The organism is Streptomyces malaysiensis subsp. malaysiensis, assembly GCF_040653035.1.
Taxonomy (GTDB): Bacteria; Actinomycetota; Actinomycetes; order Streptomycetales; family Streptomycetaceae; genus Streptomyces; species Streptomyces malaysiensis.
Map to the genome: position 1 here is coordinate 57,672 of NZ_JBEZNG010000019.1, position 56,244 is coordinate 113,915.

At 70.6% G+C, this 56,244-nt stretch carries 52 protein-coding genes and 2 pseudogenes (1 of these 54 cut by a window edge); 25 read left to right on the plus strand and 29 right to left on the minus strand.

Annotated features, from left to right (window positions below; translation table 11 throughout):
• From narH to AB0E24_RS30870, 3 genes are all read right to left on the minus strand, one after another.
• Positions 1 to 96, minus strand: the start of a protein-coding gene (narH, locus tag AB0E24_RS30860) for a nitrate reductase subunit beta (protein ID WP_359381911.1). The gene continues 1,437 nt to the left of window position 1, outside the view; only the first 96 of its 1,533 coding nucleotides appear in the window; it begins with the start codon at positions 94 to 96; the stop codon falls past the left edge of the window.
• Position 97: 1 nt separating this feature from the next.
• A complete protein-coding gene (locus tag AB0E24_RS30865; protein WP_359381914.1) occupies positions 98 to 3,793 on the minus strand; it encodes a nitrate reductase subunit alpha in 3,696 nt (1,231 codons plus the stop codon).
• A gap of 157 nt (positions 3,794 to 3,950) precedes the next feature.
• On the minus strand, positions 3,951 to 4,514 hold the full coding sequence (locus AB0E24_RS30870) for a TetR/AcrR family transcriptional regulator (RefSeq protein ID WP_093707638.1): 564 nt from the start codon (positions 4,512 to 4,514) through the stop codon (positions 3,951 to 3,953).
• A gap of 93 nt (positions 4,515 to 4,607) precedes the next feature.
• On the opposite strand from AB0E24_RS30870, the gene AB0E24_RS30875 reads away from it, so the two are divergent.
• The 3 genes from AB0E24_RS30875 (at position 4,608) to AB0E24_RS30885 (ending at position 8,396) form a co-directional block, all read left to right on the plus strand.
• A complete protein-coding gene (locus tag AB0E24_RS30875) occupies positions 4,608 to 5,483 on the plus strand; it encodes an NAD(P)H-binding protein (RefSeq protein ID WP_359381918.1) in 876 nt (291 codons plus the stop codon).
• A gap of 196 nt (positions 5,484 to 5,679) precedes the next feature.
• Positions 5,680 to 6,705: an Acg family FMN-binding oxidoreductase gene (locus tag AB0E24_RS30880; RefSeq protein ID WP_359381920.1), complete on the plus strand. Its 1,026-nt coding sequence runs from the start codon at positions 5,680 to 5,682 to the stop codon at positions 6,703 to 6,705.
• 479 nt (positions 6,706 to 7,184) lie between these two features.
• A complete protein-coding gene (locus AB0E24_RS30885) occupies positions 7,185 to 8,396 on the plus strand; it encodes an MFS transporter (protein WP_435865343.1) in 1,212 nt (403 codons plus the stop codon).
• A gap of 146 nt (positions 8,397 to 8,542) precedes the next feature.
• On the opposite strand, the gene AB0E24_RS30890 is transcribed toward AB0E24_RS30885, so the two are convergent.
• Together AB0E24_RS30890 and AB0E24_RS30895 are read right to left on the minus strand one after the other, a co-directional pair.
• Positions 8,543 to 10,297 carry a sensor histidine kinase gene (locus AB0E24_RS30890; protein WP_435865342.1) on the minus strand — a complete coding sequence of 585 codons (1,755 nt, stop codon included), beginning with the start codon at positions 10,295 to 10,297 and terminating at the stop codon, positions 8,543 to 8,545.
• Between the two features lie 194 nt (positions 10,298 to 10,491).
• Complete coding sequence (locus AB0E24_RS30895) at positions 10,492 to 11,382, minus strand: LysR family transcriptional regulator (RefSeq protein WP_093704072.1); 891 nt, start codon at positions 11,380 to 11,382, stop codon at positions 10,492 to 10,494.
• Positions 11,383 to 11,512: 130 nt separating this feature from the next.
• Between AB0E24_RS30895 and AB0E24_RS30900 the strand changes: the two genes are divergently transcribed.
• Positions 11,513 to 12,694 (plus strand): CaiB/BaiF CoA transferase family protein, encoded by a 1,182-nt coding sequence (locus AB0E24_RS30900; RefSeq protein ID WP_359381927.1) that lies wholly within the window; start codon positions 11,513 to 11,515, stop codon positions 12,692 to 12,694.
• A gap of 14 nt (positions 12,695 to 12,708) precedes the next feature.
• Positions 12,709 to 14,013, plus strand: coding sequence for an SLC13 family permease (locus tag AB0E24_RS30905; protein ID WP_359381930.1), 1,305 nt, complete (start codon positions 12,709 to 12,711; stop codon positions 14,011 to 14,013).
• Between the two features lie 195 nt (positions 14,014 to 14,208).
• Here the strand turns inward: AB0E24_RS30905 and AB0E24_RS30910 are convergent, their stop codons facing one another.
• From AB0E24_RS30910 to AB0E24_RS30945, 8 genes are all read right to left on the minus strand, one after another.
• Positions 14,209 to 15,372, minus strand: coding sequence for an enolase C-terminal domain-like protein (locus AB0E24_RS30910; RefSeq protein ID WP_093704078.1), 1,164 nt, complete (start codon positions 15,370 to 15,372; stop codon positions 14,209 to 14,211).
• A gap of 25 nt (positions 15,373 to 15,397) precedes the next feature.
• Positions 15,398 to 16,339, minus strand: coding sequence for a phosphoglycerate dehydrogenase (locus AB0E24_RS30915; protein ID WP_069868427.1), 942 nt, complete (start codon positions 16,337 to 16,339; stop codon positions 15,398 to 15,400).
• A gap of 178 nt (positions 16,340 to 16,517) precedes the next feature.
• Positions 16,518 to 17,285, minus strand: coding sequence for an HpcH/HpaI aldolase family protein (locus AB0E24_RS30920; protein WP_283881576.1), 768 nt, complete (start codon positions 17,283 to 17,285; stop codon positions 16,518 to 16,520).
• Between the two features lie 77 nt (positions 17,286 to 17,362).
• Entirely contained in the window at positions 17,363 to 18,208 is an 846-nt protein-coding gene (locus AB0E24_RS30925; protein ID WP_069868420.1) for an ABC transporter ATP-binding protein, read from the minus strand.
• Positions 18,205 to 19,011: an ABC transporter ATP-binding protein gene (locus AB0E24_RS30930; protein WP_069868418.1), complete on the minus strand. Its 807-nt coding sequence runs from the start codon at positions 19,009 to 19,011 to the stop codon at positions 18,205 to 18,207. The genes AB0E24_RS30925 and AB0E24_RS30930 overlap by 4 nt, the downstream gene beginning before the upstream one ends.
• Positions 19,008 to 19,919 (minus strand): ABC transporter permease, encoded by a 912-nt coding sequence (locus tag AB0E24_RS30935; protein WP_069868416.1) that lies wholly within the window; start codon positions 19,917 to 19,919, stop codon positions 19,008 to 19,010. Before AB0E24_RS30935 ends, AB0E24_RS30930 begins: the two co-directional genes overlap by 4 nt.
• Entirely contained in the window at positions 19,916 to 20,851 is a 936-nt protein-coding gene (locus AB0E24_RS30940) for an ABC transporter permease (RefSeq protein WP_069868414.1), read from the minus strand. The genes AB0E24_RS30935 and AB0E24_RS30940 overlap by 4 nt, the downstream gene beginning before the upstream one ends.
• Before the next feature lies 1 nt (position 20,852).
• A complete protein-coding gene (locus AB0E24_RS30945; protein WP_069868412.1) occupies positions 20,853 to 22,436 on the minus strand; it encodes an ABC transporter substrate-binding protein in 1,584 nt (527 codons plus the stop codon).
• Between the two features lie 130 nt (positions 22,437 to 22,566).
• Between AB0E24_RS30945 and AB0E24_RS30950 the strand changes: the two genes are divergently transcribed.
• The 3 genes from AB0E24_RS30950 to AB0E24_RS30960 are packed head-to-tail and all read left to right on the plus strand — an operon-like array spanning position 22,567 to position 24,607.
• Complete coding sequence (locus AB0E24_RS30950) at positions 22,567 to 22,794, plus strand: hypothetical protein (RefSeq protein ID WP_069868410.1); 228 nt, start codon at positions 22,567 to 22,569, stop codon at positions 22,792 to 22,794.
• Positions 22,791 to 23,795, plus strand: a complete 1,005-nt coding sequence (gene pdxA, locus AB0E24_RS30955; RefSeq protein WP_231981120.1) for a 4-hydroxythreonine-4-phosphate dehydrogenase PdxA — start codon at positions 22,791 to 22,793, stop codon at positions 23,793 to 23,795. The genes AB0E24_RS30950 and pdxA overlap by 4 nt, the downstream gene beginning before the upstream one ends.
• Positions 23,792 to 24,607 (plus strand): DeoR/GlpR family DNA-binding transcription regulator, encoded by an 816-nt coding sequence (locus AB0E24_RS30960; protein WP_174884194.1) that lies wholly within the window; start codon positions 23,792 to 23,794, stop codon positions 24,605 to 24,607. The genes pdxA and AB0E24_RS30960 overlap by 4 nt, the downstream gene beginning before the upstream one ends.
• Before the next feature lie 42 nt (positions 24,608 to 24,649).
• Here the strand turns inward: AB0E24_RS30960 and AB0E24_RS30965 are convergent, their stop codons facing one another.
• From AB0E24_RS30965 to AB0E24_RS30975, 3 genes and pseudogenes are all read right to left on the minus strand, one after another.
• Entirely contained in the window at positions 24,650 to 25,525 is an 876-nt protein-coding gene (locus tag AB0E24_RS30965; protein WP_102936143.1) for a universal stress protein, read from the minus strand.
• A gap of 73 nt (positions 25,526 to 25,598) precedes the next feature.
• Entirely contained in the window at positions 25,599 to 25,964 is a 366-nt protein-coding gene (locus AB0E24_RS30970) for a universal stress protein (protein ID WP_359381942.1), read from the minus strand.
• Positions 25,965 to 26,149: 185 nt separating this feature from the next.
• A pseudogene (locus tag AB0E24_RS30975) lies at positions 26,150 to 26,452 on the minus strand (universal stress protein); the annotation flags it as partial.
• A 362-nt stretch (positions 26,453 to 26,814) separates the two neighbouring features.
• Here AB0E24_RS30975 and AB0E24_RS30980 point away from each other — a divergent pair.
• Entirely contained in the window at positions 26,815 to 27,561 is a 747-nt protein-coding gene (locus tag AB0E24_RS30980; RefSeq protein ID WP_359381945.1) for a CBS domain-containing protein, read from the plus strand.
• A gap of 72 nt (positions 27,562 to 27,633) precedes the next feature.
• On the opposite strand, the gene AB0E24_RS30985 is transcribed toward AB0E24_RS30980, so the two are convergent.
• The 3 genes from AB0E24_RS30985 to AB0E24_RS30995 all read right to left on the minus strand — a co-directional run bounded on the left by AB0E24_RS30985 (position 27,634) and on the right by AB0E24_RS30995 (position 30,732).
• Positions 27,634 to 27,837, minus strand: a complete 204-nt coding sequence (locus tag AB0E24_RS30985; RefSeq protein ID WP_069868397.1) for a ferredoxin — start codon at positions 27,835 to 27,837, stop codon at positions 27,634 to 27,636.
• A 64-nt stretch (positions 27,838 to 27,901) separates the two neighbouring features.
• A complete protein-coding gene (locus AB0E24_RS30990; protein WP_359381949.1) occupies positions 27,902 to 29,119 on the minus strand; it encodes a cytochrome P450 in 1,218 nt (405 codons plus the stop codon).
• A gap of 119 nt (positions 29,120 to 29,238) precedes the next feature.
• Positions 29,239 to 30,732, minus strand: a complete 1,494-nt coding sequence (locus AB0E24_RS30995; protein WP_069868393.1) for an MFS transporter — start codon at positions 30,730 to 30,732, stop codon at positions 29,239 to 29,241.
• A gap of 276 nt (positions 30,733 to 31,008) precedes the next feature.
• On the opposite strand from AB0E24_RS30995, the gene AB0E24_RS31000 reads away from it, so the two are divergent.
• A complete protein-coding gene (locus AB0E24_RS31000) occupies positions 31,009 to 31,680 on the plus strand; it encodes a TetR/AcrR family transcriptional regulator (RefSeq protein ID WP_359381953.1) in 672 nt (223 codons plus the stop codon).
• 139 nt (positions 31,681 to 31,819) lie between these two features.
• Here the strand turns inward: AB0E24_RS31000 and AB0E24_RS31005 are convergent, their stop codons facing one another.
• Entirely contained in the window at positions 31,820 to 32,986 is a 1,167-nt protein-coding gene (locus tag AB0E24_RS31005; protein WP_359381956.1) for an amidase, read from the minus strand.
• Positions 32,979 to 33,554 carry a TetR/AcrR family transcriptional regulator gene (locus AB0E24_RS31010; protein ID WP_359381959.1) on the minus strand — a complete coding sequence of 192 codons (576 nt, stop codon included), beginning with the start codon at positions 33,552 to 33,554 and terminating at the stop codon, positions 32,979 to 32,981. The genes AB0E24_RS31005 and AB0E24_RS31010 overlap by 8 nt, the downstream gene beginning before the upstream one ends.
• Before the next feature lie 97 nt (positions 33,555 to 33,651).
• Between AB0E24_RS31010 and AB0E24_RS31015 the strand changes: the two genes are divergently transcribed.
• Positions 33,652 to 34,578 (plus strand): oxidoreductase, encoded by a 927-nt coding sequence (locus tag AB0E24_RS31015; protein ID WP_359381961.1) that lies wholly within the window; start codon positions 33,652 to 33,654, stop codon positions 34,576 to 34,578.
• A 70-nt stretch (positions 34,579 to 34,648) separates the two neighbouring features.
• On the opposite strand, the gene AB0E24_RS31020 is transcribed toward AB0E24_RS31015, so the two are convergent.
• The 3 genes from AB0E24_RS31020 to AB0E24_RS31030 all read right to left on the minus strand — a co-directional run bounded on the left by AB0E24_RS31020 (position 34,649) and on the right by AB0E24_RS31030 (position 37,897).
• Complete coding sequence (locus AB0E24_RS31020; RefSeq protein ID WP_430541451.1) at positions 34,649 to 35,572, minus strand: GNAT family N-acetyltransferase; 924 nt, start codon at positions 35,570 to 35,572, stop codon at positions 34,649 to 34,651.
• Positions 35,573 to 35,929: 357 nt separating this feature from the next.
• The gene (locus AB0E24_RS31025; RefSeq protein WP_359381964.1) at positions 35,930 to 37,102 is read right to left on the minus strand and encodes a 4-hydroxybenzoate 3-monooxygenase; all 1,173 of its coding nucleotides are present in this window, start codon (positions 37,100 to 37,102) and stop codon (positions 35,930 to 35,932) included.
• 228 nt (positions 37,103 to 37,330) lie between these two features.
• Positions 37,331 to 37,897, minus strand: coding sequence for a TetR family transcriptional regulator (locus AB0E24_RS31030; protein ID WP_100804962.1), 567 nt, complete (start codon positions 37,895 to 37,897; stop codon positions 37,331 to 37,333).
• A gap of 102 nt (positions 37,898 to 37,999) precedes the next feature.
• Between AB0E24_RS31030 and budC the strand changes: the two genes are divergently transcribed.
• Positions 38,000 to 38,770 carry a meso-2,3-butanediol dehydrogenase gene (budC, locus tag AB0E24_RS31035; protein ID WP_359381968.1) on the plus strand — a complete coding sequence of 257 codons (771 nt, stop codon included), beginning with the start codon at positions 38,000 to 38,002 and terminating at the stop codon, positions 38,768 to 38,770.
• A 20-nt stretch (positions 38,771 to 38,790) separates the two neighbouring features.
• Positions 38,791 to 39,756: an alpha/beta hydrolase fold domain-containing protein gene (locus tag AB0E24_RS31040; protein WP_359381971.1), complete on the plus strand. Its 966-nt coding sequence runs from the start codon at positions 38,791 to 38,793 to the stop codon at positions 39,754 to 39,756.
• A 173-nt stretch (positions 39,757 to 39,929) separates the two neighbouring features.
• On the opposite strand, the gene AB0E24_RS31045 is transcribed toward AB0E24_RS31040, so the two are convergent.
• Complete coding sequence (locus tag AB0E24_RS31045; protein WP_359381974.1) at positions 39,930 to 40,412, minus strand: hypothetical protein; 483 nt, start codon at positions 40,410 to 40,412, stop codon at positions 39,930 to 39,932.
• Between the two features lie 301 nt (positions 40,413 to 40,713).
• Here AB0E24_RS31045 and AB0E24_RS31050 point away from each other — a divergent pair, with 301 nt between their 5' ends.
• Complete coding sequence (locus AB0E24_RS31050; RefSeq protein WP_069868373.1) at positions 40,714 to 41,334, plus strand: DoxX family membrane protein; 621 nt, start codon at positions 40,714 to 40,716, stop codon at positions 41,332 to 41,334.
• 154 nt (positions 41,335 to 41,488) lie between these two features.
• Here AB0E24_RS31050 and AB0E24_RS31055 read toward each other — a convergent pair whose 3' ends face one another.
• Complete coding sequence (locus AB0E24_RS31055; RefSeq protein WP_359381978.1) at positions 41,489 to 41,833, minus strand: hypothetical protein; 345 nt, start codon at positions 41,831 to 41,833, stop codon at positions 41,489 to 41,491.
• A 267-nt stretch (positions 41,834 to 42,100) separates the two neighbouring features.
• Here AB0E24_RS31055 and AB0E24_RS31060 point away from each other — a divergent pair, with 267 nt between their 5' ends.
• From AB0E24_RS31060 to AB0E24_RS31100, 9 genes are all read left to right on the plus strand, one after another.
• Entirely contained in the window at positions 42,101 to 43,096 is a 996-nt protein-coding gene (locus tag AB0E24_RS31060; RefSeq protein WP_359381980.1) for a substrate-binding domain-containing protein, read from the plus strand.
• A gap of 65 nt (positions 43,097 to 43,161) precedes the next feature.
• Entirely contained in the window at positions 43,162 to 44,223 is a 1,062-nt protein-coding gene (locus AB0E24_RS31065; protein ID WP_069868701.1) for a galactitol-1-phosphate 5-dehydrogenase, read from the plus strand.
• Entirely contained in the window at positions 44,220 to 45,737 is a 1,518-nt protein-coding gene (locus AB0E24_RS31070) for an FGGY-family carbohydrate kinase (RefSeq protein ID WP_069868366.1), read from the plus strand. The genes AB0E24_RS31065 and AB0E24_RS31070 overlap by 4 nt, the downstream gene beginning before the upstream one ends.
• Complete coding sequence (locus AB0E24_RS31075; protein WP_102936129.1) at positions 45,734 to 46,717, plus strand: sugar-binding transcriptional regulator; 984 nt, start codon at positions 45,734 to 45,736, stop codon at positions 46,715 to 46,717. The genes AB0E24_RS31070 and AB0E24_RS31075 overlap by 4 nt, the downstream gene beginning before the upstream one ends.
• Positions 46,714 to 48,252 (plus strand): sugar ABC transporter ATP-binding protein, encoded by a 1,539-nt coding sequence (locus tag AB0E24_RS31080; protein ID WP_069868362.1) that lies wholly within the window; start codon positions 46,714 to 46,716, stop codon positions 48,250 to 48,252. The genes AB0E24_RS31075 and AB0E24_RS31080 overlap by 4 nt, the downstream gene beginning before the upstream one ends.
• Complete coding sequence (locus tag AB0E24_RS31085) at positions 48,249 to 49,256, plus strand: ABC transporter permease (RefSeq protein ID WP_069868361.1); 1,008 nt, start codon at positions 48,249 to 48,251, stop codon at positions 49,254 to 49,256. Before AB0E24_RS31080 ends, AB0E24_RS31085 begins: the two co-directional genes overlap by 4 nt.
• Positions 49,249 to 50,214, plus strand: coding sequence for a deoxyribose-phosphate aldolase (deoC, locus tag AB0E24_RS31090; RefSeq protein WP_069868359.1), 966 nt, complete (start codon positions 49,249 to 49,251; stop codon positions 50,212 to 50,214). Before AB0E24_RS31085 ends, deoC begins: the two co-directional genes overlap by 8 nt.
• Before the next feature lie 3 nt (positions 50,215 to 50,217).
• Positions 50,218 to 51,657, plus strand: coding sequence for an aldehyde dehydrogenase family protein (locus AB0E24_RS31095; RefSeq protein ID WP_069868357.1), 1,440 nt, complete (start codon positions 50,218 to 50,220; stop codon positions 51,655 to 51,657).
• Positions 51,650 to 52,531, plus strand: a complete 882-nt coding sequence (locus AB0E24_RS31100) for an aldehyde dehydrogenase family protein (RefSeq protein WP_347234265.1) — start codon at positions 51,650 to 51,652, stop codon at positions 52,529 to 52,531. Before AB0E24_RS31095 ends, AB0E24_RS31100 begins: the two co-directional genes overlap by 8 nt.
• 195 nt (positions 52,532 to 52,726) lie before the next feature.
• Here AB0E24_RS31100 and AB0E24_RS31105 read toward each other — a convergent pair whose 3' ends face one another.
• Positions 52,727 to 53,467 (minus strand): class I SAM-dependent methyltransferase, encoded by a 741-nt coding sequence (locus AB0E24_RS31105; RefSeq protein WP_100804954.1) that lies wholly within the window; start codon positions 53,465 to 53,467, stop codon positions 52,727 to 52,729.
• 101 nt (positions 53,468 to 53,568) lie between these two features.
• Positions 53,569 to 53,751: a hypothetical protein gene (locus AB0E24_RS46040; RefSeq protein ID WP_435865345.1), complete on the minus strand. Its 183-nt coding sequence runs from the start codon at positions 53,749 to 53,751 to the stop codon at positions 53,569 to 53,571.
• A 384-nt stretch (positions 53,752 to 54,135) separates the two neighbouring features.
• Between AB0E24_RS46040 and AB0E24_RS31115 the strand changes: the two genes are divergently transcribed.
• Positions 54,136 to 54,939 (plus strand): SDR family oxidoreductase, encoded by an 804-nt coding sequence (locus AB0E24_RS31115; RefSeq protein ID WP_351380916.1) that lies wholly within the window; start codon positions 54,136 to 54,138, stop codon positions 54,937 to 54,939.
• A gap of 199 nt (positions 54,940 to 55,138) precedes the next feature.
• Here AB0E24_RS31115 and AB0E24_RS31120 read toward each other — a convergent pair.
• Positions 55,139 to 55,291, minus strand: a pseudogene (locus AB0E24_RS31120) (IS701 family transposase); the annotation flags it as partial.
• A gap of 18 nt (positions 55,292 to 55,309) precedes the next feature.
• Between AB0E24_RS31120 and AB0E24_RS31125 the strand changes: the two are divergent.
• Positions 55,310 to 56,200: a helix-turn-helix transcriptional regulator gene (locus tag AB0E24_RS31125; protein ID WP_232564945.1), complete on the plus strand. Its 891-nt coding sequence runs from the start codon at positions 55,310 to 55,312 to the stop codon at positions 56,198 to 56,200.
• The last annotated feature ends 44 nt before the right edge of the window (positions 56,201 to 56,244 follow it).

Sequence of the window (56,244 nt, forward strand, 5' to 3'; positions counted from 1 at the left end):
GTTGGTCCACGTCTGCTTGCAGGTGACCGAGCAGGTGTGGCAGCCGATGCACTTGTCGAGGTTCATCACCATCGCCACGTGTGCCATGACGCGCATCTCAGTACTCCACTCGCCGGACACGGCGGCGGATGACGGTGACCTCGTCGCGCTGGTTGCCGGTCGGGCCGTAGTAGTTGAAGGCGTAGGTGAACTGCGCGTAGCCGCCCGCGAGATGGGTGGGCTTGAGCAGCAGTCTGGTCAGCGAGTTGTGGATGCCGCCCCGTTTGCCGCTGACCTCGGCCTTCGGCACGTTCACGGTGCGGTCCTGGGCGTGGTACATGTACACGGTGCCCTCGGGCATACGGTGTGTGACCACGGCCCGCGCGGTGACGACGCCGTTGCGGTTGTACGCCTCGATCCACTCGTTGTCCGTCACGCCGATCTTCTCCGCGTCGGCGGTGGACATCCAGATCACCGGGCCGCCGCGGGACAGGGCGAGCATGTGCTTGTTGTCCTGGTAGTTCGAGTGGATGGACCACTTGGAGTGCGGGGTGAGGTAGCGGACTGTGACCTCGGCCCTTCCCTCGTGGAGCTGTTCGTCGCCGTAGTGCCGCGACGCGTTCAACGGCGGCCGGTACACCGGCAGTTGTTCCCCGAGTTCGGACACCCAGGAGTGCTGGAGGAAGAAGTGCTGACGGCCGGTGAGGGTGTGCCAGGGCTTCTTGTGCTCGGTATTGATGACGAAGGGTGAATAGCGCCGGCCGCCGGTCTCCGAGCCCGACCACTCATAGGAGGTCAGCACGGCGCGGGGCTGGGTGCGGGTGTCGGCGAAGGTGATCCGCTCGGCCTCACGTTCGGAGGCGAGCCCGTTGAGCCCCTCGTTGCCGGTCTGCCGCTCCAGCTCCCGGAAACCCTCCGTGGCCAGGCGGCCGTTGGTGGTGCCGGACAGGGCCAGGATCGCCTCGCACATATCGGAGGCGGTGGCAAGCGAGGGCCGTCCGGCGGCGATCCCGTCCCGTACGGTCCCACAGCGGTGCCGCAACTCGTCCAGCTCCTGGTCCGGATGGACGGTGATGCCCTTGGTGGTGGTGCCCAGGGTGTCGAGCAGCGGGCCGACGGAACGCATCTTCTGCGCGGTCGTGGCGTAGTCACGTTCGATGACCACCAGCTTCGGCATGGTCAGCCCCGGCACCGGTGCGCATTCGCCCGCCTTCCAGTCCGGTACCGCCCCGCCGGGCTGGGCGAGTTCATCGGGGGTGTCGTGCTGGAGCGGCACGGCGAGGACGTCGGTGCGGGTGCCGAGGTGCTCGGCGGCCAGTTCGCTGAAGCTGTCGGCGATGGTCAGGAACGTGTCGTAGTCGGTGCGGGCCTGCCACGGCGGGGCGATGGCGGGGGTGAATGCGTGTACGAAGGGGTGCATGTCCGTACTGGACAGGTCGTCCTTCTCGTACCAGGTCGCGGCGGGCAGGACCACATCGGCGAGCAGCCCGGTGGAGGTCATCCGGAAGTCGATGGTGACCAGCAGGTCCAGCTTGCCCTCGGGGGCCTCCTCCCGCCACACCACCTCCTCCGGGCGACCCTCGGACGGGGTCTGCTCGGAGCGGATCGCCGCGTCCGTGCCGAGCAGATGGCGCAGGAAGTACTCGTTGCCCTTGCCCGAGGAGCCGAGCAGATTCGCCCGCCACACCGTCAGGACACGGGGGAAGTTGGCGGGGTCGTCGGGGTCCTCGGCGGCGAACCGCAACCTGCCGGACCTCAGCTCGTCCACGATGTGCTCGGCGACCGGCCGGCCGGCCCGCGCCGCCTCGTCCGCCAGGTCCAGGGGGTTGCGGTTGAAACCGGGGTGACCGGGCGTCCAGCCCCGCCGCACGGCCTGGGCCAGACAGTCGGCGAACCCCTTGCCCGCGAACCGCCCGTCCCCGAGCGGGGAGGCCAGTTCCCCGGGCCCGAACGCCTCGTACCGCCACTGGTCGGAATTCAGGTACCAGTACGATGTGCCGGCCATGTGCCGCGTGGGCTGCTGCCAGTCGAAGGCGAAGGCCAGGTGCTGGAGCCCGGTGAGCGGGCGGATCTTCTCCTGGCCGACGTAGTGCGCCCAGCCGCCGCCGTTGACGCCCTGGCAGCCGGTCATGGTCACCAGCGCCAGGAACGCGCGGTACATCGTGTCGGAGTGGAACCAGTGGTTGGTACCGGCGCCGAGGACGATCATCGAACGGCCGCGGGTGCGCTCGGCGTTGCGGGCGAACTCGCGGGCGATCCGGGCCGCCTGCCCGGCCGGCACCGACGTGATCGCCTCCTGCCAGGCCGGGGTGGCGGGCTCCGACGCGTCGTCGTACGAGGCCGGCCAGCGGCCCGGCAGCCCCGGCCGCTCCACCCCGTACTGCGCGAGCATCAGGTCGAAGACCGTGGTGACCAGGCGCCCGCCGATCCGCCGCACGGGCACCCCGCGCACCATGACCGAGCCGCCCTCGGTACTGCCCTCGTCGAACCGGGGCAGGGCCACGGCCACGGTGTCCTCCGCGCCGTCGAGCAGACTCAGCGCGGGCACGGTGTCGCCCAGGTCGAGGTTCCAGCGGCCCGGCTCGGCCTTTCCCCAGCGGAAGCCGAGCGAGCCGTTCGGCACGACCGGCTCGCCGGTCACCGCGTCGAGGAGCACGGTCTTGGACTCGGCGTGTTCCGTGTCATGCCCGAGGTCGGCGGCGGTCAGGAACCCGTCCGGTACGAGACCGCGCTCGTGCTCGCGCAGGGTCACCAGGAACGGCGCGTCCGTGTACGTCCTCAAGTAGTCCTGGAAGTACGGCACCGGGCGGTCGACGAGGAATTCGCGCAGGATCACATGGCCCATGGCCATCGCCAGCGCCCCGTCCGTGCCGGGGTGCGGGGCGAGCCACTCGTCGGCGTGTTTGACGTTGTCGGCGTAGTCCGGGCTGACCGCGACGACCTTGGTGCCGTTGTAGCGGGTCTCGGTCAGGAAGTGGGCGTCGGGCGTGCGGGTGACGGGGATGTTGGAGCCCCACATCACCAGATAGCCCGCGTTCCACCAGTCCGCCGCCTCGGGGACGTCGGTCTGGTCGCCGAAGACCTGTGGGGAGGCGACCGGGAGGTCGGCGTACCAGTCGTAGAAGGACAGGAGCGTGCCGCCGATCAGCGACATGAAGCGAGCACCCGCCGCGAAGGACGCCATGGACATCGCCGGGATCGGGGAGAAGCCCGCCACCCGGTCCGGGCCGTACGTCTTGATGGTGCTGACGTGTGCGGCGGCCACCAGCTCGGCCACCTCGTCCCAGTCCGCGCGCACCAGACCGCCCTTGCCACGGGCCCGCTTGTACGCCCGTGCCTTCGCCGGGTCGCGGGTGATCTCCGCCCAGGCCGCCACCGGGTCACCGAGCCGCCCACGGGCCTCGCGCCACAGCTTCAGCAGGGCGCCGCGCACATAGGGGTAGCGGACGCGGCCGGGGGAGTAGGTGTACCAGGAGAACGACGCCCCGCGCGGACAGCCACGAGGCTCGTACTCGGGGCAGTCGGCGCCGATCGACGGGTAGTCGGTGGCCTGGTGCTCCCAGGTGATGATGCCGTCCTTGACGTACACCATCCACGAGCACGACCCGGTGCAGTTCACACCGTGGGTGGAGCGCACCACCCGGTCGTGCGCCCACCGGTCCCGGTAGAACCCTTCCCATGCGCCGTCGTCGGTGCCGAAGACGGCGCGTCCGTCCCCCGACACCTCGCGGCGGGTCAGCAGCCTGCGGGCAGCCAGCGGCCAGCCCTCGCCCGCGCGCCGCTGCGAGCGGCGGGTGCCCTTGTCGTTCTCCATGGTCGTGAACGCTAGGTTTCGGCCCTGGACGGGTCTTGGGCCCAACGGCCCCCGCGGCCCGTCCCTTCGGCCTGTCCCCGTCCCTTCGGCCTGTCCCCGTCCCTTCGGCCCGTCCCCGTCCGGCCGCTCGCCGCGGCTGCCGAAGGTTCGGTTTGGGTCAGCGTTCGGGGCCGCGGATACCCTCGAGCAAGAGCGTGACGTGCCTGCGCCAGTTACGGGCGTCCGTCATGTTCGCCATGGCGCCACGGGTGATGAGGACGAAGTCATCGGCGCGAAAGTCCTCACGGAGGTGGCCGGCGTCGATGGCGCGCCGCACGATGCGCTCGGTGATCGCCGAGAAATCCGTCTTCTCGGCGGCGATGTCGTTCCAGCTCGGCTCTTCCGGACCGAGGAGCGCGAAGCGGAACGCGGCGTCGGCCTGTGCGGACTCCAGGTAGCCGTAGAGCAGCGTCTCGAATGCCGCCCAGGGATCGCTGGTCTCGTCGGCGGCGCGGGCGAGGGCGGTCATCGCCTCGAACCGGCGGCCGATGATCGCCGCGAGCAGCGCCTGTTTGTCGGCGAAGTGCCGGTAGAGGGTGCCGACACCCAGACCGGCGCGTTCGGCGATCTCCTCCATCTGCACGGCGTCGCCCCGCTGGGCGAACAGCTCGCCGGCGGCGTCGAGGACGGACTCGCGGTTGCGCCGGGCGTCGGCCCGCAGCGGACGTTCGGGAGCAGTCATGGTCAGTTCACTGTAGTTGACGTTGCGCGGCAACCGTGCCTACATTCGGATTATTCGGAACCGGAATTCAGCTTCAGGTTAGAGGGATGTCCAATGATCGTCGTCACCACACCGACAGGACAGATCGGCAGTCAGCTGGTCCATCGGCTGCTCGACCAGGACAAGGAGGTCCGGGTCATCGTCCGTGACGCCTCGCGTCTTGAGGACACGGTCCGCGAGCGGGTCGAGACCGTCGAGGGCTCCCACGACGAGCCGGGAGTGCTCGATGAGGCACTGCCCGGGGCCGAGGCGCTGTTCTGGCTCGTCCCGCCGAGCCGGCAGGCGCCGAGTGTCAGGGAGTACTACCTCGGTTTCGCCCGGGTCGGCGCCGCCGCCGTCGCACGCCACGGTGTCGGCCATGTCGTCGGGGTGTCCAGCGCCGGACACGGCTGGCCGACCCCGGCCGGTGTCCTCTCGGCGGCCTTCGCCATGGACGCCGAACTCCGCGCGTCCGGCGCGGCGTACCGGGCGTTGTCCATGCCCTTCTACATGGAGAACCTCCTCGGACAACTCGACGCGATCCGCGGGCCGGGCGCGTTCCACCTGACCTGTGCGGGTGACCTGCCGCTCGCGTCGATCGCGACGCGGGACATCGCCGGCGTCGCCGCCGATCTGCTCACCGATCTGTCCTGGACCGGGCAGCAGAACCTCCCCGTGTTCGGCCCCGACCGGCTGACCCCTGATGGCATGGCCGAGGTGATCAGCCAGGAACTCGGGCGGCCGGTCACCTACCGACGCATGAGCATGGACGACTACGCGTCGCTGCTCCGCTCCCGGGGCGCCGGTGACCAGCAGGTCAAGGACATGACGGAGGCGTTCGCCGCACAGGACCACGGCATCTACGACGCCGACTGGGCGACCGCCGAGCCCACATCGACAGACTTCCGCACCTGGTGCAGGGAGGTGCTCAGGCCCGCCGCGGACGCCTGAGCGCTCCGCTGGAAGTGCCCCGACCTGCCGTCGATCCTCCGTGGCGCCGCCGTGGCCGGTCGTGCCCGCGCGGCGGAGCCGCACCTGAGCGGGGGACGGTTGGCCCTCGTCAAGCGTCCTGTGACGACGGAGAGTGGAGGCCACACGGGGGACCGCCCGCACCCCGTGGATTTTCACGGGAGCGGAGGAGCCGCGCATGCATACCCGGGAGATCGACGCCACCGCGCTGGAAACGCTCATGGCCGCGGCGGTGGCGGCACCCTCGATCCACAACACACAGCCGTGGCGCTTCGGGATGCGGGCGGCCACCCGGTCCATCGAGGTCCGCGCCGACGACAGACGAGCGCTGCCGCTGGCCGATCCGGAGCGGCGCGCCCAGCATCTGTCCGTGGGCGCCGCGGTCTTCAATCTCCGGGTCGCCGTCGCGCACCTGGGCTGGGACCCCGTGGTCCGGTTGCTGCCCGACGAGGACGAGCCCGACCTGCTGGCCGCCGTGCGACTGACCACGCCCACGGGGCAGCTGCCGGATCACCGGTGGCTGTATCCGGCCGTCGAGCGGCGCCACACCAGCCGGATGCCGTTCACCGGCCGCCCGGTGCCCGAAGCGGTCGTGGCGGAGATGACCGCGGCCGCGCGGGTCGAGGGCGCGCGACTGCACGTGCCGGACTTCGCCGCCACACGGCTGCTGCTCGGCCTGACCGCGGCGGCCGAAGCCCGCAACCACGCAGGCCCCGCGCGTACCGCTGAAGCCCGCGCCTGGATCACCGCCCCGGGGACGAACGTTCCCTATGGGATTCCGCTCACCACTCTCGGCCCGCGGGACGCGGACGGGCGGATGCCGATGCGCGACTTCACCGGCCGGTCGCCCGTCCCGGGCCCACCGGCCCGGCACTTCGAACGCCACGCCCAGGTGGCCTTGTTGTCGACGGCTCAGGACCGGCGGGAGGACTGGCTGCTGGCGGGCCAGGCCCTGGAGCGCGTGCTGCTGACCGCGACCGCGCACGGGGTGCGCACCTCGATGCTGCACCAGGCCATGGAATGGCCGGATCTGCGGGCGGCGGCGTCCCTGTCCCAACGGCGTTGCTTCCCGCAGCTGTTGATCCGGTTCGGCTACGGCCCGGATGGTGGCCGAACACCGCGCGCCTCCGCGCACGCGGCCGGACATCACACCGAGGGAACCGGACCGGCGCCGGGGCGAAGTGGTACCGCCTCCGCGACCTGAGCCCGACGCGGCTGTGTGCGACGGGCCTCCGGCCGCGGGGGCCGGTGGAAGCGGGGGCCGGGGCCCCGGTGTGCCGGAGTCGGTCTGTGCCGGGCGTGCGGCGAGTCCCCGGCGGTGGCCATCTCGCCGTGCCCAGCGGCCCGTTGGCCGTCTTCCGGACGACCTCCGGCTCCCGCCGGGGATCGCTCCGGCAGAGCCCCCGGCCCGGTACCGGGACGCGGTAGGGCCCATTGGCCCGGACGGCCCGTCTTGATGGGCGGCCCCTACGGCCCCGGCGCCGAGGACCGGCTGGACCGGCACGAGGCACCGACGGCCCCGTGCGGGGCGGCCACGAATCCCGAAGCCTGAGCAAGGGCCGCAGCCACGGCGCGAGCGGCCGGATCACTGCTATCGGGAGGAACACGATGGTGCTCCAACGGTCTGGGAGAGACGGCGCGACGCCGTCGGCGCACGAGCCGGTGCCGGGCCGCGCCTGGCTGATGCTGGCGCTCGCCACGGTCGGCTTCGCCGTCAACTTCTGGGCCTGGGCGCTGCTCAGCCCGCTCGGCCCGCGCTTCCAGGACCGCCTGGACCTGACCTCGTTCCAGCAGTCGCTGCTGGTGGCGGTGCCGGTGGTGGTCGGCTCGCTGGGCCGTATCCCGGTCGGCGCGCTGACCGACCGGTTCGGCGGGCGGGCCATGTTCCCCATCGTGTCGGCGGCCACCGTCGTGCCGGTGCTCCACCTCGGTCTGGCCGGTCACTCCTCCCTCGCCGCCCTGCTGGTCGGCGGATTCTTCCTCGGCATCGGCGGCACCGCCTTCGCCGTCGGCGTACCGTTCGTCAACGCCTGGTTCCCTTCCGAGCGGCGCGGTCTGGCCATCGGTGTCTTCGGCGCCGGTATGGGCGGTACGGCCATCAGCGCTCTGACCACGGTGAAGCTGGTCGACGCGCATAGCATGTCCACCCCCTTCCTGATCACTGCCGCGGTGCTCGCCGTGTACGCCGTGACGGCCGCGCTGCTGCTGCGTGACGCGCCCGGCCGCACCACGCCGACCGAGCCGCCGGCCCGCCGGCTGGCCGCCACCGCCCGGCTGGGCATCACCTGGCAGGCATCCGCGCTGTACACGGTCGCGTTCGGCGGCTACGTCGCCTTCTCCGTCTACCTGCCCACCTACCTCAAGACCGGCTACGGCCTGACCCAGGCCGACGCCGCGAACCGCATGGCCGGGTTCGTGCTTGTCGCGGTCGCGATGCGTCCGGTCGGCGGTTGGCTGTCCGACCGGCTGGGCCCGGTCCGGGTGCTGGCCGGGGCGCTGGCCGTGGTCGTGGCCGGGGCGGTGGCGCAGTCGTTCACCCCGGCCCTGGCTCCGGTGGGCACCATCGCCTTCCTCGCGATGGCCGGGGCGCTCGGCGCGGGCAGCGGGGCGACCTTCGCCCTGGTCGCCCTCCTGACCCCGGCCGATCGGATCGGCTCGGTCACCGGTGTGGTCGGCGCCGCCGGTGGTCTGGGCGGCTTCGTCCCGCCACTGGTGATGGGCTCGATGTACGGCGAGTACGGGACGTACGCGGCCGGCCTCGCCCTGCTCGCGATCGTGGCGGCCGCCGCGCTGGTCCACACCCTCATCCGCGTGCGTGCCGCGGCCGAAGGCGCCGAGGGGAAGCGCCCCACCGACCGCCGGGGTGAACGCCGCATCGCGGGCACCACCACGTAAGCGCGAAGCGGTCGAGGCCACGCGCGCGAAGGCGGGCAGCCCCCTGTCCCGGTCGGCCGCGTGAAGGGGCGGTCGTGGGGCGGCATTCCCATGCGCCCGCCCACCCGCGCGTCCGCGTTCACCAGGCCGGTCCGGAGCTGGGCATGTCAGGTAGGGGAGAGCGGGACGATCCACTCGACGACCGTGCCGCTCGGCTGGTTCGCGGACAGGTCGAAGGTGCCGCCCATCTCCTCCGCGCGTCGGCGAAGGTTCGCCAGGCCGCTGCGGCGGGTGACCGCCGGGTCGATCCCCAGGCCGTTGTCGGCCACCCGCAGGTGCAGGGTGGCGTCGGTGGCCTCGACGCCGACATCGACGGTGGTGGCGTGCGCGTGCCGGGCGGCGTTGGACAGCGCCTCGCCGAGCACGGCCAGCAACTGCTCGGCCTGCTCGGCGGACACGGCCGTGTCCAGCAGCCCGGTCATGCGCAGCGCGGGGGCGAAGCCGAGCGATTCGGTGGCCCGTTCGGTGGCCGCCACCAGCTGGGCGCGCAGCCCGCTGCCGCGACGGGCCTGATCGTGCTCGCGAAGGGCGTAGACGGTGGAGCGGATGATCTTGATGGTGTCGTCCAGGTCGTCCACGACGCGCTGGACCCGTTCGCTCACCTGCGGCCGGTCGGAGACCCGGCCCAGCGCGGACTGGAGGGACAGCGCACCCGCGAACAGCCGCTGGATGACCAGGTCGTGCAGGTCCCGGGCGATCCTGTCGCGGTCGTCGAGCACGACCATGCGCTCGGTGTCCCGCCGGTGCTCGGCGACGTCCAGGGCCAGCGCGGCCTGGTTGCCGAACCCGGTGACCATGTCGATCACGGCGTCGGTGAACAGGGCGCTGCCCGGCAGGTTCGCGACCTGTAGCACTCCCCGGACATGCTCCCGGGTGCCGAGCGGCACGAAGAAGGCCGGCCCCAGCTCCACCACCGAGGCGCTGCCGCCCTCGGCGCGCGGGTCGGCGCTCACGGCCTCGCTGACGATCGTCTCCCCGGATGTGTAGACCTTCGCGGCCAGCGCCGTGGCGGGCAGCACCAGTCCGCGCACCCGCTCCGTCTGGGTGCCCGAGGCGGCCTCGAGGACCAGCTCGCCACTGTCTCCGACGGGCACCGCCAGGGTGACCAGGTCCGCGTCGGCCATCTCCCGCACGGTAGCGGTGAAGGACTCCAGCACCGCGGCGGGCTCGGCACCGGACAGGAGGCTGCGGGTCAGCTCGTTGCTGGCCGCGAGCCATCGCTGCCGACGGTGCGCCTCGTCGTACAGCCGGGCGTTGTCGATCGCCACACCGGCCGCCGCGGCCAGGGTGCGCAGCACCGCCTCGTCGTCGGTGTCGAACTCCGTACCGCTCCGCTTGCTCGTCAGGTAGAGGTTGCCGAACACCTGGTCGCGCACCCGGACCGGGGCGCCGAGGAAGCTGGTCATCGGCGGATGGCCGGACGGGAAGCCGACGGACGCCGGATGATCGGCCAGGTTCGCCAGGCGCAGCGGCTCCGGGTGGCGGATGAGCAAGCCGAGGATGCCCGCGCCGCGCGGGTAGGGCCCGATCCGGGCGATGGTCTCGTCGTCGATGCCGACGGTGATGAACTGCTTGATCGTGCCTTCCTCGCCCAGCACCCCGAGCGCCCCGTACTGGGCGTCGACCAGGGCGACCGCCGACTCCACGATGCGTTGCAGCACCACCTCGAGGTCCAGGTCGGAGCCGACCGCCAACACCGCGTCGAGCAACGTATGGACCCGGTCCCGGGCCGCCCTGACCTGCGCCACCTGCTGCTGTAGGTCGTCCAGCAGTGCGTCCAGCCGCAGCTGGGGAGACATCCCGGATGCCTCCCCCTCATGCGAACCCCGCGCGCGCTCGTCCACCACAGCTCCCTTCACCATGCCCCCGGCCCACCCCAAGAATGCCGGACGAACCGAACTCGTACGACGGCACCCGGGGGCGCACCCGAGCGGACGGTGTGGGCACGGCTCACGAGTGATGGGCGGATGGCGATCGTCCCACGGCTCGGCCCGGTGGCACCGGCGGCCCCGGCACAAGCTGTTGGCGCGCGGCCGCACCGGGCGGCCGGTATCGCTCAACCCGGGCGGCCCGACAGCTCGTCGGCGCGAGCGATGATCAACCGGCGGACGACGACGGAGGATCGGGACGGCTGACTGTCCACGCGCTGGACCAGGCTGACCTCCACCGGTTCCGCGTCCGCCAGGGGGAACCGCACCAGACCGGTCGGGGGCGGCCGGGTGCCGAAGTGGGCCAGAAGGCCCACCCCGGCGCCTTCGGCGGCCATGGTCCGAACCGTTCCGGCGGACATCGCCTCGACCATCACCTCGGCGTCCGGGAGGTGCCGGCGCAGCCGCTGATGCATCACGGTACCCGGCCTCATGGTGACGATCGGCCACTGGCCGAGGTCGTCCCAGGTGACCTCGTGCCGGCGGGTGAGGGGGTGGTCGGGCCGGGTGTAGATGACGAGCGGCGCGGTGAGGAGCCGCCGCCGGGCGAGCCCGCCCGGCGCGGGCCCGTCCGGTGTGGTGGCCACGGCGAGGTCCAGGTCGCCGGCCATCACCGCGCGTTCGATGTCGGCCGAGGAGCCTTCGCGTACGGAGAACCGCAGGCCCGGATGGTCGGTGAGCAGCCGCCCCATGACAGGAGCGACGATGGTCTCGACGGTCGCCGATCCCCCACCGATGGTCACCCGGCCCTGATACGTCCCGTTGGAGGCCAGCGCCGCCTCGCGCACGGCGTCTTCGGCTGCCACGAGACGGGTGAGCGGGCCGACGAGTGCCTCGCCGGCCGGCGTCGGGCGGACCCCTCCCCGGTTCCGGGTCAGCAGAACGGCGTCGAGCTCCTCCTCGAGCGTTGTGAGCTGCTGTCCGATCGTGGGCTGGCTGACGCCACAGGCTGCCGCCGCCGACCGAAGGGATCCCGTGCGCACCGCGGCGAGGAAGTACCTGGCCCGTTCGACTCGCATCCCCTCATGTTATTGCCTTTTTCTTTCACTGATTCCAGTAAGCGGCGTCTTCCCGCGGCGATGACGCCGCGGGATTGTGACATCGGTCTCGGATGACCATGACGTTCCGACGCTCGTGAAAGGAATATCCGTGCTTGGGCCCCTCGCCGGTGTGCGTGTCCTCGACCTCTCGACGGTTCTCGCCGGCCCTCTCGCCTCCTCCCTGCTCGGCGAGTTCGGCGCGGAGGTGATCAAGGTCGAACAGCCCGGGACCGGGGACCCCGCGCGCGGTTACCCGCCGCTGGAGGACGGTGTGTCCGTCGGCTGGGCGGTCGTCGGCCGCAACAAGTCCAGCGTGACCGTCGATCTGCACCACCCGGAGGCCGCGGTGCTGGTCGGACGGCTCGCCGCCACGGCCGATGTGGTGGTCACCAACTTCCGGCCGGCGACGCTGCGTCGGTTCTCCATCGACTTCGACGATCTGGTCGCCTACCGGCCCGATCTCGTCATGGTGCATGTGAGCGCCTTCGGGCGCACCGGCCCGTACGCCGACCGCCCCGGCTTCGCCCGTGTCGCCGAGGCTTTCGCCGGGCTGACCCATAGGACGGGGTTCCCCGACGGTCCGCCGGTGTTCGCCGGCTATCCGGTCGCCGATGGTGTCACCGGGATCTACGCAGCCTTCGCCGCGATGCTCGCACTGCGCCAACGCGACCGTACCGGTGAGCCCCAACTGGCCGACATCGGCCTGTATGAACCCCTGCTGCGGATGATGGAGGACTTCATCGTCGACTACGACGCGACCGGTGAGGTCCGGGGGCGCCAGGGCAACGAGAACCCCCACATCAGTCCCAATAACCTCTACCGGACCGGTGACGGGCGCTGGCTGGCCCTGCCGGCGTCGACCGAGCAGATGTGGCGCCGGTTGATCACTGTGATGAAGGCGCCGGATCTGGCGGTCCATGACTCCATCTCCGCCCGGATCGAGCACCGCGCGGAGATCGAGGGCCGGGTGGCCGCTTTCGTGGCCGCCCACGACCTCGAGTCCTTGACCGAGCTGCTGGCCGAAGCGGGGGTGGCCTGCGGACCGGTGAACACGGCGGCCGACATCTGCGCCGACCCTCATATGCGGGCTCGTGGATCGGTGGTCGAGGTGACCGACGAGCACGACGGTCGCACCCGCCTGGTCCAGGGCTCCGCCGGACGTTTCTCGGGGTTCGAGCAGCGGATCGACCGCGGTGCTCCTCGCCTGGGTGAGCACACCCGCGCCGTGTTGGAGGATCTCGGCCTCGCCTCGACCACCATCGACGACCTCGCCGACCGGGGCGTCGTCTGAACCAGGAGGCACAGATGTCCATGGCCGACGTCTCCATCGTCGTTCTCATAGCCCTCTTCGCGGCGACCGCCCTGCCGAGGTTCAACCTCGGGCTGGCGGCCCTTCCGGCCGCCTTCCTCGTCGGTCTCGCCGCGGACCGCACCGCCGACGATGTGACGGCGTTCTTCCCCGGTGACTTCTTCGTGCTGATCGTCGGAGTCACGGCGCTGTTCGCCGTCGCCCAGATCAACGGCACCCTCGACTGGCTCCTCGACGGAATGCTCCGTCTGGTCGGCGGACGCGCGCTGTTGGTCGTCCTGGTCCCGTTCCTGATCGGCGCCGTGCTGACGGCGATCGGCACACTCCCGGCCGCCGCCACCGCCATCGTCGCTCCCCTCGCACTCGGTCTCGCCGCGCGCTATGGGATACCCCTTTTCATCGCGGCTGTGCTCGGCATCACCGGCGTCATCAGCGGGCTGCTCTCGCCCCTGGCCGTCTACGGCACCAGCGCGCGCCAACTGGGGGACAAGCTGGGAATCGGGCTGCCCGACTCCGCCCCGGTCAGCTTCTTCTTCGGCGGAGTTCTGGCCGGCCTCGCCGTCTCGGCCGGTTGTCTCGCCGTCGGGTTCCGCACCGGCGCCATGCCACGTGGCCGTGTGGCACCGACCACGCCGGACGGACTCCACGCCACCCTCGCGCCCACCGGCACCGGCACCGGACCAGCAGCCGGAGAAAAGGCCGGGCGTGCCCCGTCGTCAGGCACCTCCCGGGTGCTCACCCTCGCCTGCCTGCTGGCGGTGGTGGTGCTCTCGGTCGGCTTCGACGTCAACATCGGCTACCTGGGGCTCACCGCCGCGGTCGTCCAGCAACTCGCCCTCGGGCTGGAGCCGAACGACATCGTCTCCCGCATCCCCTGGAATGTGGTGCTGCTGATCGGGGGACTGCTCACCTACATCGGGTTGATGCAGGATCTGGGCGCCTTCACGCGGATCAGCGATCTGCTGCGGGTGGAGGGGGCACCGATGCTGAGTCTGCTCGTCCTGTGCTACATCGCCGGTGTCACGTCCTTCGCCGCGAGCTCCATCACCGTCTTCGCGACGATGATGCCGCTGGTTCCCGCGGTGGTCGCCGAAGGGGTTTCGCCCGTCGGCGCCGTTCTCTCGGTCGCGTTGGCCTCGGTTCTGGTCGATGTCAATCCGCTGGGCATCACCGGTGGCCTGCTCCTCGGCGCCGCTGAACCGGAGGACCGGCCACGGCTCTTCCGGCAGTTGCTCACCTGCGGGCTGGTGTCCGTAGTCGTCGCTCCCGCGCTGGCCTGGGGCGCCTTCGGGTGGTGGTGACGCGGTGACCGGCGCGATGACGCCGCTGAGCAGGCACAGGCACCGAGCGAGGCGGTGAAGAGGAGTTCGCCCGGTGCCCGCCGAGGCAGGGGGATCGCGTGAGGCCACGCCCGGGTCAGGGCAGGCGGCCCCGGAACATCGTGAGTGGCTCCTGGAGCCGTGGCTCGTACAGATCGGCCCGTGTGACCGCCGGTGTCATCGAGTGAACTCCACGGTGTCGACCGTGTGCGCCTCGATGGCGTCCCAGTCGTACTCCACGCCGAGCCCGACGCCCTCGGGCACCGGCACACAGCCGTCCGCGTCGATCGCGGTGAGTCCGTCGCGGTAGCCGTCGGCGTAGATCAGCTGGCTGCGGCCGATCTCGGAGGATTTGGGGTGTACGAAGGACATCTCGTAGTAGTTGGTGTTCCGCAGCGAGGCCATCAACTGGCGCTGCGCGGGGCCCGGCGTGTGCAGTTCCACGTCGAGGCCGAGCGCCTCGGTGGCGTGAGCGATCTTGAGGGCGCCGGTGATGCCGCCGTCGTACTCGGCGTCGGCGCGCATGAAGTCGGTGCCGCCGCCGATCGCGAAGTCCATGTGCTGCTCGAGACCGCGCACGTGCTCGGTCTGAAGCAGGGGAGTGCGGATCAGTTCCCGCAGACGCTTATGGCCGAAGATCGAGATGCCCGTGTCCTTGTACGGGTCCTCCAGCCACAGGAAGTTCGCGTCGTCGCATGCGCGGCCCACCTGCACCGCGTGCGCGAAGGTCTCCAGTTTGCAGCCGGGGTCGAGCATCAGGTCCATGTCCGGACCCACGGCCTCGCGCACCTTGGCGATCGTGCGCACCACCTCGGGCACATCGTAGGTGTCCCACACATGCAGCTTGTACCCGCGGTAGCCGAGCTCCTTGCAGGCCACGGCGAAGTCGGCGTACGCCTCGGGGCTGTCGAGGCCGCCGTTCCGGTCGCCCGCCGCGGTGGAGGCGTAGGCGGGCAGCCGGGTCTTCCAGCCCCCCAGCAGGGTCCGGATCGAGGCGTTGTGCGCCCGGCCCGCGAGGTCCCACAGCGCGATGTCGACGAAGCCCATACCCATCTTGTCGAACTTGCGCAGCTGCCGCTTGACGTCGTTGTAGATGAGCTCGCGTTGCAGCGGGTCCTTGCCGATGAGATAGCCGCCGAACATGTTCACCTGCGCGGTGGCCACCGAGTTACCGCCGACGTACTGCCCGACCACCCCCTCGTCGGTGTAGATCCGGATCGCGTAGGCGCTGGTCGGCTTGCGGCTGCCGGGGGTGTACACCAGCGAGAAACCGGTGGGGTGCTTGGAGAAGTCGACCATGTCGAACTTCGCCTGATCGATGCGGATACGTTCGATCTTCATGACTGTCCTTTGCGTTGGAGCGGGGTCAGGCGGCGGAGTACCGGGGCTCGGCCCCCTGGAGCACGGCGAGTACGCCTTCGGCCACGGTGACGCCCATCGCCCGGTTCGCCTCCCGGCTGCACGCGCCGATGTGGGCGGTCAGCACCACGTTGGGCGCGCTCAGCAGTGGGCTGTCGCCGGGTGGCTCGACGGCGAAGGCGTCGAAGCCGGCTCCGGCCAGGTGTCCGCCGTGCAGCAACTCGGCGGCGGCGTGCTCGTCGACGAGGCCACCTCGTGCGACGTTGAGCAGGATGGAACCCGGCCGCATGGCGGTGAGCCGGTCGCGGTGCAGCAGCGGCTCGGCGCCGGGGGTGGCGGGCAGGTGCAGGCTCACCACGTCGCTGTCGAGGGTGGTGTCGAGATCGGCCGAGGCCACGTCCCCGAAGGCATCGGTGGGCAGGTATGGATCGTGGGCGATCACGTCCATGCCGAAGGCGGTGGCGTACTCGGCCACGCGCCTGCCGATCCGGCCGAAGCCGACGATGCCGAGGCGGCGCCCGGCCAGTTCGACGCCGAATGTCTTCGGCCAGCCGCCGGCCCGTACGGCCCGGTCGTTGGCGGAGATCCCGCGCGCCACGTCGAGCAGCAGGCCGAACGTCAACTCGGCGACGGCGCGTGAGTTGCTGCCGGGCGCGTACACCACCCGCACGCCGTGCTCACGCGCGGCGTCGAGGTCGATGTTGTCGTAGCCGACACCGTGCTTGGCCACGACCTTGAGCCGGGGCGCCGCCTCGAACACCTCGTTGTCGATCGGGTCGAGCCCGACGATCAGCGCCTCGGCCTCGTGGACGCGGGCGAGCAGGTCGGCGCGGGGCAGCGGCACGTCCTCGCGAGGCCGCTCCGCGCGCACGCCCGCCACGCGCAGCAGCTCCCACGGCTCGCTAGAGAACCGGCCGAACGTGGGCGTGGTGATCAGGGTCAGGCTCATGTGGTCCCGGTTTTCGCATCGGATTCCCGCCGGCGCGGCCAGTCCGCGTCGAGCCGGACGTACGAGCCGGCCGAACGGTGGCCGTCGGATGAGGTGCTGGAGCGATGCGCCGTGTGCGACCGGGCCACCGGGGCGGTGAGCGTGGCTTCGGCGCGGCCGCGTCCGGTCTCGCGCGGCCTCACAGATCGCCTCGCGCGGCTGACAGATGAGCCTTTGCCGCCTGCTCCAGGTGGACCAGGTCGCTCGCCACCGACGCGAACGTGTAGCCCTGCTCCAGCCTGCGCCTGGCGACCTCGCCGTTCGGCGTGTGGATGCCCGCGGCGATCCCCGCTGCCTCCGCGGCCTTGGCGATCTTCTCGACGGCCTGCTCGAACACCTCGTCCACGGCCGGGTCGGTCGAGGTCTCTCCACCGACCGCGAGCCGCAGATCCGAGGGGCCCACATAGATGCCGTCGAGACCGGGCGTCGCGCAGATCTCGGCTACGTTGCGCAGGCCCTGAGGCGTCTCGATCATCGCGAGCAGCAGTACCGACTCGTTGGCCTCCGCGGGCCCCGGGCCCACGCGCAGTTGTGCGCGCATCGGCCCGTACGAACGGCGGCCCTCCGGCGGGTAGCGGGTCGCGCGTACGGCGGCCGCGGCGTCCTCGGCGGAGTCGATCAGCGGCACGATGACGCCGGTGGCGCCCGCGTCCAGCACCCTGCCGATGGCGAAGGGGTCGTTCTGCTCCACCCGCACCATCGCCGCGGATGTGGCTCCCGCGTCGATGGCGAGCATCGCGTTGCGGATGCCGGTGTAGCCCATGAGGCCGTGCTGGGCATCCACCGCGACGTAGTCGTAGCCGAGCCGGGCGAGCCGTTCGGTGGCGATGGGGTCGTCGAGCACCACCCAGTAGCCGATGGCGTGTTGACGGTTACGGACTCGACGGGCGAACTCGAGTGCGCTCACGGGAATGTGCTCCTGTTCTTCGTTCTCAGCGGTCAGCGGTCAGCGGTTGTGGTTGGGCATCGGCCCGGGTGTGCCGGTCATGTGTTCCTTTCCGTTGCTCTGGCGCCGATGCCGGCGAGCAGATGCCGGGGTTTGCGGCCGGTCATGGCCGCCGGATCCAGTGCGGCGTCGCGCAGCGCGCGGGTGTAGGCGGATGCGGGTTCGGTCAGCACCCGGTCGGCGGGCCCGTACTCCACCATCTCGCCCCGGCGCAGGACGAGCACGTCGTCGCTGAGCTCGTGCACCACGCCGAGGTTGTGCGAGATCACCACGTAGGCCACGCCGGTGTCCGCCTGGATGTCCTTGAGCAGCGCCAGCACCTGTGCCTGTACCGAGACGTCGAGTGCGCTGGTCGCTTCGTCGCACACCAACACGTCGGGCCGGCACGCGAGCGCCCTGGCGATGCCGATGCGCTGGCGCTGCCCGCCGGAGAACTCGGCAGGTAGCCGGTCGAGCGCGGTCTTCGGCAGCTCGACCCGCTCCAGCAGCGCGAGCGCCTGCTTTCTGCGCTGGACCGAGTCGCGCGTTCCGCGCAGCTTCAGCGGCTCTGCCACGATCTCGCCCGCGGTGAGCCTCGGGTCGAGCGACGCGTACGGGTCCTGGAAAATCATCTGTACGCGGGCGCGCAGCGGCCGCAGCCGGCGTTCGGACAGCCGGGAGATGTCGGTGCCGTCGAGCAGGATGCGGCCGGACGTCGGCCGCTGCAAGCGGACGATGCTGCGTGCGATGGTGCTCTTGCCGCAGCCGGACTCGCCGACGATGCCGACGGTGCGCCCCTTTTCCAGGCTGAATCCCACACCGGAGACGGCGCGGAACCTCGTCTTGCCGCTGCCGGGGAATTCCACCACCAGGTCCTCGACGGACAGGATCGGTGTCTCGCTCACGCGGGCATCTCCTTGTGTACCAGCCGCGGTACGGCGGCGAGCAGTTGCTTCGAGTAGGGGTGCGTCGGCGCTGTCACCACCCGCTCCACGTCGCCGCTCTCCACGAACCGGCCCGCGCGCATCACGTGCACGCGGTCGGACACGAGCCGGGCCACGCCGAGGTCGTGGGTGATCATCAAGATCGCGACGCCAGTGCGTTCTTGCAGCTCCATGAGCAGGTCGAGCACGCCCGCCTGGACGGTGACGTCGAGAGCGCTGGTCGGTTCGTCGGCCACCAGCAGCTCGGGCTCGCCCGCGAGCGCGCATGCGATCAGCACCCGCTGTTGCAGTCCGCCGGAGAGCTGGTGGGGGTAGTGGCCGAGCACCCGTTCGGGGTCGGGTACGTGCACCCGCTCCAGCAGTTCCCTCGCCATCAGCCGGGCCTGGTGGCGGCTGGTTCCCCCGACTCGCAGGCGAACCAGCTCGGTCAGCCGCCTGCCGACCGTGTGCACCGGGCTCAGAGCGGTCATCGGGTCCTGCGGGATGAGCCCCACGACGCGTCCGCGCAGGCCGCTGATCGCGGCCGGGTCGGCGATCACATCGTGCCCGGCGAGCACCGCCCTGCCCGAGAGCACGGCCAGGTCCGGTGGCAGGAGCCGGAGCAGCCCCATCGCCGTGGTCGACTTGCCGGAACCGGACTCGCCGATCAACGTCACCGTCTCGCCGGGGTCGACGTGCAGCGAGATCCCGTCGACGGCGCGGACCACGCCGTGTTCGGTGATCAGCTCGATCTGTAGGTCCTCGACCTCCAGCACACTGCTCATGCCGCCACTCCCTTCTTGGTACCCCTGACCGTGTCCCGCAGCCCGTCGCCGAGCAGGTTCACGCCCACCACCAGCAGCACGATGACCAGACCGGGCAGTGTGACGAGCCACCACGAGGTGGTGACGTAGTCCTGACCGTCCGAGATCAGCCGTCCCCAGGTGGCGAACGGCCGCTCCGGGCCGGCGCCGAGGTAGCTCAGCGCGCTTTCCAGCAGTACCGCCTGCGCCAGGAGCAGGAGCACGACGAGGCTGGTCTGCCGGACCACATTGGGCACGAGGTGGCGGAACAGCACGCCGCGGTGGGACAGGCCGAGCGTGCGGGCCGCGTCCACGTACGGCTTCTCGCGCTCGACGAGCACCATCGAGCGGGTCAGCCTGGCGACCTCGGGCCACTGTGCGATGGCGATGACCGTTGTGATCACCGGCACCGATGGGCCGAACAGTGCCACGACGAGCAGCAGCATCATCAGCAGGGGCAATGACATCTGGGCTTCGAGCAGGCGGCTGATGACCGCGTCGCACCAGCCGCCGAAGTAGCCTGCCGCGGCACCGGCGGTGAGGCCGATCAGCCCGGACACGAGCACGGCGAGCACACCGATGAGGATCGACACCTGCCCGCCGTCGAGGACCCGTGCCAGCAGGTCCCTGCCGAGCTGGTCGGTTCCGAACAGGTGGCCGTCGGTGAGCGGCGGCAGTCGGCGTGAGCCGAGGTCCTGCTCGGTGGAGCCGGGCAGGGGCAGCAGACCGGCCAGCGCCACCGGCAGTACCACCAGCGCGGTGAGGATCGCGCCGATGCGGATTTTGACACGTGCCATGCGGGGACGACGGGTGGCTCCGGCATCGCGCAGCTGGGCGGCGGTGATGCGGCTGGGGCGTTTCCCGGTCTCCGTGGGTTCTGTGATGGTCATCGCGCCGTGGCCTTTCCGAGGCGGATCCGTGGATCGAGCAGCGGGTACATCAGGTCAATGAGGAGCTGGACGAGGATCGCGAGTGCGGCGGTGACGAGGACCGTCGCCTGGATCAGCGGGTAGTCGCGGGTCTCCAGCGCGCGCACCACGAGCGAGCCGACGCCGGGCCAGTTGAACACGACCTCCACCACGACGACGCCGTTGAGCATCGCCGCGAACCGGGTGCCGAGGGCGGTGAGCACGGGGATCGCGGAGTTGGTGAGGGCGTAGCCCCAGACGAGTCTGCGTTCCGGGATGCCGTGTGCGCGGGCGACCGTGAGGTAGGGCGAGGTCAGGTTGCTCACCATCTCGCGGCGCACGAGCCGTGAGATGAGCGCGACCTGGAGCAGCGCGATGGTGGTCGCGGGCAGCACCAGCCCCGGCCACGTGGTGAACCCGGAGGAGGGCAGCACCGGCAGGAGCACGGAGAAGACGGTGAGCAGCATGATGCCGCTCCAGAACTCGGGCATCGACTGCGCGGCGATCGTCACGATGTTGGCGCCCATCTCGCGGCCGGTGTCGGCGCGGCGGGACATCCAGATGCCCAGTGGCAGAGCGATCACGGCGGTGAGCGCGACCGCGGCCAGCGCGAGCGTGATCGTGTAGGGCAACCGGTCGATCACCACGTCGAACGCGGGTGCGCGGAACGAGTACGACGTGCCGAGGTCGCCGGTGAACAGACGCTCGAGGAAGGTCAGGTACTGCGAGAGGATCGAGCCGTCCAGCCCGAGCTGGGTGCGGATCTTGGCGAGATCCGCGGCGGTCGCATTCGGCCCGGCCAAGGCGGTGGCCGGGTCACCCGGCGCCATCCGGATCAGCACGAACACGGTGGAGACCGTGAGCAGCACGACGAATGCGCTTTGACCGAGTCGCTTGAGGACGTAAGTGATCACCTCACGCCTCCAGACCGATGCGCGCGAGCTGGTAGGAGTTGGTCGCTTCCAACGACACATCGGCGACGCGGGTCCGGTAGGCCAGCACCGAGTTCGGCACGAACGCCCACATGCTCGGCCACGAGTCCCACACCACCTGCTGGATGCGGGCGGTGGTCTTCTGCCGTCGCTCGGCGTCCACCTCGGCGTAGGCCTTGTCGAGCAGTGTGAGCACCTCGCGGTTGATATAGCCCTGGTAGGTGTCGCGGGTGCGTTCGCGTTCCGGTGTGCCGCCGTACATCCCTTGCAGGATCGGCAGCGCCGCACCGACGGGGGAGGCGTAACCGTTGCCGAGGATGTCCCAGTCGCCCGCCCGGCCCTGGCGCCACTCGGAGATGTTGCCGCCCGGCTCGAACTGCCGCAGCCTCACACGGACGCCGATATCGCCGAGCATCTGCACCACGGCCTCCATCACACTGGTGTCGCCCGCGAACTCGCCCGTCTCCCAGATCAGCGTGAGCCGCAGATCGCCGTCGGCGATGCCCTCGGCCTCCAGCATCTGCTTGGCCCGGCGGGGGTCGTAGTCGTAGGTGCCGCAGGGCACCGCGCCGTTGAGCGTCTGCGCCACCGGCCCGACAGCGGGCTGCGCGGAGCCGGCCAGGACCTCGTCGGCAAGCCGCTTGCCGTTCACGGCCAGCGAGAGTGCCTGGCGGACCGACGCCTTGGACAGCGGATGGCCGTCCGGCTTGCGGAAGTTGTAGAAGAGCTGGTTGATCCGGGTACCGCGGACCCGCTCGAACGCCACATCCGGCTGCCCGCTCAGCTGATCGGCCGAGTCGGGAGTGATGGTGTCAATGATGTCGATCTCACCCGAGCGGAGTCCCACCACCCGGTTGGACTCCTCGGGCACGAACCGCACCTGCACCTGCTTCACGCGCGCGGGCCTGCCCCAGTAGTTGTTGTTGCGGCGCAAGGTGTACTCGCCGGTGCCGCGGTTCGACGCGGTGACCACGTAGGGGCCGGAGCCGACGCCGGACTGGAGTTCCTCGGGCACGTTCGCCGAGGCGGGCGTCAGGAGGATGTTGGCCATCAGGTAGTCGAGCACCGGCAGCGGGCGCTTGGTCTCCAGCGTGAACGTTCGCTCGTCCACCGGTACGACCGTCGGCCACTCGGGGAAGAACCCGGCGATGTAGGAGCCGCTGACCTGCCGGTACATCGTGAGCGCGGTGCTGACGTCCTTGATGCGCACGGGGCTGCCGTCGGAGTAGCGGATGCCCTCACGCAGCCGCACCGTCCACTGCGTCGGGGCGGTGAGCTCGAATCGATCCGCGAGTACGGGCACCGGGGTGAGATCGGCACCGATCCGGGTCAGTCCCTGGCGCACCGCGCGCTGCACGGTGACCGCCGCGTCGAACTGATTGAGCTTGTTGTCGAGTGAGACGAGTGAACGGTTCAGTCCGAGGGTCACCGAACCGGGCGGCGGACCGCCCGTGGGACTCGCACAACCGGCAAGGCCGCCCATAGCCATCGCGCCTCCGGTGACGCTCAATGCCTTGAGCAGTGTTCGTCGGGATATCTGTGCCGTCTGTGGCGTTGCTGTCCGCATGTGGAACCCTCCGTTGCTCGTCGGCGCCTTCGCCGTAGGAGCACCTGTGGCTGCGCACTCTGGCACTCTTGCACGCAATGCGCAATGCCGATAGCGTGTTTCACGCAAAATGGGTCGTGGGGAGGTGTGCGTGAGATCCGCGGATTTCATGGGTTCAGCCTTGTGTGACGACCTCGGCGGCGCTGTGGGGACGGCTCTGGCCGTTGGCGCCGACACGGTTGAACTTGCGCGTTCCACGCGGAATTCGAGCGCGCAGGTGATCGACCTCATGGCCCGGCCCGGCGGCCACGGTGGCCCGGACAGCCCGCTCATGATCGCCGACCGGCTTCACCAGCCTGATCCTCAGGAGGAGCAGTGAAATCGCCCTTGCCCGTCATAGCCGTCACGATGGGGGACGGAGCCGGAATCGGCCCCGAGGTCGTGGTCGGCGCGCTCGCCGACGCGGCCGTGTACGAACGGTGCCGTCCCCTCGTCATCGGGGACGCCCGCCGGCTGCGCGAGGCCGCCCTGGCGCGAGGTGCGAGCGTCGAGGTGGCGGCCGTCGAATCGGTGGCACGGGCCCGGTTCACACCCGGCCGGATCGACGTCATCGACCTCGGTCTGCTACCCGACGGCCTGGAGTGGGGGAAACTGAGCCCGGCCGCGGGCGAAGCGGCCTACCAGTATGTGCGTGTCGCGGCCGAGCTCGCGGTCGCGCGCGAGGTGCAGGCCATCTGCACGGCGCCGTTGAACAAGGAGGCGCTGCACGCGGCCGGGCATATCTACCCCGGGCATACAGAGCTGCTCGCGGCGCTGACCGGTACCGAGGAGGTGTCGATGATGTTGTCGACACCCAAGGTCAAGGTCATCCACGTGACCACCCACATCGGCCTGATCGACGCCATCGCCAGGATTGATCCCGGCCTCGTCGAGCGGACCGTGCGTCGCGGCCACCAGGCAATGCGCGCCTCGGGAGTCGGCACGCCCGTCATCGGAGTCTGCGGGATCAACCCGCACGCCGGGGAGAACGGCCTGTTCGGCGCCGGTGAGGAGGAGACGAAGATCCAGCCCGCACTGGAGAAACTGCGCGCCGACGGTATCGACGCACGTGGCCCGCTGCCCGCCGACACCGCGTTCTTCCTCGCCGGCCGCGGAGACTACGACCTGATCGTGGCCATGTACCACGACCAGGGCCACGGGCCGGTGAAGGTGCTCGGCATCGAAGCGGGCGTCAACATCACCGTGGGGCTGCCCGTGATCCGCACATCGGTGGACCACGGCACCGCCTTCGATATCGCGGGAACCGGAGCGGCCGAGGTGGGCAGCATGATCGAGGCGCTGCGCCAGGCCGCGGACCTGGCGCCGGGTGCCACCGGATGAAGGGACACCGAGTGCCCCGCGACTCCGAACTCCGCAGGCAGGCCATTGTCCGGCTGGCCACCACCACGGGACTGACCAACGTGGAGGAGCTCTCCGCGCAATTCGGAGTCACCGCGTCGACCATCCGACGTGATCTCGCGCAGCTCGAAGGCGCGGGCGCCCTGGCCCGCACCTACGGCGGCGCGATGGCGCTCGTCGCACACCCCGAGGCCAGCCTCCGCCAGCGGGTCGGCGAGGAGTTCGAGGCAAAGCGGTCCATCGCGCGCTGGGCCGCGCGCCGGATCGGCGCGGGGGAGACGGTGCTGCTCGACGCCGGCACCACCACGGGCGCGCTCGCCCATGAGCTGCGGCACGGCCCCGAGCTGACCGTGGTGACCGCCGGTATGACGGCTTTGCAGGAGCTCGCCTCGGCCGACGGGGTGACCGTGGAGTGCCTTGGCGGCCACCTTCGGCCGCGGAGCCAGAGTTTCATCGGCCCCCTCGCCGAAACCGCACTGGAACGCCGCACCTTCGACCGGGTGTTCCTCGGCGCGGACGGGGTCACCGCGGAGGACGGCATCTGCGAGGCCGACATCCGGCAAACCCGGCTCAAGGAGCTGATGACGCGCCGCAGCGACCGTGTCTACCTGCTCGTGCATGCCACCAAGATCGGCCGTCGGCCGTTCCACGCCTGGGCTCCGATGCCTCCGAAGTGGACACTGGTCACCGACGACTCGGCCACCGACGCCGATCTCGACCCGTTCCGCGCCAAGGGGATCGATGTCGTGGTCACCGACGAGAACGGCGACGACATATCCGGCCGCCGGGGCTGACCGCGGCGGCCGAGGACCCGGCCCGGCGCCCGGAACCGGCTTTCAGTCATGCGGTACGACGGCCACCGGCACGGTGGAGTGGTGGAGCACCGCGTTGGTGACGGGGCCGATATGCGTGCCCAGGGCGGAACGGCGCGTCCGGCGGCCGACCACCAGCAGTCCGGCCCCGGACGCGGCCCGCAGCACCGACCCGGCCACGAACGCGAGATCGATCGTGCGTTCCACCGTGACCCGCGGGTACTTCTCCCGCCACGGTTCCAGGGCCTTGTCGAGTTCCCGGTTCAGCCGGCCCTCCAGATCACCGTCCAGGTAGCCGATGGGTCCCGCGGCGATGCCGTACCCGTAGTCGGACGCCGGCAGCTTGCAGACGTGCACGGCGCGCAACGTCGACCCGCGTGCGGACGCCGCGGCGAAGGCGAAGTCCAGCAGCGACCCGGGGGCTTTCGCCAGGTTGCTGAGCGCGACGGCGACCTCGTCGCCGGGCAGCTCGGTGGCGGACTGCTCATTCGCCCGCACCATCACCACCGGGCATGTCGCCCGGGCGAGGACCTGCTGGCCGACGGAGCCGAGCAGGAAACCGGCCAGGCCGCTGAGCCCGCGCGAGCCGAGCACCAGCATCTCGGCGCTCTCCGCCCGTTCCAGCAGCGCCGTGACGGCCGTGGCGGGTACCTGCTCGGCGGTGAGCGGAAGGTCCGGGTAGTGGCCCCTCAGCTCCTTCTCGGCGTCGCGCAGGATGCGCCGCGCCCAGTGCCTCACGGTGTCCTCGCTGTCCGGGGCGGGCACATCGACGGGTTGCCAGAGCCACGCGTGCACCAGGTGCAGCGGCAGTTCGCGGCGCAGGGCCTCACGGGCGGCCCAGTTGGCCGCGGCGAAACTCTCGGGGGAGCCGTCGAGCCCGACGACGACGGGGCGAAGCATGACAGGTACCTCCGTGTGTAAGGGGGTGGGCAGCGGGTGTTCCGCGCCGGGCGGATTCATCGCTCGGCGGTCGTCAGCCGTGCGCGATCACCGCCACCGGCGCGGGGGAGCGGTGCAGTACGGAGTGGGTGACCGGACCGATGCGCGGGCCGGTCCTGGGACCGCGGGTGAAGCGGCCGACGACCACCAGCGCGGCGTCGGCCGAGGCGTCCACCAGGTGCTCCGCGGGGCGGCCGGCCACGATCTGCTGGCTCACCTCGACGCCGGGGAACTTCGTCCGCCAGGGGCGGAGTACGTCGGTCAGCTCGCTCGCGACCTGAGCCGACCGCCCGGTGTCGAAGGGGGCCGTATAGCCGGAGGCGGAGGGTGGGCTCCATGCGTGGATGACGCGCAGTGCCACTGCCTGCCGGGCGGCGGCGCCGAACGCGAACTCGAGCACTTCCGCGGCGGGCCGCCGAAGGTCGAGCCCCAGTACGATATCGCCGTGCGCGCGGGGCCGGGATGCGGTGGCGGCCGAGCCGGTCCGGTGTTCGTCCTCGTCGGCCGCACCGGCCCGGACCAGGACGACGGGGAGCCGACCAGAATGCCGGTCACCCTGCTCAGGCCCCGGGAGCCGAGCACCAGCAGCTCGGAGCTCTCGGTGGCCGCCAGCAGCGAGGGCACCGGTTCCCGGGCGACCTGTTCATGGACGATCCGCAGATCCGGGTGGTCACGCCGCAGCCGCGCCGCGGTGTCGCGCGGCAGGCGCTCGGCCCACCGGGTCAGCGATGCGGTTCCGGTGAGTGGCGCGTAGGTGAACGAGTGCCAGTCCAGCGCGTGGACGAGGCGCAGTGGCAGTTCGCGGCGCAGGGCCTCGCGGGCCGCCCAGTCGGCCGCGGCGAAGCTCTCGGGCGAACCGTCCAGGCCGACGGTGACGGTACGGGGCATGGTGCGGACCTCCTTCGGGGACGCGCTTCCACCATCTCGGCGCGGAGGGCGGGGCGGGATGGGCCCCAGGTCCCATGGACTCGGCCGACCGGCCCCATGTCCGTGTCCGCCCGACCACGCGCGGACGGACACGGACAGGGGGCCAAGTCGGTACGGACGACTCCGCCTTCCCGGAGGGGGCGGAGTCCGCCACCCGAGCCGAGCCGACCCGGGCCGCGCCGGACTTGTGGGCCGGTCGGCGCCCCGGCGGGGCCCGTCGACCCACGCCGGGTGCCGCGCCACCAGCCCACAGTGGAGAGGAGAGGAGGCCGAGCCCGGCCTCCGCTTTCCATGTTCTTCCGGAAGGGAACCGTGGTGCGGCGATGACACACCGAACCGTGGGGCAGGTCATGACGACGGCCGTCGTCCATGTGCGGCCTGACGCGTCGTTCAAGGAGATCCTCAACGTGCTCGTCGAGCACGATCTCACCGCCGTGCCCGTACTCGACGATCGGAACAGGCCGCTGGGGGTGGTCTCCGATGCCGATCTGCTGAGCGACGCGGCGGGCAAGGACGTCCCGGGCGGCTGGGCGCTCACCGCGCGGCCGTCGCCGGACGCCGAGCGCGACAGCCGGGTGAAGGACGCGGCCGGACTCATGAGGAGCCCCGCCGTATGCGCCGCACCGGAGTGGACGGTGTGCGAGGCCGCCCGGGTGATGGGCCGACGGGGTGTCGACCATCTCGTGGTGGTCGACGAGGCCGGGCGTACGGTGGGCATCGTCGGCCGCGGCGACCTGCTCCGGGGCTTCCTCCGCCGCGACCGGGCGATCGCCGAGGACATCCGGCGCGAGGTGATGGCCCGTTCGCTGGGCTTGCCCCGGGACGCGCTCGAGGTGCGGGTCGACGAGGGAGAGGTGTCCCTCAGCGGCGTCGTGGAGCGCAGGAGTACGGCTTCCGTCCTGGTGCGACTGTGCGGGGACCTCGAAGGCGTGGTCGCGGTCACCGACCGGCTCGGATACCGCGCCGACGACACCCATCCGGCCGTGGCCACCGGCGTCCGTACGGAACGGGCGGCAGGAAGCCGGTGCGGCCATCGCGGGGTGGATACGGCTTCCCGTGACGGCGGCTGATCACCCGCACCGCCCCTTGTGCGGGGCGGTGCGGGCATGCGCGCCGCTCGACGCGCGGCGCGGAACCACGTCCTACGACGGATCCTCGTCGAGTGTGATCGCGGCCGCGGGGCACACGGCCGCCGCTTCCCGGACGTCGGACCGCTGGTCCTCGGCGGGCTCGGGGGTGAGCAGGACGACGATGCCGTCCTCATCCCGCTGGTCGAACACCTCCGGTGCGATCAGCACGCACTGACCGGCGCCACAGCACTTGGCCTCGTCCACATGGACCTTCATGTCATTTCTCGCTTTCCGCGGTCGTGTCCCGCTCGTCTCGTCGGCGGAGTGTTTCCGGGGTGGCTCACCAGCCCACGGGCACCGTGCGCAGGCCGCCGACGAGCAGACCCTCGACACGCTGCAACTGCTGTGCGGGCACGGTCAGATGGAGTGTCGGCAGCTTCCGCAGCAGGACGTCGAGGACGACCTGGAGTTCGGAGCGGGCCAGGGTCTGGCCGAGACAGGAATGCGGCCCCGCGCCGAAGGTCAGATGCGGATTCGGGGAGCGGCCGAGGTCCATCTCGTCCGGATCGGCGAAGACCCGCTCATCACGGTTGGCGGCCGGCATGCTACAGATCACGGTGGTCCCGCCGGGCAGGATCCGGCCGTCCAGGTCGACGTCCTCACCGAGGTAGCGGCGCAGCCCGAAGCCCAGGTTGGCGTCGAAGCGCAGCGCTTCGTCCACCGCGGTGCGCACCAGGGAGGGGTCGGCCAGCAGCCGCTCCCACCGGGTGCGGTCGGCGAGCAGCATCGAGACCATCTTGCCGATCATGTTCGCGGTGGTCTCGTGCCCGGCGACGAGCAGCGCCACCCCGGTGTGCAGCAACTGGTCGTCGGACAGCCCCTCGCCCTCTTCCGCGCTCTCCGCGATCAGCATGCTGAGCAGGTCCTCGCCCGGCTCGGTGTGCTTGGCCGCGATGAGCGCGGCCATGTACTGGTTGAGCTCGGTGTGCGCGGCCCGGGTCTCCTCCGTCGTATAGCGGGAGACGTTCAGAAACGCGTCGGACCAGTAGGAGAAGCGGTCCCGGTCCTCGGCGGGCACGCCCAGGAGATCGCAGATCACATAGACCGGGAACGGGAAGCCGACCGCGGCCTTGAGGTCCGCGGGCTGTCCGTGCTCGACCATGTCCTCCACGAGGGACTCCGCGATGCTCACCATGCCGGGGCGCAGCGCCGTCATGCGCTTGGCGGTGAGGTACTTGCCCACCTGCCGTCGCCACCGCTGATGGGGCTCACCCCGGTCGGGGATGGCGAGCGAGGTGTCGCCGTTGGCCGCCGGGCCGCCCGCGCCGTCGGGGGCGATCCGGGCGGCGTTGTCCGTGGCGGTCGGGCGGCTGAAACGGGCGTCGGACAGCAGGCTTTTGACGTCGTCGTAGCGGGTCAGATAGGTGGCCTTGTCACCGCTCGGGAGCTCGGCGGTGGCCATCGGGCACCGCTCGCGCAGCCGCTGCCACTCGGCCGGGGGATCCAGCGGGCCGTCGCCGGTCAGCGGCAGACGGATGTCCGGGTCGTGTCGGCTCATATGAGACCTCCTGGTGGGGGTTGGGTGTTCCGGTCCGAGGACGCGGGTCACCTCCGGGCGCCGGGGCGCGGTGGCCTGCGCCGGGGGAGGGGCACGGGGCCGTCGATGGTTACGGGGCGCTAGACCTTGGGGGCGGGCACATCCACGAGCGCGGACGGCTCGGCGGTCTCGTGGACGGCCGGGTCCGCGGTGGGCAGCGGACGCCGGCGGGGGATGAACGAGGCCACCACGAACGAGAGGAGGGAGGCTCCGGCGCCGATGGCCATGACGATCTTGAAGCTGTTCTCCGAGGGCAGTGCGTGGCCCGCGAAGTCGGTGGTCAGCTGCGCCAGGATGACCCCGGCGACCGCGCTGGCGGTGGAGGTGCCGATGGAGCGCATCAGGGTGTTGAGGCTGTTGGCGGCGGCCGTCTCGGAGGGATCCACCGCGCCCATGATCAGCGAGGGCATCGCACCGTAGGCGAAGCCCACCCCGGCGCCGATGACGCAGGACACCAGGACGAGCTGCCACACCTGGGACATCATCACGATGTTCAGGCCGTATCCGGCCGCCACTATCAGGGCTCCGGCCATCAGGGTGGTCTTCGGCCCCTTGGCGGCGGAAAGGGCCGCGGACACCGGCGCGCAGGCCATCATCACCAGGCCCTGCGGGGCCATGACCAGGCCGACGGTCAGCATCGACCTGCCCAGCCCGTAGCCGGTCGCCTCGGGCAGTTGCAGGAGCTGCGGAAGGACGAGGGACATCGCGAACATCGAGAAGCCGAAGGACATCGAGGCGATGTTGGTCACCAGCACCTGGCGGCGGGCGGTGGTGCGCAGGTCGACCAGAGGTGCGGCGATCCGCAGCTCGAAGAAGCCCCAACCCACCAGCACGACGACGGCCGCGGCGAACAGGCCGAGCGTGGTGCCGCTGCCCCAGCCCCAGTCGGCGCCCTTGGAGATCGCCAGCAGCAGACACACCAGACCCACGGCCATCCCGACGGCGCCCACCGCGTCGAACCGGCCGCCCGTGCGGACCTCGGACTCCGGGACGAGGGCGAAGACCAGACAGGTGCCGAGGGCGCCGATGGCGGCCGAGACCCAGAACAGCGTGTGCCAGTGGAAGTTGTCGGCGATGAACGCGGCGGCGGGCAGGCCGAGGGCGCCACCGATACCGAGGGACGCGCTCATCATGGCGGTGGCGGTGCCGAGCCGTTCGGCCGGCAGCTCATCGCGCATGATGCTGATGCCGAGCGGGATGACACCGGCGGCCAGGCCCTGGAGCACCCGCCCGACGATCATCGACGTCAGGGAGTCGGACAGCGCGCACAGCACGGCCCCGGCCACCAGCAGGACCAGGCTGAGGAGCAGCATGCGGCGCTTGCCGTACATATCGCCGAGGCGGCCGACGACCGGGGTGGCGACCGCGGCGGCCAGCAGGGTGGCGGTGATCGCCCAGGCGGCGTCCGCGGCGTCGGCGTGCAGCAGTGTCGGCAGCTCGGGGACGATCGGGATCACCACGGTCTGCATCAGCGAGACCACGATCCCGGCGAAGGCCAGCACCGCCACGACGAGGTTCGGTTTCGGCGGCGCGGGCTCTCCGCTTCTGACGGGCTGGGCGAGGGCGTCGGGCATGGCGAGGGGCCTCCGAATGGCGGGAATGGCGGACCGCCTGGCCATTGGCGCGCTTCGGACGGTCCTCCGACTGGGCTGAATTTAACTCAGTCGATTGATTTAAATCGACTGTAGCAGAGCCCTCGGACGCGGTGGAGCATGCTGGCGATCAGCCCACGGTGTCCCTGGTCAGTAGGCTGGTCGTGCTCTCCTCCCGCCGTCCCGGTGGAGGACCCGCGACGGTTTCGGGACCGGCCGTCGCGGATGCGGTACGCGGTCCCGGTGAGGTGGCGGACGATGTCGGGCAGAGGGGTCCGGGAGGCGCAGGTCGAGGCGACCCGGGCGGCGATCCTGGACGCCGCGGAACGGCTGTTCGCCGAGCACGGGGTGCATACGGTCTCCAACCGTCAGATCAGCATCGCCGCGGGGCAGGGGAACACCGCCGCTGTCGGCTACCACTTCGGCACCAAGACCGACCTGGTCCGGGCGATCGCCGGCCGGCACGCGAAGGCCATCGCGGAGATCCGCGACCGGGTGCTGGCCGAGGCCGGCGACTTCACCTGCGTCCGCGACTGGGCGGCCTGCACGGTGCGTCCCGTCACCGAGCACATGGCCGCCCTGGGGAGCCCCTCCTGGTTCGCCCGGTTCAACGCCCAGGTGTCGGCCGACCCGGCGCTTTTCGAGGTGATGATGAATGAAGACGACCTCGTCTCCGCGTCACGGGAGCAGTTGCGGAACGTCCTCGACCGGTTCCTTCCGGATCTGCCGCACCAGGTGACCGCCGTACGGGTGCTGATGGCCCGTCACCTGATCGTGCAGATGTGTGTCGAGACCGAGCGGGCCCTCGCGGAGGGCTCTGCCACGGCCCGTCTCAACTGGGAGGACACCGCCTCCGACCTGGCCGACGCGATCACCGCCCTGTGGGAGGCGCCGGTCACGCGGCACCCGGGGGACGCGGCGAGCAAGTGAAGACCGACAGGCTGGTAGCCGTGTGCGCGAGCGCCGCCCGGTCGTCCAGTGGACCGCGGCCGGGGTGCGGGGCCGTGGCCCCGCCGCCACGCGGGCCCTTCGGCCTGGCCCCGGCGGTGGCTGTCGAGCCGCGCGTATATCAGCGGCGGCGGCCGGAGGTCTCGGCGAGCGCGAGCAGGTCTGCCTCACGGCCGTGCCGGGCGATGAACTGCAAGCCGACCACGTCGCCTGCGGGGGTGCGCCCGGCGGGAAGGGAGACGGCGGGATGGCCGGTGATGTTGAACGCCCAGGTCAGGGCCACGCTCATGCGGTTGCCCGGCCCGCTGTGGCCATGGGGCGGGTGCGGGGTGGTGGGGGTGGCCAGCACGTCGTAAGCGCCGAACAGAGCGTCCACGGCGGTGTGCAGCTCGCGGCGGACGGCCTCGACCTGTTCGGCTGGGGCGGCTCGGTGGCCGCGCAACGCCATCCAGCACGGCGCTGGATCGGGCAGACGGATGTCCGGCTCGTCCACGAGCAGTCGGTCCGCGCCGAACGCGGTGCCCACGAAGGAGCGGACGCGAGCGGCGACCTCGGGGTCGGTGTCGGCGATGCCCAGCGTGGCGGACCAGGCTGCGCGCAGCGGGCGCCGAACCGGCGTACCCGTGCCTGCGTCGGCACCGGCGAGAGCCTTGAAGGCGGCGCGCAGGTCCTGGGCGTCGCGGGCGAGAGGTCCGGCGATGTTCAGCCCGGCGGCGTCGCGGGCGGGCACGGTGCCGTTGGTGGGCTTGAGCCCGTAGACGGCGCACCAGGCCGCCGGGATGCGCACCGAGCCGGCGCCGTCGCTTCCCGTGGCGAGCGGCACCATGCCGGAGGCGACCGCGGCCGCCGATCCGGCGGATGAACCACCCGGGCTCCAGGCCGGGTTGAGCGGATTGAGGGTCGGCCCGCGATCGGTGTGCCCCCAGGTCTGCCAGCCGGCGGCGTTGGAGACCACAGGAACCGAGGTCGCCCCGACGGGAACGCAGCCCGCTTCGATCATTCGCTGTGACTGGACGCTGCCCGTGCCTTCCCCGGCCTTGATGCCGATCGGGACTCCGGCCAGCGGAAGCCGCTCTCCGGCCTCGACGCGGGCCTGTACCTCGGCCGCGTGGGCGCGGGCCGTATCCGCCCACACCTCGGTGAAGGCCCGAACGCCCGCGTCGCGCTCGGCGATGGCGTGCAGGGCCGCTTCGGTCATGGCCTGTGCGGTGCCGCGGCCCTCGCGGACCAGCGAGGCGATCTCGCACGCGGACAGCTCCGCCCACCGGGCCGTGGCGATATCAGCCATCAGCGGGCTCTTGTGGGGTGATGAGGCGGCGCACGGCGTCGGTGATCATGGTGCGCCGCTGCTCGGGAGCGACCACATGACGCACGTCCTCCGTGTGCTGCTGCCACATGTTCGCCAGCGCAAGCACCAGGGCGAGGATCTCCCCGGCCGGCTTGTCCCGCGTGACGCTGCCGCGCCGCTGTGCCGCCTCGATGGCCGCGATCTTGTCTGCCATCGAGCGGGCGACGATCTCGGGCATGGCGCGTTCGGCGCGCTCCAGCGCATACCACGACAGAAAACGCATGACCTGTGGATGCTGCGCGGCGGCATCGTGCAGGCGGCCCGCATAGCCGGGCAGGTCGTCGGCGTCGATGGGAACCGCGCCCACCGTCTGCTCGACGATCGCCTCATAGACGGCCTCGAACAGGCCCTCCTTACCGGCGAAGAATGAATACACCAGGCCAGGGCTGATGCCGGCCCGCTTGGCGAGACGGTCCACACGAGCCCCCGCCACCCCGTACTCGGCGAACTCCGCCAGGGCCGCTTCCATCAGCTGCTGACGCTTGCGGTCAGGATCACGCGTTGCCATGGCCCCACCCTCGCGTAATGAACGTTCATTTGACAAACGGCCGCGCCGCCACCCATGCTGAGGCTAGTAAATGAACATTCATTTAGGAAGGTATCCCATGGCCGTCCCCCGCTGGACCCCCGCCGACATCCCCTCGCTCGGCGGCCGTACCGCCCTCATCACCGGCGCCAACAGCGGCATCGGCTACCGCACCGCCCAGGTCCTGGCCGAACGCGGCGCCCGTATCCTGCTCGCAGGGCGCCGCCCCGCCTCGCTGGCCGAGGCCGCCCGCCGCCTGCGCGCCGACGTACCCGGCGCCCAGCTTGAGACCGTGGAGCTCGACCTCGGCGATCTATCCGCGATCCGCGATGCGGCCGCCCCGCTCGCCGCGACCGAGACCCTTGACCTCCTCATCAACAACGCCGGCGTCATGGACGTCCCCGAGCGCCGCACCACCAGCGACGGCCTCGAACTCACCGTCGGCACCAACCACTTCGGACACTTCGCCCTGACCGCCCACCTCATGCCCGCCCTGGCACGCTCCACGGCCGCCCGCGTCGTCACCGTCAGCGCCATCGCCGCCACCTGGCGCTCCGGTGACCTCGACGATCTGATGAGCGAACGCCACTACCGCCCCATGGGTGCCTACGCCAAGTCCAAGCGCGCCAATGTCGTCTTCACCCGGGAACTCGCCCGCCGCCTCGACGGCACCGCGCACCGCGCCCTGGTCGTCCACCCGGGCTCGGCCGTCACCAACTTGCAGCGCCACACCTCCAGCGGACGGATGGGTCGCCTGTTCGTCGCCCTCGCCGCCCGCACTCTGATGGGCACCGCCGACGGCGCCGCCTGGCCCTCTCTGTATGCCGCGACCCACCCCGAGGCCGTCAGCGGCACCTTCATCGGCCCCGCCGGACGCGACCAGACCTCCGGCACCCCCAAGCCGGTGCCCCTGCCCGCCCGGGCCGACAGCCCGGACCAGGGCGCCTGGCTGTGGCGCGAAAGCGAGCGGCTGACCGGCGTCCCGTTCCCCGCCTTGCAGACCTGACCGATCGGCTGCCTTGCACCACGCCCGCGCAAACGGCCACCGCACCACCGCACACCCGCGGCCTTCTGGGTCAGCTCCAGGTCATGGTGATCTGGCGTTCGAAAATGACGTACCCGACGCGCTGGAAGGCGTTCGCCATGGGAGTGTTGCCGAGGTCTGTGGCCGCCCGGATGCGCGGGACGTCCTGTGCGATGAGGATACGGGTGCCTTCGGCGAGGATCTCGTCGATGTAGCCGTTGCCCCGGTGTTCGGGCAGTACGGCGAGGTAGCCGATGACGGGGTTGTAGTCATTGCGGGCCGGGGTGACGAACCCGACCGGCTCGCCGTCCGGCAGTGTCGCGATCCGCCACCAGTCCCGTGGGCTCCGAAAGTGCGCGAGTTCGTCCTCATAGTGTCTGATCGCCGCTTCGCGGGCGGACATCCGGGTCAGGTCGTCCCTGCTGTGCGCGTCCAGCGTTCCATCCAGGACCAGCGTCATCAGGGCGAGGATTTCCTCGGTGCCGCGGACCGGCCGGAACGCCAGTCGCTGTCTCGGCGTGGGGAGTGGCGTCCCGGGACGCCACTCCAAGCGCAGCCGTTCGACGAGCAGGCGGGCGCCGGTTCGCTCCAGGGCGAGCATGCGGTCCTCGACGACATGCCTGGCCATGTCGTCCTCGCGCCAATCGGATGGGACGACACGGTTGTACTCGGGTGGACGGGTGTTTGCGGGGATGACTTCGGCCAATGCGGTCTGGAGCAACCGCACGCCGATGTCCACGCGATCGCGATCCGGGCTGCTGTCGTCGATGTCGAAGATGTCCAAAAGGAAGGGTGTGTCATCTCCCGGCCGGCCCCACCATGCGGCCCTGGCCAGCAGACGCTCGCCGTGAAGGGCGACCCACATCCATTCCGGACGTCGGCGCCCGGTGGCAAGGTCGTCCGCCAGTTCCTCGTTGAGGGTGTAGGGCAGTTGGGAGAAGAGGCCGAGTTCTTCGCATCCGGTGATCGGACGCATGGTCAGTTCGTTCTGATTCACGGTCACGGCACGCTCCGGTGAAGGCGCCCGTCCGCTCCGGGGTCAGATGTGGTCCGCACCCCGGGAGGGCACAAGCGCGATGGTCATGGCGATCATGGGCTTATCCCTCCTCTCGCTGTCATGGCCCCTCACCCTCGTGGCGGGGGTTCCGCCGTAACGTCTATCCAAGCGCGGCCCCGTCCGCAAACCCTTTTCGATGACACCGTCGTTACCGCCCAGCGGAGCAGCCGCCCACACGCGGGCGGACACCGACACCCGGCCACCGGGCGCGCGGCCGTTGACCGGGTCCTTGCCATGGTGACGGGTGCGGTGTCCGGTGAGATGGGATGCGCCGATTTACCGGGACGGGTGATTCGCCGGCAGCGGCTCCAGCATGGTTTCCAGGTTCTTTCGGGCGATCTGCTTGCGGAACTCCCCCTCGTAGGAGGTGTCACCGGAGTCATGCATCGTCTCGGTCATCTGGACCGCGGATGCCTGCCGCTCCCAAGTGTGGTTCAGACAGGTGTCGGAGTAGCTTTCGAGCAGAGTGGAATCGTGCTTCTCGGCCCACTGGATGACCGCCCGCGCAAGCACCTCGGCGTCGTGGAGGGCGAGGCTCATCCCTTGCGCGCTCATCGGGGAGATGAGGTGCGCCGCGTCCCCGAGAAGGTAGAGCCGGCCGTGGCTCATGGGGCTGAACACCACCCCGCGGAGCGGCACGACCTGCTTGCTCGTGATCGGGCCCTTGGGCGCCACGGGCCGGCCGAATCGAGCTTCCAGTTCGCTCCAGACGCGCTCGTCCGGCCATTGTCCGACGGTGTCGGTGAGCGGGCACTGAAGGTAGAGACGACTCGCGTTCGGGCCGCGAGTGATCTGTGCGGCGAAGCCGCGAGAGTGCACCGCCAGCACGGCCAGGGGATCCGCCGGCACCTCCGTCATGACGGTCAGCCAGGCGTACCCGAACTCATGGGTGGCGCAGGTGAGGACGTCGGCGGGGACGGCGGTCCTGCTGACGCCGTGGTAGCCGTCGCTGCCGGCGACGAAATCGCAGCTGAGGGTCTTCGTCGAGCCGGCGGCGTCCCGATACCGAACCAGAGGCTGCTCGGTGTCGATGTCCTGCGGCGAAACGTCTTCGGCCTCGAAGCGAAGGTCGCCGCCGTCGCGGAGGAAAACCTTGATGAGGTTCCGGACGAGGATCTGCTGGGGGCAGTACGCGCCGTCGACATCATCCGCGTCGTCGGAATCCATCCGCCACTCCCGCTTTTCGCCGTCGATCAGCAGCGGCAAACCCGCATCGGAGGAGCCGTGGCTGTAGCCCTCCACGACCTCGCCCACCCCCCACTCGTGCAGCACACGCACCCCGTCGGCGTCGAGAGAGCCGGCCCTTTGCCGCTGCTCCACGTATTCACGGCTGTGCTTCTCCAGGACGATGCAACCGATTCCCCTCCGCAGGAGGAAATTGCCGAGTGCCAGTCCGGCCACTCCGCCTCCAACGATAACGACGGTTGTGTCCTTGCCGGTTCGAGTCATCTGTTTCCGAGCTCCTTGCAGACAGCGGGGCCGAACGCGCCAGAGCGTGAACGACCGTGCCGCCCGGATGGGGCGGGCGCACCGACGACCACGATGGACCCGGCAGCCGACGCCGCCCACTGATGAATGTGCGCCGGATACCGAAAAGCCGCCAACCTGGTGTCAATCGACCCTGTCTCCCGCCCGGGATGATGGACGGGCTCGGATGGCGTGGCGGTCGACGCCCCGCTACTTGAGAGCCGCGGCGGCTAGGCGCAGTTCGCGAAACGCCTGGTCGAGCTGGTCATGGAGGGGAACGGATGGTTCCCGCATCCAGCGGTGGGTGGCGACGGCGAAGGTGTCCATGGCGACCTGGGCGCACAGGGGTGCGGTCCGGGGATTGACGCCCCGGGCCCGCAGGGCGTCGGTCAGCGCGTTCACCAGGAGGGCGCGCTTGGCCAGGGAGCGTTCCTGGAGGGCGGGAGTCTCGGCGATGAGCCGGACGCCGGGCTCGGTGAGTGGGCGGTTGCGTTCGAACAGGGGCACCGTCTCGTGGAAGGCGGCGCGCAGGGTCGGCAGCGGTTTCATGCCGTGCGGGACGGCGGCGACGGCCTGGACGAGCAGATCACGCAGTTCGGTTTCGCCGTCGAAGAGCATCTCGCGTTTATCGGCGAAGTGGCGGTAGAAGGTGCGCTCGGTCACGCCGGCGCGTGCCGCGATGGCTTCGACCGGCGTCTGGTCGAAGCCATGTTCGGTGAACAGTTCCAGCGCGGCCTGCCGAAGCCGCTGACGCACCGCTTCCCCGCTTCTTGGCATGAATCGACCCTACCACTTTGCGTCAGTCCATGACGCGAGTTAGCGTCATACTCTGACACTAAAAACGTCAGTCTCTGACGCCAAAGATGAGGGGTCTCTCGCGTGGAACAGCGATTCGACGGGAAGACGGTGGTCGTCACCGGCGCCAGCTCCGGGATCGGGGTCGGCATCGCCAGGCGGTTCGCCCAAGAGGGAGCGAACGTGGTCCTCGCGGCACGGCGCAAGGACCGGCTGGACGCGTTCGCGGCCGAGCTCGGGACGGAACGAACGCTCGCCGTGGCCACCGATGTCACCAGCCAGGATGCGGTCCAGGCGATGATCGACGCCGCCGTGGACCGATTCGGGGGCCTGGATGTGCTGGTGTCCAACGCCGGTCTGGGCCTGGGCAAGGATTTCGAGGAGATGACCCTCGACGACTGGCGGCTCGTCATGAGGACCGATGTCGACAGCTGCTTCTTCGGGGCGCGGTCGGCGCTGCCGCACCTGAAGCGGACCCGGGGCAGCATCGTGCAGATCGCCTCGGCGTCCGGATTGGGAGGCGACCGGATGCTCTCCGCCTACAACGCGGCCAAGGGCGCCGTCGTGAATTTCACCCGCGGGCTCGCCCACGACCTCGGCCGGTTCGGCATCCGTGTGAACGCCGTAGCCCCCTCCTTGACCATCGGGGAGGAACACGCCGTCGATCACCCCGACGCCGGGAAGCTGATCGAGCGGTTCAACCAGCGGCGGGCACTGCCCGGGTACAGCACCCCGGCCGACATCGCCGGCTCGGTCGCCTTCCTCGCCTCCGACGATGCCCGCTTCATCACCGGGGCGATTCTGCCGGTCGACGGCGGCATCACCGCCGGCAGCGGCCAGCCTCCCCTGTTCTGATCCCGGAAAGGACCACGACGATGGCCTACGACATCGACCCCGAACTCGCCGCGGCACTGGCCGCCATGCCCAAGGGCCCCAACGGCGCCATGCTGGACTTCTCCGACATCCCCGCCCTCCGCGCGCGGATGGAGGCGGCCGGGGCCCAGCTCCCGGCCCCCGCCCCGGACCCGCGAGTCAAGATCGAGACGCTCGGCATCCCGCGCGAGGACGGGACCGCGCTCGACGTGGTGATGTTCCACCCCGGTGGCATCGACCGGCCCCGCCCGTCCCTTCTCTACTTCCACGCCGGTGGGCAGGTCCTCGGCAGCGCCCACGACCGCACCTCCCACGCGTACGCCGCGACCATGGCCCTGCGACTCGACATCGTGCTGGCCGTGGTCGACTATCGACTCGCGCCCGAAACCCGGGCCCCGGGAGCGGCCGAGGACGGCTACCTGGCCTTCACCCACCTCACCGAGCACGCGACCGAGCACCGGATCGCCCCGGACCGGATCGGGCTCGCCGGGGCGAGTGGCGGCGGGGCGCCCGCCACGGCCACCGCGCTCATGCTCCGCGACCGCGGGGACCGCCGGCCGCGGCTGCTGTCGCTGAACTACCCGATGCTCGACGATCGCAACGAGACCCCGTCCAGCCACGAGATCGTCGACCTCGGCATCTATGACCGCCGGGAGAACACGTACGCCTGGGCCGCCGTGCTGGGCGACCGCGCGGGCGCCCCCGATGTCCACCCGTACAGCGCGCCCGGCCGTGCCACCGATGTGACCGGCTTGCCGGACACCTTCATCGCCGTGGCCCAGTACGACGTCTTCCGCGACGAGAACATCGACTTCGCGCGGCGGCTGATCGCCGCCGGGGTCCCCGTCGACCTGCACCTCTACGCCCACGCCTACCACGCCTGGGACATATTCGCCCCGAACTCGGCCCTCGCCAGGACCTTCGAACAGACCTGGTACGACTACCTGCGCCGCCACCTCCACGGGTAGGGCGCTCCGACGACGCATCCGCTGACGAAGCCGAAGCCGAAGCGGCGGCGGGGCACGCCCTCCGCCGCCCCACCGGCACGGACGTGGCACCTCCGGTCGCCCGTCCGGACGGCCGGGCCGTGGGTGACACGGTCGGTCACGAGACGGTTGACCGGTCGAATCACCGGGAGTGCTCAAGCAATCCCGTGCTTGGCTCCCCGCGGCCAGATCACCTCGACATCGACCCCGTGACTGCGCGCGTAGGCCACCAGATGCGCCGTGACATCCCTTCCGTTGGACGGCGAGCCGTCCCATACCGCGAACACACGGGCGCAGTTGCGCAGCAAGCTCTCGTCCGCGCTCACACACGCGCCGCGGTCACCGGGGTCGAACTCCACCAGCCGCACCTGCTGCGACAGCAGCAGCAGTTCACCCGCGGCCTTGCGGTCGAGCTCGGCCAACTGCGCGGGCACACCGTTGCGCGACGGCAGGACCGTCACCAGGGCCAGCCCCGCCTTACGGGCGGCTCTTCCGAACGCCACCGGCAGCCCCTTTCCGGCGCGGACCAGACCGGCTCTGCCCGCACGGGCGAAGTCGCCCAGCCGTGACCGCAGTTCCTCCTCCATCAGCGCGAGCGTCGACGCGCTGAGATCGGGATGCCCTACGACAGCGATCATCCCTGACTGTCCTTTCTGCCCACCGTCCATTGGCCTGCTTGATCATCTCCGGCTCGGGCGCAGTGTGCCAGAGCCGTGCGGTAAAGAGGAAAGGGTCGGTCGGCCCTTGTGACGGCCGGAACACCGCCTTCGCGGGGCCCACGCCCTCGGCGGCGGATCGGGCGGCCGCGCCAACTGGCCCTGTAGGCAGGGCCGTCCAGCCCCATGGCCGCGGACTTTCGGCATCCGGCGCGACCGGGCCCGCAGGACGAGAGTGAGGGCAACGGGCAATGAGAAGACCCTAATCGAAGGGATCACCGCCATGGCCATAGACGAGCACCCGCACCGGAGTACGGGGTTCCACCTGCTTTTCCGCAGGAACCGGACGGGCTCCACGGCCGCCATGTCGGCAGACACCGTCACCCACGACGCGCGGGCCTACACCCTCGCCTCCCTGCGCCTGCTCACCGGGTTCGTCTTCCTGTGGGCGTTCCTGGACAAGACCTTCGGCTTCGGTTACGCGACCGCTTCCGGCAAGGGCTGGATCGACGGTGGGTCGCCGACGAGAGGGTTCCTCGGCTCCGTCGCCGTCGGGCCGATGGAGTCGACCTTCCATGCGTGGGCCGGTGACGCATGGGCGGACTGGCTGTTCATGCTGGGTCTGCTCGGCATCGGCGTGGCCGTCATGGCCGGTGTGGCGCTGCGGCCGGCCGCGGTGGCGGGCACGGTGATGATGGCGTTGATGTGGGCCGCCGAGTGGCCGCCGGCCAAGCATCTGTCGGACGGGTCGCCGAGTATGTCGTCGAATCCCTTCGTCGACTACCACGTCGTCTACGCGCTGGGGCTGATCGCCGTGGCGGCCGCGGGGGCGGGCACCACCTGGGGCCTGGGCCGCCTCTGGGCGCGGCTCCCGATCGTCCGCGACCACACCTGGCTGCGCTGATCCCATCGGCGCGACGGTCCCGCGTACCGGACCGTCGCGCCCAGTCCCGTACGGCCCCGAAGGCCCCGCCGGAGAACCGGGCGGGGCCTTCGGCGCGCGATCGCATGGGCAACGCGAAGATCCCGGCTCAACAGGGGCGAAACGCTCGTGCGCGTCACCAGATCAGGGCCGCGACCACGGCATGGACCACGGCCGCGACGACGCTGCCGCCAGCCTGGCGCATGTCACGTCGCCCGAATCCGATCGTCGCGTCCACCGCCTGTGAGACGGCCGCACAGAGCAAGCACACGCCGGGTACGGCTCCCGTGGCGAGGAACGGCACGACGGCGGCAAGCACACCGAACGGAACGGCTTTGGCCGCATACATCCGTGCGTAGAAATGAACGCCGACGCCCTCGGCACCCTCCCCGGCGAGCGCCGAGGGACGAAGCACCGCAAGCACCGCGAAGGCGACGCCACTCGCGGCAAGAATCGCGTTCAAGGCGAAGAGAACGATCACGACGCAAGTCTGCATGCGCTGTCAAGGCGAGGCGCCGGAGCGGTTGTGGCGGGGGAAGCGGACAAGCCTTTCCGCCCGGCTGCCACGACATCTGGTCACACGCTGTCGGCCCCGCGGCGACCTACCCGCGACTTCATCGCGCTGAGTGACTGAACTGAGGCACTGCGTTCCGGCCCGTGCTCATACGAGCAAAAAAATGCGCGCCCGTTGCTGTGAGGTTAATTCCAGATCTACTGTCCCTCGCCAGGACCACATCTGGAGGCCCATATGCGCATCAATCGCATTCTCGGGATCTTTTTCGGAACATTTTCTCTCCTGGCGCTCGCCGCCTGTTCGGTGTCGACCAGCCCCGGTGGCTCCGGCGGCTCCGGTTCACACAAGAGATCCGGAGCGCTGACCATCGGCTTCAGCCAGGCCACCCAGCAGTCGCCGTTCTACGTCCAGCTCCGCCAGGGCGCGCGGAAGGCCGCGGAGAAGGCCGGGGCGAAGCTCTACTTCGCCGATGCGGGCGGCGATGTCACCAAGCAGAACAACGACATCCAGGACCTCATCACCCGCGGTGTCGACGTGCTGATGGTCAACCCCGTCGACCCCAAGGGGGTCAAGGCGGGGCTGGCCGCCGCGAAGTCCGCCGGGGTGTCCGTCGTCACCGTCGACCGTCCGGTGCCTTCCGGGGCCGCCGCGCATGTGGGCCGGGACAACACCGCGATGGGGCAGCTCGTCGGCGAGCGGATAGCCAAGGAGCTGGGTCCCAAGGGCGGCAAGATCATCGAGATCAAGGGTGACGCGGGCGGTGCCGTGGCGCGCGACCGCAGCGCCGGGTTCCACAAGGCCGTCGCCGCCAACAAGAAGATCCGCATCGTCAGCGGCCCGTACTGTGACTACATCCGCTCCAAGGCCGTCACCGCCATGCAGGACCTGCTCCAGACCAACCCCGATGTCAAGGCCGTCTACGCACACAACGACGACATGGCACTCGGCGCCCTCCAGGTGCTCAAGGAGAACGGCCGCTCCGATGTGAAGGTCGCCGGGGTCGACGGTCTGATGGAGGCGGTCAAGGCCATCGACCAGCACGGCCCCTACAGCGCCACCGCCCTCAACGACCCGATCTCGCTGGGCCGGACCGCGGTCAAGACCGCCGAGGACGTCGCCGACGGCAAGAAGGTCGCCGCGTCCATCGACGCCGGCACCGCGCTGGTCGACCGGGACAACGCCCACAAGTACGTCGGCGGGACGACCTTCGCCTCCGAGGGTGCGCGGTGACCCGCGCATCCGGCCCGGACACCTACTCCCCGGACACCCACCCTGTGAAAGGAAACGACACCATCATGCCGGAGACCATGCGAGCCGCCGTGCTGCACGCCCCGGGCGACATCCGCGTGGAGCGCCTACCCGTACCGGAGCCCGGCCCCCGCGAGGCGCTGGTGCGCGTCGCCGCCTGTGGCGTCTGCGGTTCGGACATCTCCCGGATGCTCCGCCCCGAGGTGGCCTACAACCTGCCGCTGATCTGCGGCCATGAGTTCTCCGGCCATGTGGTGGCGCTCGGCTCCGAACTCGCCGCCGCCGGTACGGTCCGGGCCGGCGACCTGGTGGCCGTGCCGCCGCTGATCCCCTGCCGCCGGTGCGGCCCCTGCGACCAGGGGCGGTACAGCCTCTGCGAGGACTACGACTATTTCGGCAGCCGCCGGCCCGGGGCCTACGCCGAGTACGTGGCCGTGCCCGAGGACAATCTGCTGGTGCTGCCCGCCGACCTCGACCCGCGGGCCGCCGCCATGCTCGACCCCGCCGCCATCGCCCTGCACGCCATCTGGCGCACCAAGCTGCGCGCGGGCCACCGGGTGGCCGTGGTCGGCGCCGGCCCCATCGGGCTGTTCGCCATCCAGTGGGCGCTGCTCCAGGGCGCGAGCGAGGTGCTCTCGATCGATGTGAGCGAGGAGAAGGCGGCCATGGCGCTGGAGGCCGGTGCCACCCGGACCGCCACCACACCCGAGCAGGCCCGGGAGCTGGCCGGGCCCGGCTTCGACGTCATCGTCGAGTCCGCCGGCGTTCCCGCCACCGCCGACCAGGCCGTGTCGCTGGCCGCCCGGCACGGCCAGGCCGTCTTCATCGGCATCCCGCACGATCCGGTGGTGCTGCCCAAGTCGACCTTCAGCGCCTTCCTGCGCCGCGAGATCACCTTGCACGGCGCGTGGAACTCCTTCTCCGCACCCTTCCCGGGAGACGAGTGGCGGCTCGCCGCACAGGCCATGGCGGACGGCCGGCTGCGCTGGAAGTTCATGATCACCCATGAGCTGGACCTGGACGACCTGGGCGACACCATACGCAAGCTGGGGGAGCGGTCCATGTTCAGCTCCAAGGTGCTCTTCCTGCCGAACGGAGACCGTCCATGACCGCGCTGCTGGCCATCGACCTCGGCACGGAGAGCGCCCGCGTCTGCGTCTACGCGGCGGACGGCGCCACGCTGGGCCGTGGCGAGAGCGGCTATCCCACCGTCTTCCCGCACCCCGGCTGGGCCGAGCAGGATCCCGAGGACTGGTGGCGCGCCGTGGTCTCCGCGGTCAGGGCGGCACTCGCCGAGGCGGGTTCGCCCGCCGTGGCCGGGCTCGCCGTGGCCACCACCGCCTCCACCGTCGCCGTCCTCGACGCCGCGGGCCGCCCGCTGCGCCCGGCCCTGCTGTGGATGGACGCCAGGGCCAGCGCGGAGTCCGAGCTCACCGCGGCCGCCGACCATCCCGTACTGGCCTACACCGGCGGCGCGGACGCCGTCGAATGGCTGGTGCCGAAGGCCATGTGGCTCGCCCGGAACGAACCGGAGACCTATCGCGCGGCGCACCGCATCACCGAAGCGGTCGACTATCTGGTCTGGCGGCTGACGGGGGAGTGGGCCGGGTCGCGGATGAACGCCGTCTGCAAGTGGAACCACGACCCGCTCGGCGCCGGGCTCCCCGACGACCTGTACGCGACGTTCGGCATCCCCGATCTGCGCGACAAGCTGCCCGAGCGGATCGTCCCGGTGGGCGATCCGGTGGCCCCGGTCGGCGCCGCCGCCCGTGAGGAGCTCGGCATCCACGGGGAGGCGGTGGTCTGCGCGGGCGGTATCGACGCCCATCTGTCGCTGCTCGCCATCGGCGGGGCGCGCACCGGACTGGTCTCCATGGTCTCGGGCACCTCCACCGCCTTCATCACCGAGATCGGCGCCCCGGTCTTCCCACCGACCATCTGGGGCCCCTACCCCGACGCCCTCAACGCCGGAAGGTGGCTGATCGAGGGCGGCCAGGTCAGCTCCGGCTCCGTCCTCACCTGGGCGGGGGAGGCCCTGCTGGGACGCCCCCGCGCCGAACTGCCCCGGCTGATCGCCGACGCCGCGGCCCTGCCGCCCGGCGAGCACGGGCTGCTGGTCCTGGACTACTTCATGGGCAACCGCACCCCGCTGCGCGACCCGAGGCTGCGCGGCGCCGTGCTCGGTCTGACCCTCGCCAGCCGTCCGGTGGAGATCTACCGGGCGGCCGTGGAGGGGGTGGCGTACGGCACCCGCCAGGTCCTGGAGTCCTTCGTGGAGGGCGGGGTGCCGGTGGACGAGGTATATGTCTCCGGCGGCATCCGCCACAATCCGCTGTGGCTGCGCACCACGGCCGATGTGCTCGGCCGTCCGCTGCGGCTGGTCGAGGGCGACAACCTCACGCTGCGCGCGTGCGCGGTCATCGCGGCGGCCGGCACCGGGCAGGCCGGTTCGCTCGCCGAGGCCGCGGCCGGTCTCGCCCTCCCCACCCGGACCGTGGAGCCCGACGGCACCCACCGCGAGGTCTACCAGCGGGGCTATGCCGACTACCGCGCGGCGACCGCCGCCACCCGCGACATCGCCCACCGGCTGACCACCCCATGGGGATCGGAGGTCCCCGTATGAGCGGTACCGAGGACGAGGCACTGCTGTACCAGGTCGCCTCCATGTACTACGAGCAGGACCTCACCCAGGAGCAGATCGGCGAGGACCTGCACTTCACCCGCTGGAAGGTCGGCCGGCTGCTGGCCGAGGCACGGCAGGCCGGGATCGTACGGATCCAGGTGGTCCACCCCAAATCGCGGATGCGGGGCCTGGAGGAGCGGCTGCGGGACGCCTTCGGGCTGCGGGACGCCGTGGTGGTCGCCCGCGGCCACGCCGACGACGAGGAGGCGCTGCGGGCCAGGGTCGCCGAGGCCGGGGCCGACTATCTCGCCCGGCTGCGCCCGTCCCCCCGGCTGCTCGGGGTCTCCTGGGGCCGCACCATGGATCTGCTGGCCCGCGGCCTCAACCCGGGCTGGACCCACGGCGTCCACGTGGTGCAGATCAACGGCGGGCTCAGCCGCTCCCGCCGGCCCAGCTCCGCCCAGGACATGGCCAGCCGGATCGCCCATCTCGGCGAGGGCACCCTCACGGTGCTGCCGGCCCCGGCCATCGTGGAGCAGGAGACCACCCGCCGGGTGCTGGAGCGGGACAGCGCGGTCGCCGACGTCCTCACCCAGGCCGCCGAGGCGGACACGGTGCTCTTCAGCCCCGGTGCGATCGGCGCGGACTCGGTGCTGGTCGGCTCGGGCTACCTCACCGCCGACGACGTGGAACGGCTGGCCAGGGCCGGGGCGGTGGGCGATGTGGCGGGACGCTTCATCGGCTCCCGGGGAGAGGTCATCGACCAGGCGCTGGACGACCGCACCCTCGGTCTGCCGCTGGAAGCCCTGCGCCGCAGCCCTGTGTCGGTCGCGGTGGCCTCCGGAACCGCCAAGCACACCGTGTGCGCGGCCGTGGTCAGCAGCGGGCTGTGCAACACCCTGATCACCGACGACCACACCGCCTCCCATCTGCTCAACCCCGCTTCCTGCGAACGGCTGTCCCGGAAGGAGAGGCCATGAACGCGTCCGGCACCGGCGGGCCGTCGGAGCTGACCCCGCGCCTGAGCATGCGCGGCATCGTCAAACGCTTCCCCGGCACCCTCGCCAACGACCACGCCGAACTGACCGTCCTGCCCGGTGAGACCCACTGCCTGCTCGGCGAGAACGGCGCGGGCAAGAGCACCCTGATGAAGATCCTGGCCGGCTCCCTACAGCCGGACGAGGGCGAGATCCGCCTCGACGGTGAACCCGTGCGGCTCACCAGCCCCCAGGCCGGTATGGCCGCGGGCATCTCGGTGATCTACCAGGAACTCGATCTGGTGCCCGATCTGACCGTCGCCCAGAACCTGCTGCTCGGCCGCGCCCCGGCCAGGGGCCCGGTCATCCGCCGTGGACGGCGGGCCGAACTGGCGCGGGAAGCCATCGACCGGGTCGGCGGCGACTTCCCGGTCAACGCGGTCGTCCGCGAACTGCCCATCGCCGCCCAGCAGCTCACCGCGATCGCCAGGGCGCTCACCACACAGGCGCGGGTCATCGTCATGGACGAACCCTCCGCCACCCTCGGCGAGAACGATCTGCGCAAGGTGTTCGACGTGATCCGCTCCCTCACCGCGGAGGGCCGCTCGGTCATCTACATCTCACACCGCATGGACGAGGTGATGGAGATCGGCGACCGGGCCACCGTGATGCGCGACGGCCGCTCGGTCTCGGTCCACGACCTCGCCCGCGCCACCCCCGACGAACTGGTCGCCGCGATGATCGGCGAGTCCCGTGAGCTGGTGCGCCCCACCGACCGGCCACGGCCCGAGGGCCCCGCGCTGCTGGAGATCCGCCGGGTGCACCGCCCCGGACTGATCGACGTCCGCGATATCGAGGTCCGGCCCGGCGAGGTCGCGGGCCTGGCGGGGCTCGGCGGCGCGGGCCGCACCACCTTGCTGTCGGCGCTGTTCGGCGACACCGGGGCATCGGTCTCGGTACGGCTCGACGGCGCCGAACCACGGCTGTCGAGCCCCGCCGCCGCCGTGCGCGCCGGATTCGCGCTGGTGCCGGAGAACCGTAAGGAACAGGGGCTGATGCCCGGCCTGTCGGTGGCGCGCAACGCCGCCGTCACCGCGCTGGGCCGGCCGCCCTGGCTCGCCCCGCACACCACCGGACGCCGCAGGGCCACGCCCGCGCTGAGCGGTCTTGGCGTCAAGTACTCCTCGCCCGACCAGCCGGTGGGGAAGCTGTCGGGCGGCAACCAGCAGAAGGTCGTGCTCGCCAAGTGGATCGCCAAGGGCGGCCTGCGGGTGCTGCTGCTCGACGAGCCCACCCGGGGCCTGGACGTGGGAGCCAAGGCCGATCTGTACCGCCAGGTGCGCCACCTCGCCGACCAGGGTGTCGCGGTGCTGCTCGCCAGCAGTGAGCTGAACGAGCTGACCGCCAACGCCGACCGTGTCTGGGTGCTGCACGAGGGCCGCAACGTGGCCTGCTACGACCCCAGGACCACCGACGAGGCCACCATCGCCCACACCGTCATCACCGGAGAAACCCCCGCAACGAAGGCCGCATCATGACCACCTCCTCCGCAGTGGCCGAGCCGAAAGCGGCAGCCACCGGCACCCGACGGGCCCGGCCCCGTGGCGCCGAACTCATCGTCAAATTCAACCTGGTGCTGGTGTTCCTCGCCCTGTGCGTCGCGGCGAGCCTGCTGACACCCGACTTCCTCACCACCCGCAATCTGTCCAACCTCCTCCAGCAGTCGGCGCTGACCGGCATCGTCGCCATCGGCATGACCCTGGTCATCCTCACCGCGGGCATCGACCTGTCGGTGGGCAGTGTCGCCGCCTTCGGCGGGATGACGGTCGCGCTGCTGATCGGCGACGATGTCAACGTCGTCCTGGCCATCGTCGCCAGTGTCGCCGCGGGTGCCCTGTTCGGGACCGTCATGGGCGGGCTCTCCGCCTATCTGTCCCTGCCCGCGTTCATGACCACCCTGGCCGGGCTCACCGCCATCCGCGGACTGACCTACCTGCTCACCGACGGCGAGCCGACCAGCGCCGGCCTGCCCCACTCCTTCCAACTGCTCGGCGGGGGCTTCATCGGCTACATACCGATCGTCGGACTGATCTTCGTGGCCGTCACCATCGCCGCCGGACTCGTCCTGCGCGGCACCACCTTCGGCGAGTACATCTACGCCGTCGGCAGCAACAAGGAGGCCGCACGGCTGTCCGGACTGCCGGTCCGGGGCGTCATCACCGCCGTCTTCGCCATCTCCGGAGCCCTCTCCGCACTGGCGGGCGTCCTGCTGACCTCACGGCTCACCATCGGCCAGCCCACCGCCTTCAACGGGCTCGAACTGGACGCCATCGCCGCGGTGGTGCTCGGCGGCACCCATCTCTTCGGCGGCCGCGGCGGGGTGATGGGGACGTTCGTCGCGGTCCTGCTGCTGTCGGTGCTGCGCAACCTGTGCAACCTGATGGGCCTTGGCTCCTTCTTCCAGATGGTCGTCACCGGGCTGATCCTGATCGTCGCCCTGATCCTCAACATGCTGATGGAGAAGCGAGGCGTCCGTGCCTGACACCGCTCCCGCCCCCGGACTGCCCCGCGCCACCGACAACGCCTCGCTGCGCGCCTTTCTGCACGGCCTCCCGGGCGTCGACGAGGTGGGCGCCCGCGCCCGCGCCGCCGCCCTGGCCACCCGCTCCCTCAAGACCACCGCCAAGGCATACGCCATCGACCTGGCCATCCGGATGGTCGACCTGACCACGCTGGAGGGCGCCGACACCCCCGGGAAGGTACGCGCCCTGTCCGCCAAGGCCCGCCGGCCCGACCCGGACGACCGCGGCGTCCCGCATGTGGCCGCCGTCTGCGTCTACCCCGATCTCGTGCCCGTGGCCGTGGACGCCCTGCGCGGCAGCCCGGTGGCCGTGGCATCGGTGGCCACCGCCTTCCCCGCCGGGCGGGCGCCCCTGGAAGCCAAGCTCGCCGACACCCGCCAGGCCGTCGCCGACGGCGCCGACGAGATCGACATGGTGATCGACCGGGGCGCCTTCCTCGCCGGTGACTACCGCAAGGTCCACGACGAGATCGTCGCCGTCCGCGAGGCGTGCGCCCGGCCCGGCGGCGAACCGGCCCATCTGAAGGTCATCCTGGAGACCGGCGAACTGGCCGCCTACGACAACGTGCGGCGCGCCTCCTGGCTCGCCATGCTCGCCGGAGCCGACTTCATCAAGACCTCCACGGGCAAGGTGAACCCCGCCGCCACCCTGCCGGTCACCCTCGTCATGCTGGAGGCGGTCCGCGACTTCCGCGCCGCCACCGGCCGTCAGGTCGGCGTCAAACCCGCCGGTGGCATCCGCACCACCAAGGACGCCCTGCGCCACCTGGTACTGGTCAACGAGACCACCGGCCCCGACTGGCTCGACCCGTCCTGGTTCCGGCTCGGTGCCTCCAGCCTGCTCAACGACCTGCTGATGCAGCGGACCAGACTCGCCACCGGCACCTACCCGGGCCCCGACCACTACACCCTGGACTGACGCATGGCCGACACCACCTTCGCGTACGCCCCCGCACCCGAGTCCCGGGCCGTCGTCTCGCTGCGCCCCGCGTACGGACTGTTCATCGACGGCGCGTTCACACCCCCCACCGAGCGACTGATCACCACGGTCAACCCGGCCGACGAGGAGCCGCTGGCGGAGGTGTCCGTCGCCGACGAGGGGGACGTGGACCGCGCCGTGACCGCCGCCCGGCGGGCCTTCGAGCGCGTATGGTCCCCGATGCCACCCGCCGAGCGCGGCAAGTACCTCTTCCGGATCAGCCGCATCATCCAGGAACGCGCCCGCGAACTGGCCGTCCTGGAGTCCCTGGACAACGGCAAGCCCATCAAGGAGTCGCGGGACGTGGACATCCCGCTGGCCGCCGCGCACTTCTTCTACTACGCAGGCTGGGCCGACAAGCTCGCCCACGCGGGCTTCGGCGCCGCACCCCGGCCACTGGGCGTCGCCGCCCAGGTCATCCCCTGGAACTTCCCCCTGCTGATGCTCGCCTGGAAGATCGCCCCGGCCCTCGCCACGGGCAATACGGTGGTGCTCAAACCGGCCGAGACCACCCCGCTCACCGCCCTGCTGTTCGCCGAGATCTGCCAGCAGGCAGAGCTGCCCCCGGGCGTGGTCAACATCGTCACCGGCGCCGCCGACACCGGACGCGCCCTGATCGCCCACCCCGGCACCGACAAGGTGGCCTTCACCGGTTCCACCGAGGTCGGCCGGGAGATCGCCCGCACGGTGGCGGGCACCCGCAAGAAGCTCACCCTGGAACTCGGCGGCAAGGGCGCCAACATCGTCTACGACGACGCGCCCCTGGACCAGGCGGTCGAGGGCATCGTGAACGGCATCTTCTTCAACCAGGGCCATGTGTGCTGCGCCGGATCCCGGCTGCTGGTCCAGGAGTCCATCGCCGAGGAGGTGCTGCACCGGCTCAAGGAGCGCGTCTCCCGGCTCAGGCTCGGCGACCCGCTCGACAAGAACACCGACATCGGCGCCATCAACTCCGCCGAACAGCTCGCCCGTATCCGCGCCCTCGCCCAGACCGGCCGGGACGAGGGCAGCCAGGACTGGGCCCCCGACTGCGAACTGCCCGCACACGGCTACTGGTTCGCGCCGACCATCTTCACCGGGGTCACCCAGGCCCACCGCATCGCCCGGGAGGAGATCTTCGGACCGGTGCTGTCCGTCCTCACCTTCCGCACCCCGGACGAGGCGGTCGAGAAGGCCAACAACACCCCCTACGGCCTGTCGGCCGGAGTGTGGACCGAGAAGGGAAGCCGCATGCTGTGGACCGCCGGCCGGCTGCGCGCCGGTGTGGTGTGGTCGAACACCTTCAACAAGTTCGACCCCACCAGCCCGTTCGGGGGCTACCGCGAATCCGGGTACGGGCGCGAGGGCGGACGGCACGGACTGGAGGCGTACCTCGATGTCTGAGTTCCCCGTGCCCGCCGCGGCCCGAGTGCCGGTGCGCAAGACCTACAAGCTGTACCTGGGCGGGGGATTCCCGCGATCCGAGTCGGGGAGGAGCTATCCGGTGACCTCAGCCGAGGGCGAACCGCTGGCCCACGCCGCGCTGGCCTCGCGCAAGGACGCCCGGGACGCGGTGGTCGCGGCCCGCCGCGCGTTCGCCCCGTGGGCCGCCCGTACCGCCTACAACCGCGGACAGATCCTCTACCGCGTGGCCGAGATGATGGAGGGGCGGCGCGCCCAGTTCGTCCAGGAGACCATCGACGCCGAGGGCCTGGATACGGCGCGGGCCGAGGAGGTGGTCTCGGCCGCCGTCGACCGCTGGGTGTACTACGCGGGCTGGACCGACAAGGTCACCCAGGTGCTGGGCGGCACCAACCCCGTCTCGGGGCCGTACGACAACCGCTCCGTACCCGAACCCACGGGAGTGGTGGCGGTCCTCGCGCCACCGAAGTCCCCGCTGCTGGGCCTGGTTTCGGTGATCGCGCCGGTGATCGCGACGGGCAACACGGCGGTGGTGGTGGCGAGCGAGCCGCATCCCCTGCCCGCCGTCACCCTGGCAGAGGCCCTGGCCACCTCGGACCTGCCCGGCGGTGTGGTCAACATCCTCACCGGCCGCCTCGCGGAACTGGCCCCGCCGCTGGCGTCCCACGCGGATGTCAACGCGCTGGACCTGGCGGGAGCCGGTGAGCGGGCGGCCGAACTGGAGGCGGCGGCGGCCACCACCCTCACCCGCGTCCTGAGGCCACGGCCGTCCACCGACTGGGCGGCCGCACCGGGGCTGTCCAGGATCACCCCGTTCCTGGAGACGAAGACCGTGTGGCATCCGGTGGGCATCTGACCGCTCCCGCCGGTGGCGCCCCGGCCCGGGCCCTGTATCGGGTCCGGGGCCGGTCGGCGGCCGAACGTCGCCGACCGGATGACCCGGCCGTCGCGGCCGACCCCGAGTGATGCCGTCGCCCTCACCGTGGTGCCGGCCCTGTGTGTGGTGTCCGTCGTGATCCAGTGGTGCCTTCATGTCTCGGCGCGGCGGAACTTACGGTTTGTGGGTTACCCAGAGCAGTTCCGCCGGCCAGCGGTGTGCCCAGTCGGGTGGGTCGGTTTCGTTGTAGCCGTTGGGTGTTCCGAGTTCGGGCCGCGGCTCGATGAGGTCGTCGATGATGAGACCCGCGCCGCGCAGGACCCTGACCCAGTCGCCGTAGGTGAGCTGATAGCTGGTCGCGCCGTTGTCTTCGGCGATGGTGTTCAGCCCGAAGTAGTCCTGCTGGAGCGTCGTGGTCACGCGGCTGGCGGCTTCGTCGTAGCAGGCTTCGAACCATGGGCTGGCGACGTTGAACACCAGGCGCCCGCCGCGGCCCAAGACGCGTGCGGCCTGCGGTACGGCCAGGTGCGGGGGCGCCCAGCTGAGCCCACCGAAGTCGCAGAACACCAGGTCGAAGCTGTCGGCGGCGAAGGGGAGTTGTTCGGCGGCGCCTTGCACCAGCGGGTAGCGGGCCGCTCCCATCGCGCGGGCCGCTGCGGCGAGTTGGGCTTCGGACAGGTCGAGCCCGACCACGGTGGCGCCCTCGGCGGCGAGCGCCCTGGACCACTGGCCGGCGCCGCAGCCGAGTTCGAGGACGCGCTTGCCGGTGACGTCGCCCAGGGCGTGCAGATGCGCGTCGGGGATGGAGTACATGCCCCACAGCCGCGGTGCGGCGCCGATTTGCGGGTCGTGCTCGTGCTGGTAGGCGCTGCTGATCTGGTTCCAGAGCCGCCGGTTGGCGGGGATGCTGTCCACGTGCCGACTCCAGCACTGCCTGCCGGGGGCGGTCAACACGATTAGGACACTGGTCGGCCCCGCGGGGTGGCATCCAGGCAGGCCACGATGGTCGGCAAGGTCTAGTCGAAGACCGGGATGACGACCCGGAACCGTGACCAGGCCAGCCATGCGCACCACAGCGATGTACGTCGTCCGCCGATGCGCGGGCCCTCGCCCCAGTCCCATTGCGGCCAGAGCGTCGGTTCGGCGATCCAGGGCCGGTAGACGCGGCCCTGCTCGCGCAGCTGCACATACCGCTTCACCGTGTGGTGGTCGACACCGGCCAGTGGGGAAGCTCGCGGCCACAAAGTGCTGGATAAACGGCCGCCTACGGGGAATGTCCACTGGCCGCCGTCAACCAGGCAAGGGTGGCTCTCACAGTACCTGTATCACCAGGATCTCCCAGATCTCCAGGACGCCTGTCAACCTGTTTGAGCTGGCTCCCAGCTACACAGAGGAGAAGTAATGGATCCACGGGAGGCGCGCACGGCGGCCGCCCGAGAACCCGTCCCAGGCGCCCTGAACGAAGGCGCCGACAACACTCCATGGACACGCACCGCAGCTTTACCCCTCATCAGTTCAATTCAGCTGCACCGGACGCGCGACCGTGTCAGCACATGTTTCCACGACAGAAGAGACGAAGACCAATGGCGGACAACCAGTTCACCGCTCACGCAGACCTTTTCGATCTGAGTGGGAAGTACGCACTTGTCACTGGCGGCACCAGGGGCATTGGGATGATGATAGCGCGCGGCCTTCTACAGGCGGGCGCTCGCGTCATTATCAGCTCACGCAAGGCAGACACGTGCGCGGAGGCACAGCATCTACTGTCCGAATTCGGCGACGTTCAAGCGATCCCCGCCGACCTGTCCAGGTACGACGAGTGTCAGCGCCTCGCTGATCTTGTCAAGGTCGACTCGGAACGCCTGGACATCCTCGTCAACAACGCGGGAGCGATGTGGCGCGAGCCGCTGGAGACGTTCCCGGACGAGGCATGGGACACAGTGATCGACCTCAACCTCAAGTCTCCGTTCTGGCTGGTGCAGGCGCTGCTCCCCGCACTTCGCAGGGCAGGCACCGCCGTTGATCCCGCGCGGATCATCAACATCGGCAGTATCGCCGCCATCCACGTCGCCGAGTCGCCCAACTACTCGTACGCCAGCAGCAAAGCGGCACTCCATCAACTCACCAGAGTGCTTGCCAGAGAACTGGGCCCACAGCACGTCACGGTGAACGCGGTAGCCCCAGGACCGTTCCCGTCGCAGATGATGGCGTCCACGCTCGATGCCATCGGCGACACGATCGCGGCGAAGGCCCCTCTGCGCCGGCTCGGCCGCGACGACGACATGGCAGGTATCGCCGTGTTCCTCGCTAGCCGGGCCGGGTCTTACCTCACGGGCACCATCATCCCGATCGACGGCGGCATCGCCACGACCGCATCAGGTACCTAGGCGTCGGCGCGAGGCTTTGCCAGCGGCCGACGGGCCCTCGTGAACACCTCCAAGTCGGGTCTCAACGCAGTCGTCGGGGTACCCGCAGTGCCTCCCTCAGTACTGCAACGGCGCTTGAGCAGTGCTGATGGTGCATGATCTTGGGTTGTGGTGCTGGATGTGGTGGCCTCGGAATTGGAGGCTTTGGTGGGGCGGGCGGCGGGCCGAAGTAAATGTAGTAGGCGATCTCGCCGCTCGAGGTGGACCGTCGGGCGAGCAGCCAGTGCCCCCGGCCCGGCGCCCAGCAGATGCGGATCGGGACCCGGGCCCAGGCGTACCCCCGCGGGCCACGGGAGCCCGCACCCACCGAGACAGGGCCTATGGTGAAGGGGTGGCCACGATCGATCTACGCACTGAGATCAAGGAATTCCTGAGCTCGCGTCGCGCGCGGATCGCGCCCGAGCGGGCCGGACTGCCCGCCTACGGCGGCAACCGCCGGGTCAAAGGTCTGCGTCGTGAAGAGGTGGCTCTACTGGCAGGGGTATCGGTCGACTACTACGTGCGTATGGAGCGCGGCAGCCTTACCGGCGCCTCCGACGGGGTGCTCGACGCGTTGGCCTCTGCCTTGCAACTTGACGAGGCCGAGCGCGATCACCTATTCCACCTTGCGCGGCAGTCCAGGGCGCCCGGCGGTCCACGCCGCCGGCGACCCGCCGTGACGGTGCGTCCGGCGCTTCGGCAAGTGCTCGACGCCATCACCGATGCGCCTGCTTGGATTTGCAACGGCCGTTATGACGTACTGGCCATGAATCAACTTGCCCGCGCGCTGTATTCACCGGTGCTGGCCGACACACGACGGCCGGCGAACACCGCGCGGTTCGTGTATCTAGATCCCGAAGCGGCAAAAACGTTCTTCGTCGACTATGACCGAATAGCCCGCGATGTGGCCGCGAAGCTACGCATGGAAGCCGGCCGCAATCCACACGACGAGGAGCTGATCGCCCTGGTCGGTGAATTGTCAACACGCAGTGAACTCTTTCGGCAGCGATGGGCATCTCAGGACGTTCGGCTCCACCGGTCCGGACACAAGCGTGTGCACCATCCGGTAGCGGGCCGGCTCGACCTGGACGTCGAGTCGATGGAGATGCCTGCCGAACCCGGCCTGCTCCTGAACGTCTACACCGCGCCCGCTGGCACGGCGACCGCGGACGGTCTAGCCCTATTGGCGTCGTGGGCGGCCAGCCAGGAGAGGCTGGCGACCGAGATTCAAGCACTCAGCTGATATTCCAACCTTTTCAGTCCGTGAGTCAGCGCTGAACGATCGGC

Excerpts from the sequence above, each read along its gene's own strand:
- AB0E24_RS30865 (WP_359381914.1), bottom strand. The coding sequence starts at position 3,793 with ATGGAGAACGACAAGGGCACCCGCCGCTCGCAGCGGCGCGCGGGCGAG.
- AB0E24_RS30870 (WP_093707638.1), bottom strand. The coding sequence starts at position 4,514 with ATGACTGCTCCCGAACGTCCGCTGCGGGCCGACGCCCGGCGCAACCGC.
- AB0E24_RS30875 (WP_359381918.1), top strand. The coding sequence starts at position 4,608 with ATGATCGTCGTCACCACACCGACAGGACAGATCGGCAGTCAGCTGGTC.
- AB0E24_RS30880 (WP_359381920.1), top strand. The coding sequence starts at position 5,680 with ATGCATACCCGGGAGATCGACGCCACCGCGCTGGAAACGCTCATGGCC.
- AB0E24_RS30885 (WP_435865343.1), top strand. The coding sequence starts at position 7,185 with ATGCTGGCGCTCGCCACGGTCGGCTTCGCCGTCAACTTCTGGGCCTGG.
- AB0E24_RS30890 (WP_435865342.1), bottom strand. The coding sequence starts at position 10,297 with ATGGTGAAGGGAGCTGTGGTGGACGAGCGCGCGCGGGGTTCGCATGAG.
- AB0E24_RS30895 (WP_093704072.1), bottom strand. The coding sequence starts at position 11,382 with ATGCGAGTCGAACGGGCCAGGTACTTCCTCGCCGCGGTGCGCACGGGA.
- AB0E24_RS30905 (WP_359381930.1), top strand. The coding sequence starts at position 12,709 with ATGTCCATGGCCGACGTCTCCATCGTCGTTCTCATAGCCCTCTTCGCG.
- AB0E24_RS30910 (WP_093704078.1), bottom strand. The coding sequence starts at position 15,372 with ATGAAGATCGAACGTATCCGCATCGATCAGGCGAAGTTCGACATGGTC.
- AB0E24_RS30915 (WP_069868427.1), bottom strand. The coding sequence starts at position 16,339 with ATGAGCCTGACCCTGATCACCACGCCCACGTTCGGCCGGTTCTCTAGC.
- AB0E24_RS30930 (WP_069868418.1), bottom strand. The coding sequence starts at position 19,011 with ATGAGCAGTGTGCTGGAGGTCGAGGACCTACAGATCGAGCTGATCACC.
- AB0E24_RS30935 (WP_069868416.1), bottom strand. The coding sequence starts at position 19,919 with ATGACCATCACAGAACCCACGGAGACCGGGAAACGCCCCAGCCGCATC.
- AB0E24_RS30945 (WP_069868412.1), bottom strand. The coding sequence starts at position 22,436 with ATGCGGACAGCAACGCCACAGACGGCACAGATATCCCGACGAACACTG.
- AB0E24_RS30960 (WP_174884194.1), top strand. The coding sequence starts at position 23,792 with ATGAAGGGACACCGAGTGCCCCGCGACTCCGAACTCCGCAGGCAGGCC.
- AB0E24_RS30965 (WP_102936143.1), bottom strand. The coding sequence starts at position 25,525 with ATGCTTCGCCCCGTCGTCGTCGGGCTCGACGGCTCCCCCGAGAGTTTC.
- AB0E24_RS30980 (WP_359381945.1), top strand. The coding sequence starts at position 26,815 with ATGACACACCGAACCGTGGGGCAGGTCATGACGACGGCCGTCGTCCAT.
- AB0E24_RS30985 (WP_069868397.1), bottom strand. The coding sequence starts at position 27,837 with ATGAAGGTCCATGTGGACGAGGCCAAGTGCTGTGGCGCCGGTCAGTGC.
- AB0E24_RS30990 (WP_359381949.1), bottom strand. The coding sequence starts at position 29,119 with ATGAGCCGACACGACCCGGACATCCGTCTGCCGCTGACCGGCGACGGC.
- AB0E24_RS30995 (WP_069868393.1), bottom strand. The coding sequence starts at position 30,732 with ATGCCCGACGCCCTCGCCCAGCCCGTCAGAAGCGGAGAGCCCGCGCCG.
- AB0E24_RS31000 (WP_359381953.1), top strand. The coding sequence starts at position 31,009 with ATGTCGGGCAGAGGGGTCCGGGAGGCGCAGGTCGAGGCGACCCGGGCG.
- AB0E24_RS31005 (WP_359381956.1), bottom strand. The coding sequence starts at position 32,986 with ATGGCTGATATCGCCACGGCCCGGTGGGCGGAGCTGTCCGCGTGCGAG.
- AB0E24_RS31010 (WP_359381959.1), bottom strand. The coding sequence starts at position 33,554 with ATGGCAACGCGTGATCCTGACCGCAAGCGTCAGCAGCTGATGGAAGCG.
- AB0E24_RS31015 (WP_359381961.1), top strand. The coding sequence starts at position 33,652 with ATGGCCGTCCCCCGCTGGACCCCCGCCGACATCCCCTCGCTCGGCGGC.
- AB0E24_RS31020 (WP_430541451.1), bottom strand. The coding sequence starts at position 35,572 with ATGCGTCCGATCACCGGATGCGAAGAACTCGGCCTCTTCTCCCAACTG.
- AB0E24_RS31025 (WP_359381964.1), bottom strand. The coding sequence starts at position 37,102 with ATGACTCGAACCGGCAAGGACACAACCGTCGTTATCGTTGGAGGCGGA.
- AB0E24_RS31030 (WP_100804962.1), bottom strand. The coding sequence starts at position 37,897 with ATGCCAAGAAGCGGGGAAGCGGTGCGTCAGCGGCTTCGGCAGGCCGCG.
- AB0E24_RS31040 (WP_359381971.1), top strand. The coding sequence starts at position 38,791 with ATGGCCTACGACATCGACCCCGAACTCGCCGCGGCACTGGCCGCCATG.
- AB0E24_RS31045 (WP_359381974.1), bottom strand. The coding sequence starts at position 40,412 with ATGATCGCTGTCGTAGGGCATCCCGATCTCAGCGCGTCGACGCTCGCG.
- AB0E24_RS31050 (WP_069868373.1), top strand. The coding sequence starts at position 40,714 with ATGGCCATAGACGAGCACCCGCACCGGAGTACGGGGTTCCACCTGCTT.
- AB0E24_RS31060 (WP_359381980.1), top strand. The coding sequence starts at position 42,101 with ATGCGCATCAATCGCATTCTCGGGATCTTTTTCGGAACATTTTCTCTC.
- AB0E24_RS31065 (WP_069868701.1), top strand. The coding sequence starts at position 43,162 with ATGCCGGAGACCATGCGAGCCGCCGTGCTGCACGCCCCGGGCGACATC.
- AB0E24_RS31070 (WP_069868366.1), top strand. The coding sequence starts at position 44,220 with ATGACCGCGCTGCTGGCCATCGACCTCGGCACGGAGAGCGCCCGCGTC.
- AB0E24_RS31075 (WP_102936129.1), top strand. The coding sequence starts at position 45,734 with ATGAGCGGTACCGAGGACGAGGCACTGCTGTACCAGGTCGCCTCCATG.
- AB0E24_RS31080 (WP_069868362.1), top strand. The coding sequence starts at position 46,714 with ATGAACGCGTCCGGCACCGGCGGGCCGTCGGAGCTGACCCCGCGCCTG.
- AB0E24_RS31085 (WP_069868361.1), top strand. The coding sequence starts at position 48,249 with ATGACCACCTCCTCCGCAGTGGCCGAGCCGAAAGCGGCAGCCACCGGC.
- AB0E24_RS31095 (WP_069868357.1), top strand. The coding sequence starts at position 50,218 with ATGGCCGACACCACCTTCGCGTACGCCCCCGCACCCGAGTCCCGGGCC.
- AB0E24_RS31100 (WP_347234265.1), top strand. The coding sequence starts at position 51,650 with ATGTCTGAGTTCCCCGTGCCCGCCGCGGCCCGAGTGCCGGTGCGCAAG.
- AB0E24_RS31115 (WP_351380916.1), top strand. The coding sequence starts at position 54,136 with ATGGCGGACAACCAGTTCACCGCTCACGCAGACCTTTTCGATCTGAGT.